Origin of the sequence: Paenibacillus violae (assembly GCF_032461945.1) — a bacterium.
GTDB lineage: Bacteria > Bacillota > Bacilli > Paenibacillales > NBRC-103111 > Paenibacillus_E > Paenibacillus_E violae.
Genome location: NZ_JAWCUD010000015.1, coordinates 1 through 57,671, shown reverse-complemented (window position 1 = coordinate 57,671; position 57,671 = coordinate 1). Strand labels below are relative to the sequence as shown.

The following is a 57,671-nucleotide window of genomic DNA, read 5'->3' as shown; positions in this document are numbered from 1 at the left end:
CAATTTCAGCAGATTGGAGAAATCATCCACTCTATAGCTTTGATTGAGCAGCTGAATCGCCTCATCCGGGTTCAACTGAAGCAAAACAAACACGCCGGAAATCACAAGGCCGACCAAGGTCAACCATCCAATAACGGAACGACTTAACCTGCTCGGCAGGATCAAATCCAAGAGAGATAGGATGATCGCGGTGGCAACCAGCGAAAGCTCAGGGAGCAGATGCACTAAATCGGCGACTTGGAGTCGAAGCTGTTCCACCGGACTAACCTCCTATCTTCCCGGCTACGCTTTGGATCAATTGATCCAAGCTGCCTATCGTTTGCTGAAGCGGCTGGCTCAGCACGCTTGGGTATACCCCGAGCAAGAGGATGAACGCCACCAAGGTAATCATCGGCACCGCCTCGATTAATCGTGCGTCGCGTATCCCTTGCAGGACGAGGTTTGGCTGCTTAGGGCCAAACGTGATGTTCAGCACCCCGCGCAGCACGTACACCGCTGCGAGAATGATCCCCAGTGTACCGATAATCGCGTACACCCGGTGTGTCTCGAAGAGTCCGAGGAATGCGAGGAACTCACTGATGAAGCCGGATAAGCCCGGCAATCCGAGTGAGGCCATCCCCGCAATCAGCAGAATCCCGCTGATGAAGGGAACCGACGAGGCGAGACCGCCTAAGCGATCGAGCTCGGTCGTGTTCGTCCGCTCGTAGATGCTGCCGACGAGCAGGAACATCAGGGCCGAGATCAGACCGTGTGAGATCAGTTGGAACACGGCTCCCTGAAGGCCCGACACGTTAAATGCGGCGAGACCGAGCAGGACGATGCCCATATGGCTGATACTCGAGTAAGCCAGCACGAGTTTGAAGTCTTTTTGCACCATCGCGAGAATGGCGCCGTACACGATGTTGATAACGCCTAGGAGCGCTAGCATCCAGGCCCACTGCTTCGCTTCCGCCGGAAAGAACAGAATGCCGAAGCGGATAAGGCCGTAAGCTCCCATTTTGAGCAAAATGCCGGAGTGAATCATAACAACAGCAGGCGGAGCCTCTGTATGTACTTTTAGCATCCACGTATGGAACGGGAAGATCGGCAGCTTGATGCCGAATGCGACCAGCAGCATGATGAACACGGTCCATTTCATGGCTGGGCTTAGGAAGAACGGCGCTCCCTCTTGATTCACATAAGCAGCGGGATCCTGCAGCAAATTATGTGCAATGGTATGAATATCTCCGCTGTAGTAAATGATAGCCTCTGTCTGCGACGGATCTTGGTTGAAGCCTGCCGTGCTGACAAGGATAAGGAACGCGATCAGCATAATCGCTGAACCGAGTCCGTTGTAGAGAAGGAAGCGGTTCGCCGCCTGCTCTCTGTTCATATAGCCCCATATTCCGATCAGGAAGAACATCGGCACGAGTGTGATTTCGAAGAACAAGAAGAACAAGAACAGGTCCTGAGCCATAAAGACGCCGAACATACCGGTTTCCAGCAGCAGGAATAAAATAAAGTACGTTTTCCAGCGTTTCTTGATATACACCGAGGCTAAAGCGGCCATGGATGAAACAAGAGCGGTTAGAAATACAAGCGGCAATGAAATTCCATCAACGGCAACGCTGTATTTGAATTCAAAGAAATACGATGTGATTTGTTGAATCCCCTCATGGTTCAGTGGGACTTTGATCCAGTCGAGTTGTTCTTTGTATTGAAGCGGATCGCCTTGAAAGTTGTAATCAGCATACAACCATGCCGCCAAAATAAGCGGAATCAATGTCGTGAGGATACCGATTGTTTTAATTAAACGGCCGCGATCACTTCGAATGAAGAGCAGGACCAGCACACCGAGCAAAGGTGAGAAAGCGATTAGACTGAGTATAGGTAGATTAGCCGGCATGGATGAACCTCCTTCCTGCGATGGCGAGCGCCAAGATCAGCATCCCTAGAATCATGATGACGCCATAGGTCTGCATCTGGCCATTTTGAAGGCGGGAGCCCAAACGCCCAAGACTGACGACAGTAAAGGCGACCAAACGCACGATACCATCAATGATGTACACATCAATCAGTTCAAGAATCCATCCTAAACCTCGCAGTGGCTTGACGATAAGACCGTCATAGATTTCATCCACGAAATATTTACGGTTCAGCAGTGTGTACAACCAAGGCAACTTACCGGATATAACATCCCGCGGAATCGTGCGTTTCAGGTAGATCAGGTACCCTAGACCAATACCAAGCAACCCTGCGAGTGTGGATAAAATAATTACGATCCAATTGGCTTTCTCGTCATGTTCTTGACCCGTTAACCAGTGGCCCAGCCACTCGTTGAACGGCGTATTCACAAACCCTGCAACCACAGCAAGTACAGCCAAAATGATGAGCGGTATCGTCATCGTGGAAGGCGATTCATGAGGCTCATGGGCATGGTCGTCGTGCCCGTGCGCTTTCCCTCTAGGCGAACCTAAGAAAACCAGGAAGAAGAGTCGGGACATATAAAAGGCGGTGAAGAAAGCCGCAATCACACCAACCCAGAACAACAGCTGGTTATGTTCATAGGCTTCTGTCAAGATCATATCCTTCGACCAGAACCCTGCGAATGGGAAAATTCCCGAGAGCGCCAAGGTTCCGATGGCAAATGTCCAGGTCGTTATTTTCATTTTGCGGGATAAGCCGCCCATTTCATTGATGTCCTGCGTATGCACGGCGTGAATCACGCTGCCTGCGCCCAAGAAGAGCAAGGCTTTGAAGAAAGCATGCGTGAATAAATGAAACATCCCTGACGTATACGACACGCCAATGCCGAGCGCCATCATCATATAGCCAAGCTGACTTACCGTCGAATAGGCGAGAATACGTTTGATATCGTTCTGCGCGATCCCAATCGTCGCCGCAAAGATGGCCGTAAAGCCCCCCACATAAGCAACAACCAGTAAGGCATCCGGCGAAGCATGGAAAATATCAAACGTACGCGCCACTAAGTACACCCCTGCGGCAACCATTGTTGCTGCGTGGATCAGCGCACTGATCGGCGTCGGGCCTTCCATAGCGTCAGGCAACCAGGTGTGCAGCGGGAACTGACCTGATTTCCCCATGGCTCCGATAAAGATCAGAACGGCAATCCAAGTGACGATGGTCGGGTCAATTTTGCCCGTAGTGAAGGCATTATGTATAGAGGTAAAATCAAGTGCATGCCCCGGCATGTACCAAAACAGCAGCAGGATGCCAAGGAACAGGCCCACGTCCCCGATGCGTGTAACGATGAAAGCTTTTTTCGCTGCAGCCTTCGCCTCTGGTTTGAAGTACCAGAAACCTACAAGCAAGAAGGAACATACCCCTACAAGTTCCCAGAAAATGTAGAGTTCTAACATGTTTTCTGAAATAACCAGACCTAACATGGAGAAAGAGAACAAAGCGATATAACCAAAGAACACATGGATTCGCTCGTCGCCTTTCATATAACCTCTAGAGTAAATATTAACGAGGAGAGAGACCAACGTGACGATGACCAGCATCAGGGCGTTCAAATTGTTAACCTCAAACCCCATACTCAAGGTAAAATCGCCAACTTGCAGCCAATTCAGCTTATCCCACGTATAATCCTCAACTTTGCCGCCGATGCGTTCAACAAATATCAGCACAGCGACGATAAATGAGGCGAACATCGCAAAAATACTGATATAAATGCCCAAGTCCTTTAATTGACGTCCCATAGCCGTAAGCGCTAGAAAAGCAATCAACGGAAACAACGGAATGAGCCAGGCGTACTGTGAATAGTCCGATACCATATCCTTGTTAGCCTCCTAGCGCTTCATAGAATCCAAATCCGTTACATCTACTGTTCCTCTATTTCGGTAAATCGTAATAAGAATCGCTATCCCGACAGCTGCTTCTGCGGCTGCAATCGTAATATTGAAGAGTGAGAAAATTTGACCTGTCAGCGCCGGATGATCCCCGAGTTTGGAGAAAGCGATCAAATTTAAGTTCACCGCATTGAGCATCAACTCAATTGACAATAACACGATGACCCCATTTTTTTTCGTTAAAGCGCCGTACAGACCGATACAGAACAGGATTGCAGCCAGCGTGAGATAGGGAGTAATGATGTTGCCCATAGCTAATCCTCCTCTCTCTTCGCGACGATAATAGCGCCTATGAAAGCGACTGTCAGCAGCACAGACATGATTTCGAATGGAATCACGTGCTGGTTATACAACAGTTTGCCGATTTCTAATGTATTGTCTTTACCGGCATCTAAAGACCCTTGGGAGACGAAGGTCGTTTTTTGAATCGCATAGAACAACACCCCGAACAAGCCCAAAGCGCCAACTATCGCCAAACCTTCGTGCCACGGACGCCTTGGTTCCTCCTCTTCCCCTTGTCTGTGCTTCGTCATCATAATGCCGAAAATCATAAGGATCGAGATCGCCCCTGCATAGATCAACACCTGTACGAAAGCAACAAACTCAGCTTCAAGGATAATATATAGCCCTGCTAAGCTAATGAACGTAAGCGCAACGGCAATGACCATATGAACAACTTTGGTAAAAGAAATCATAAAGATCGCTCCGCCGATGGCCAGAAGGGCGAAAATGAAGAAAGCCCAGCTTGAACCGCTTGAGAGGAAATCACCAATTCCGCTAAACATCTTTCTTGGCCCCCCCTTTTGGCATGGCCGAGTTATTCTCTTGGCGAATGTTTTGGTTATTTTCATTCAACCATTGCAAATTTTTGAAAAGATCATCGCGACTGTAGGAACTTAGCTCGAAATTATTCGTCATAACGATCGCTTCCGTCGGACACACCTCTGTGCAAAGATCGCACAAAATACAAATTTCGAAGTTGATATCGTACGTATCAATGACCTTCCCCTTTTTCTCGGGGTCCGGATTCGCTTTACCCGTCAAAGTAATGCACTCGGTTGGGCAAATACGCGCACATTGATTGCACACGATGCACTTCTCTGGGTCAAAATGTTGAATACCGCGAAAACGATCCGGCATTTTTATCGGGACCTCAGGGTATGCGTACGTGATTTTTTTCTGTGTCATGCTTTTCAACGTTACGCCTAAGCCTTTGATTATGCCCTTCATTTGGTTCACTCCTTAGAGTTTTGCTTTTGCAAAACTGACTTCGTAAGCGCAGGCTTTGTTAAAAGATCGTCATAATGATCGCCGTTACCAGCATATTGACTAGCGCCAAAGGCAGCAGCACTTTCCAGCCGAATCCCATGAGCTGATCAATCCGTACGCGAGGCAATGTCGCCCGCAACCAGAACAAGACGAACACAACGAGGGAGAATTTCAGCAGGAACCAGATGATCCCCGGAATAAAATCAAGGAATGGGAACGGCGCATGCCATCCGCCTAAGAAGATCAGGCTCGTTAATGAAGCAATGATAAACACGTATACGTATTCCGATAGCATGAAAAAAGCAAAGCGGAAGCCGCTATATTCCACGTGATAACCTGCTACAAGCTCAGACTCTGCTTCCGGCAAGTCAAAAGGCGTCCGGTTAAGCTCCGATACACCAGCAATGGCGAAGATGATGAAACCTAGAATTTGAGGAATGAAATTCCAATGCCAGAAGCCGCCCGCTTGATGGTCAACGATGGTATGCAGATTTAAACTGCCTGTCATCATAATGACACCAATGACGGAAATGACGAGCGGTACCTCATAACTAATCATCTGCGCTGCTGAACGCATACCGCCAAGTAAGGCATATTTATTGTTGGATGCCCAGCCCCCGAGAATAATCCCAATCGTAGAGATCCCTGTAAGAGCGACGTAATAAAGCAGACCGGCATTCAAATTCGCATTAAACATCCGATCCGAGAAAGGGATCGCCGCAATAATCGTAAACGAAGGAATGAACGTAATGATAGGCGCCAAAATGAACAGCTCGCGTTCCGCCTTTTTGGGAATGGTATCTTCTTTAATGAGCAGTTTGAATACGTCCGCGACGCTCTGCAGAAGCCCAAACGGCCCTGTGCGGTTTGGGCCGATCCGCAGCTGCATCCAGCCAATGACCTTCCGCTCAAAGTAGATCGCGTAGGTAACGAAGCCAAGAACCAAGAGCAGCATAACGATGCCCCAGAAAAGGAAAACGAAGAAGTTCGTCCAGGTTAGACTCTCTTCCAGCAAATTTACCATTAGGCATCCACCTCCCCAACGACAATATCGATGCCGCCCAATATCGTAATCAGGTTGGTCATCGATTCACCGACCAGGAGTTTGGGCAATATTTGTAGATTTACGAAAGACGGTCTGCGGAATTTCAAACGGAATGGCTCTTGCTTACCTCGGGAAATAATATAGCAGCCGATTTCTCCACGAGGAGACTCGATAGCCGCATACACTTCTCCTTCTGGAGGACGAATCACCCTAGGCACTTTGCCCATGGTTTCCCCTTGTTCAGGGAACTGTGCCACTGCTTGCTCCAAAATACGCAGGGACTGTTTTACTTCTTCCATGCGTACTAGATAGCGATCATAACAATCGCCGCCGCTTCGTACAGGCACATCGAATTGAAAGCGATTGTATAGGCTGTATGGCTGCGTTTTGCGGATATCCCAATCAACACCCGTACATCTTAAGTTAGCGCCGCTAAGCCCATAGGCAATGGCTGTATTGGCGTCATATTTACCTACACCCTTAATCCTGGAGAGGAAAATCTCATTTCCGGATACAAGGGTATGATATTCTTCCAATTTGCCGTACATATACGGGATAAATTTCTTAACTTTATCGATCCAACCGTCTGGAGCATCCCATTTTACCCCGCCTACACGCATGTAGTTGTAAGTCAAACGAGCTCCGCAGAGTTCATTGAACAGGTCAATGATAATTTCCCGATCACGGAAAGCGAATAAGAACGGACTCATGGCTCCGATATCCAGCAAATACGTTCCCCACCACACCATATGGGAAGCAATCCGCTGAAGTTCCATCACGATCAAACGAAGGAATTCCGCGCGTTCCGGAACTTCCAATCCCATCATTTTCTCAACGGCATGAACGAGAACATAGTTCGTCGTCATGGCAGAGACGTAATCCATACGGTCTGTATAAGGAATAATTTGCGTGTAGCTCAGATTCTCAGCCAGCTTCTCTGTTCCTCTATGTAGATAGCCCATAACGGGTATAGCTTCTTTGATGATCTCTCCATCCAGCTTCACAATCACGCGGAAAACGCCATGCGTACTAGGATGCTGAGGACCAACGTTTAGCAGGAGCTCTTCTGTCCGTAACAAATGCTACACCTCCGGGTCAAGCGGTTCGTAATCTTTGCGCAGTGGATGGCCGACCCAATCGTCAGGCATCATGATTCTTACCAGGTTGGGATGTCCAGGGAAGTCAATTCCCAGCAGGTCATACACTTCCCGCTCATTCCAATTCGCGGTTGGCCACACCGGAGCGACAGATGGGATGCTTGGCTGATCCCGGTCTGTTTTCACTTTCACACAATACTCGCGCTTGTGCGTGAGGGAAAGCAGATGATACGCCACTTCCAGATGCGTCTCTTGATCCACACCGGAGAGATTGCGCAAGTAGTCGCAGCGCAGCTCTTCGTGGTCCCGCAGCGTCAGCGCAGCCTCCGGCCAGCGGGAGCTATGAATAACAACGTAAGGACGGTGATCGTCCCTTTCGTTAATGAAGCTATCGACGACGGCTTCTTCGCCGGCGCTTTCTTTCAAGATCGCAACCAGCCGGTCCAGCAGCGGCTGGTTCGGCGAAGGCTCTTTCGGCGCGGCAGGCTCCGCCGCATCGGTTTTCGCTCCGCGCGCGCTAGCTCGCGCTGCGCGTGCTTCTGCGGCGGCCTGCGCTTTGGCCGCCTTCTCGTCATCCCCTGCAGCTGCAGGGGATGGTGGTGCTGCCGCCGACGCGGGCTCGCCCGTCGGCTCAGCGGCCGTCGCCTTCGCCGCTAGGCGGGCGGCTCTCGCCGCGGCGCGCTCCGCGGCCTTCTCTTCGGCGGTCTTCTCCGCCGCTTCAGCCGCGGGCGGTTCGCTCGCCGGTTTCGCCTCAGATGCAGGCGTCGACTGCTCTGTAATTCCTTCAGCCTTGGTCTCTTCCGTAGGGGCTGTCTGCCCGACCTCGACCTTCTCCTCGGGCTTCTTATCCTCACTCATCGGTTAATCACCTGCTTACCGGTCTTCGCCTCATAGCGAATCTTCTCCTGAAGCTTGTTGATCCCATAGATAAGTGCCGCCGGGTTCGGCGGACAACCCGGTATGTACACATCAACCGGTACGATCTGATCTACACCTTTGACAACGGAGTACGATTTAACGTACGGTCCGCCAGCAGTCGCGCAAGAGCCCATAGCGATAACCCATTTCGGCTCCGGCATTTGCTCATAAAGACGGCGCAGCAAAGGAGCCATTTTCTTCGTAACTGTCCCTGCCACAATCATGACATCGGATTGCCTAGGGGACGTACGGAAGATGACTCCAAAACGGTCTAAATCATAATGCGATCCGCCCGTACCCATCATTTCGATAGCACAGCAAGCAAGACCAAACGTTAAAGGCCAAAGTGAATTACTGCGAGCCCAAGCTTTCACCTGCTCCAGTGTTGTCATAAATACGTTGCGGTTTAACTCTTCGCGTTCTTCTGGGGAGATCGACTCTAGACTGAAGTCCATTGCAGCACCTTCTTCTTCCAAGCGTATATTAATCCTATGGCTAGCAAGGCTACAAAAATGCACATTTCTACTAAAGCAAAAAGTCCTAGCTGATTAAAAGCAACAGCCCAAGGATACAGGAACACGGTCTCTACATCAAAGATGACAAACATCAAAGCAAACAAATAATATCGAATGTTAAACCGGATTTGCCCTTCACCAACAGGCTCGTTCCCACTCTCATACGTCGTATACTTCTCCACAACGGGTTTGCTCGGTCTTAACCATTTGCCTATCGTAAGCGCTGCCACCGGGAGGAAAATACCTAACCCAAGAAAAATCGCTACGATTACATAGTTATTTGTATACATCATCTGAATGTAACCGCCTCCATTCTTATTTACTTTCTCAAATCATTGATTCAAATTGGTAATAATCACCTTCAATATTATACCAAAAGAGCACAGGGGAGTCGATGACTAATTCCAAGCCCTCTTTTTTACATAGTTTAGTGAGTAGAATTTCCATAACTTTCAAGAATAATCCGTTTATAAGAAAAAAGCGACGGAACCTAAGTCCCATCGCTTCTTTGATCTATTATTTGCCGGACACGCTGATCCGGTTCAATGCTCTTTGCAAAGAGGCTTCCGCACGTTTGAAATCAACGTTATCTTGCTTTGATTCCGCAAGACGTTTCTCCGCACGTTCTTTCGCTGCTCTCGCACGATCCACATCGATTTGTTCTGGCAGCTCGGCGCTTTCCGCCAGTATGACCACTTTGTCCTTGCGCACTTCCATAAATCCGCCGTTCACTGCGATGATCTCGTCTTTGGAGCCCTGCTTCTTCACAGTAATCGAGCTGATTTTCAATGGAGTCACGAGTGGAATGTGGTTCGGCAGAATTCCAAGCTCCCCTTCGACACCCTTTGCGACTAACATGTTCACTTGTTCAGTGTACACTTTGCGCTCAGGAGTAACAATTTCAAGTAGGAATGTACTCACTTGGATTCTCCTTCCTCAGCTAACGCGAAGTTTACCAAAGGTAACCTTACAGCGTTTTCGCTTTCTCGATTGCGTCCTCAATCGTACCTACGTTGTGGAACGCTACTTCAGGAAGGTTGTCGTGCTTACCTTCAAGAACTTCTTTGAAGCTGCGCACAGTTTCTTTCAATGGAACATACAAGCCTGGGAAACCGTTGAACGGCTCAGCAACGTGAAGAGGCTGAGACAAGAACAGACGGAGACGACGCGCACGAGTAACGACTAGTTTATCCTCATCGGACAACTCATCCATACCCAAGATCGCGATGATATCCAGAAGCTCTTTGTAACGTTGAAGAACTTGTTTAACACCTTGTGCTACTTTATAGTGCTCTTCGCCAAGAATTTCTGGCGTCAAGATACGGGAAGAGGAAGCAAGTGGATCTACCGCCGGGAAAATACCCGCAGCTGCGATACTACGCTCCAAGTTCGTTGTCGCATCTAAGTGAGCGAACGCTGTAGCTGGAGCTGGATCCGTATAGTCATCCGCAGGAACGTAAATCGCTTGAATCGACGTTACGGAACCTTTTTTCGTGGATGTAATACGCTCTTGCAATTGACCCATTTCTGTAGCCAAAGTTGGTTGGTAACCTACCGCAGATGGCATACGTCCAAGCAAAGCCGAAACCTCGGAACCTGCTTGTGTGAAACGGAAGATGTTATCTACGAACAGAAGAACGTCTCTGCCTTCAACATCACGGAAATACTCAGCCATTGTCAAACCTGTCAAAGCTACGCGAAGACGCGCGCCAGGAGGCTCGTTCATTTGACCGAATACCATCGCTGTTTTCTCGATAACGCCGGAGTCTTTCATCTCGTGGTAAAGGTCATTACCTTCACGAGTACGCTCACCAACGCCTGCGAAAACGGAGATACCACCGTGCTCTTGGGCAATGTTGTGAATCAACTCTTGCATCGTTACGGTTTTACCTACACCCGCACCACCGAAGAGACCGATTTTACCACCTTTTGCGTAAGGAGCCATAAGGTCAATAACTTTAATTCCTGTTTCAAGAACTTCCGATTTCGTGGACAAGTTCTCGAATGCAGGAGCTTCTTTATGAATTGGACTAGTCAACGTGCGATCAACGTTTTCGATACCATCGATAGGATCTCCAACTACGTTGAATACGCGACCTAGTGTTGCAGCACCTACAGGTACTGTGATTGGAACTCCTGTGTCTGTAGCTTCAGCGCCACGTACAAGTCCGTCCGTGGAAGACATCGCTACGCAACGAACGAGGTTGTCACCGAGGTGAACCGCCGCTTCAACCGTAATCGTAACCGTTTGACCGGCTTCCGTTTTTTCAATCTTGATTGCATTCAGAATTTCAGGGAGTTGTCCGCGTCCGAACTCAATGTCGACGACAGGCCCTGTAATATTCACAACGCGCCCTTTGCTCATGGTTTCCCTCCTAAGAAAAGCTTCGCCTCTAAGCGAGGCGTTTTATCAATTAAGCGTTCGCGTTCGCGCCGCTGACGATTTCCGCAATTTCTTGCGTAATGGCAGCTTGACGTGCACGGTTGTATGCTAATGTGTAGCTGCTGATCATCTTCGTTGCATTTTTCGTTGCGGAGTTCATCGCCGTCATTCTCGCGCCGAACTCACTTGCTTTACCTTCCAATACTGCGCTGTAAATAATTGTTTCTGCATATTTAGGCAGCAGCACTTCTAGAACGCCTTCCGCAGACGGCTCATACTCGTAGCTAGCCGTTGACGCGCCTTTTACTTCCTCCATAGGAAGCAAGCGAACCATGGTTGGTATCTGACTGATTGCATTTTGGAATTTGTTGTACACCAAGAACAATTGGTCGTACGCGCCCTTCTCAAAATTGGAAACAGCAGAAGCCGCAATCGATTTAATATCCGAGAACTTCGGAGAATCCGGAAGTCCTGTAACTTCTTGAACGATCTCAACATTACGTTTTTTGAAGAAGTTGCTACCTTTACGTCCGATTACGAAAACAGCATATTCCGACGGGGATTGATGTCTTTCGCGAATCTCCGTCATCGCTTTCCGCAATACGTTCGCGTTGTAACCTCCAGCCAAACCACGATCCGAAGTGATAACCAAGTACGCGGTTTTCTTCACTTCGCGCGTTTGCAGCATTGGATGTTTCACACCTTTGGAGCCCGCAGCGATGCTAGCTACTACTTCTTTCAGCTTATCCGAATAAGGACGAGCCGCTTCCGCAGCTTGCTGAGCTCGACGCAAGTTCGCAGCTGCAACCATCTCCATCGCACGCGTAATTTGCTTCGTGTTTTGTGTCGATTTGATTTGGCGCTTAATCTCGCGCATTCCTTTTGCCATACCTGTCACCTCTCTTTTGAGGCTTTGGAAAGCCTTCATTCGAAGGCCTGATCTCAGGCAGCATGCACCTAATCTCAGGCATAAACGGAGTACCTGGCTTTTCACGAAGAAAAGCGCAGGTATTCAAATTTTATTCAGAAACTGCGAAGCTCTTTTTGAACGTGTTGATGGAATCAACCAACGCTTTGTCGTTATCCGCAGTAATGTCTTTCGTATCATTAATGCTGTTCAAGATTTCCGGACGGTTGGATTCCAGGTAAGCCAAGAACTGCTGCTCGAAACGAGTTACGTCTTGTACTGGAATGTCATCCAAGTGACCTTTAACAACGGTGTACAGCGAGCAAACTTGTTTTGCAAGCGAAAGCGGCTGATGCACGCCTTGCTTCAAGATTTCAAGTGTACGAACCCCACGATCCAGACGAGCTTTCGTCGCTCTGTCAAGGTCGGAACCGAACGCTGCGAAGGCAGCAAGCTCACGGTATTGCGCCAAGTCTACACGCAGTGTACCGGCAACTTTTTTCATTGCCTTCGTTTGAGCGGAACCCCCTACACGGGATACAGAGTTACCAACGTTAACCGCTGGACGCTGACCGGAGTAGAACAGGTCGGACTCAAGGAAGATTTGACCGTCCGTAATGGAAATTACGTTCGTAGGAATGTATGCGGAGATATCGCCCGCTTGTGTCTCGATGAATGGAAGTGCCGTAATCGAACCGCCACCAAGATCATCGTTCAATTTCGCAGCGCGCTCCAGCAAACGGGAGTGCAAGTAGAATACGTCACCTGGGTATGCTTCGCGACCTGGTGGACGACGTAGCAAGAGGGACAACTCACGGTATGCAGCCGCTTGTTTGGACAAGTCATCGTATACGATCAATACGTGCTCGCCTTTGTACATGAAGTACTCACCCATTGCGCAGCCTGAGTATGGAGCCAACCAAAGCATTGGTGAAGGCTCGGAAGCAGATGCTGTTACAACGATTGTGTATTCCAAAGCGCCAGCAGCACGAAGTTTTTCAACAACGCCTACGACTGTGGATTGTTTTTGACCGATAGCAACGTAGATACATTTAACGCCGTTGCCTTTTTGGTTCAGGATTGCGTCGATCGCAATCGCTGTTTTACCTGTTTGACGGTCACCAATGATCAACTCACGTTGACCACGACCGATTGGAACCATCGCGTCAATCGCTTTGATACCTGTTTGCATTGGCTCATGAACGGATTTACGAGCCATAACGCCTGGAGCCATGTTCTCAACAGGGCGGAATTCAGTTGTAGCAATAGGTCCTTGACCATCGACTGGTTGACCCAAGGAGTTAACGACACGGCCGAGCAAAGCTTCCCCTACAGGAACCTCCATAATACGACCTGTACGTTTTACTGGATCGCCTTCACGGATATCTTTGTAAGGTCCGAGAATAACGATACCTACGTTGCTTTCTTCAAGGTTAAACGCGTAGCCCAGAACGCCATTTGAAAACTCAAGCAGTTCGCCTGCCATTACGTTTTCCAAACCATGAGCACGAGCGATACCGTCCCCTACTTGAATGACTGTACCAACATCAACCACTTGCATATCGGATTTATAGTTTTCAATCTGTTGTTTAATCAATGAGCTGATTTCTTCAGGTTTGATACTCAACGAACGTCACCCCTATTCTTACAGTGCTTGTTATTAAACCAAAGCTTTGGATAGGCGGTCTAGCTTGCCTGCCAAACTTCCATCATATAAACGGTCACCAATGCGCACTTGGATGCCGCCGAGCAGCTTAGGCTCAACAACAGTCGCAACACGGATTGTTTTTCCCGTAACTTTGCTGAAATGTGATGCAATTTCCGCTTGTTGAGCTTCTGTCAGCGTAAAAGCGGAATAAATCGTTGCACTCGCTTGTCCAAGCGCTTCATTCGCAATCTTCACATAATCGCTCACAAGAACGGAAAAAATTGCTTGTCTTCCTTTATCAATTAAGACCAGCAGCGTGTTCCACACCGGTTCGGAAACTTTGCCTTCAAAAATCTGCTTCAGCAGGTCCGTTTTGACGGTGTTCCCGATGTTCGGATGGTTCAGGAACTTCTGCAAGTCTGCATTGTCCCTAATCGCACTAGCTACAGATTTCAGCTCTTCTTCGACTTGGGAAATAATCCCCTTATCATTGGCTACTTCAAAAAGAGCTCTGGCATAACGCTTCGCTACGACGATGTCACTCATACGTTGCCTCCTACCTCTTTGAGGTAATGCTCAACCAATTGCTCTTGTGACTTTTCGTCGATTTGCTTTTCAATAATTTTGGAGGCAATCAGAACAGACATCGCGCCAACTTGGCTGCGAAGAGCGGCAACCGCTTTGTTCTTCTCGTTCTCGATATCTTTCAAAGCTTCATCTTTCAGACGAGCTGCTTCTGCTCCAGCTGCACGAACAATATCATCAGCTTGTTTGGAACCTGTTTGTTTCGCTTGCTCAATGATATCGTGAGCTTCCTTACGCATTTGTTGCAGTGCTTGTTTTTGTTCCTCTAACAGTTGATCAGCTTGCTTGCGGCTCGCTTCAGCTGTTTGAATTTGATCTTTAACTAACTGTCTGCGTTTCTCCATCATGCCGAACAAAGGGCCGAACGCAAACTTGGAAAGTAGCACGTATAAAATTAAGAACGCGATAAGTTGAATCCAAAATGTGGACCATTCAATATGCAAGTAACGTCACTCCCTTCTGATAACGTGGGCAAAACGAAGGCGTGGTGGCGACTACGGCCATCCCCGCCAAACGGTTTCTTAAGCTTTCCCCATAAAGATGAACGCAAGTACCAATGCAACGACCGGCATTGCCTCTACTAGACCTACCCCGATGAACATAGTTGTTTGAAGCGTACCACGTAGTTCTGGTTGACGGGAAATACCTTCCAAAGCGCGACCTACGATCAAACCGTTACCAATACCTGCACCTAGTGCTCCTAAACCGAATACGATACCTGCTGCTACTAATGCTATTGCTCCCATTGATAAAATCCTCCCTTAAACTCTTAGGTTTGTTTTGTGTATAAGTGACTCGAGACTACCCGAGGTAAGTCTTACTCTTAATGTTCTTCATGGATTAACGTTTGTGAGATGTAAACCATTGTCAGCATTGTAAATACGAAGGCTTGAATAGCACCTACGAACACACTGAAGCCCTGCCATACGAAGAGAGGCGCAATTCCAAACCAACCAGCTCCGATGATGACAGATATCATAATTTCACCTGCATAAATGTTACCGTAAAGACGGAAAGCGAGCGTAAGCGGCTTTGATACAACTTCAATCAAATGAAGGATCAACATTGCCCCTTTGTACTCAAAGTAATGCGCGAAGTAATGCTTCGTGTTACGTGTTATGCCTAAGTAGTGACTTAGTACGATAACGATAACCGTCAGTGCTCCTGTTACAGCGATATCAGCCGTCGGTGATTTCCACCACGACACATGATCTTCCGTCACGATCGAAAAAGGAAGGCCGAGCATGTTGCCGATAAAGATGTACATAATGAGCGTAAGACCAAGCGCGATAAAACCTTTGCCATGCTTAGAACCGATCGTACTTCCAATGATGCCTTCTACAAACTCAATCGTCCATTCCATGAAGTTTTGAATTTTTGAAGGATTCGTTACGGATGCACGGCTAGCCCCTGCGATTGCAAGAATAAGCACGATAATGGTGGTAATTCCGATCATCATAAGAGCTGATGCGTCGAAGTGAATACCTAACCACTCAAATTCTGGTACCTTATGTTCCATATTTCCCATTTTCACCCCTTTCATCGAATGGAATTACTTCTTAGACTTCCTAATAGAAAGAATACCCAGTACGAGTGTTGCCAATTGAGCAAAAAAGTATCCAACAATCGTCGTGGTTAAAGCGACATGTTCCGGATACCGAACGGCAACCAAACCTGCGAAGCCAGCAATTGCTGCTCTTGTCAGAAAACCTAGGGTCACCTTGCGCCCTTTCTGCTCTATCGCAGCTGCTGCCAACTTGTTAATTTTCCAGGCCAGAAACCTTGCATTGATCATGCTCGCCATAGATCCAAGCATAATGCCGGCAAAGTAAACCCGGTAATCGACAAGAAGCGCCCATGCAGCCAAACAAAAGGATAAAAAGAAAAGAAACACATTTTGAACCGTTTTCAGAGTGGCTGAAAATTCATCCATCATAGCCCTCCGTACCGCTTTATCATGAAGTAAATGCTAATGATTCCGGTTACAAGCCCTAGCAAAAATCCGCCTAACAACCAGAATTGTCCCCCTAGTACGCGTGTTAGCCAATCGCCGAACAAGTATCCGGCTCCTAAACAAACTACAAGGTCAATGCCGATCGCACTAGTTAACGCTACTGCCCGCCACGGATTATCATTGGGATTTTGCCGTTTCATCGCATCCCTCCTGAAGGCTTTCCGCTGTGGAAAACCTGTTTCGTAGACATAGTGCTACGAATCCTCATTTATTGTATCGAAGCAGTGCGAGGTTTGTCAATTGACGAAACTTAACAGTCCTCGCAGCCCGAAAGCCCTTAGAGCCTTGCGGCTCTAAGGTTTGCGAGTTTCCAAACCAAACAGTCGAACTGTACGCTGTAGCGTTTGTCATGATTTTGTCACGGTTAGAATGTTTCAGGACGCTCCGAAACCTTGCCAAAGTGATGTAGAATCGCTTGAACGATTCTTTGGGATGCTTTGCCATCCCCGTAAGGGTTGGCTGCTTGGCTCATTTTGTTGTATAAAACTGGATCTGTCAGCAGCGCGCGAGCACGCTCATAGACCTTCTCCTCGTCTGTTCCAACCAGCTCCAATGTGCCCGCTTGGATACCTTCCGGACGCTCTGTCGTATCACGGAGCACAAGTACCGGCACTCCAAAGGATGGCGCTTCTTCCTGAAGGCCGCCGGAGTCTGTCAGAATCATATGTGTCTTCGGATAGAAGTTATGGAACTCACTGGCATCAAATGGTTCTACCAGCTTAATGCGCGGGTGGTTGCCTAGAATTTCGTGCGCTGGCTCTTTGACAGCCGGACTCGGATGCACTGGATATACGATCGCGATATCTTCAAACTCATCAGCGATACGCTTCACAGCACGGAAAATTTGGCGGTGCGGTTCACCTTGCGCTTCCCGGCGATGGGCTGTCATCAAGATCAGCCTGCGGCCTGCCGCCCACTCCAAAACTGGGTGTTCGAAGGATTCCTGTACGGTATATTGAAAGACATCCGTAACGGTATTCCCTGTTACATAGATTTGAGATTCCGATTTATTCTCTTTGCGCAGATTATCAGCCGATTGCTGAGTTGGTGCAAAATGCAGATCCGCCAAAACGCCCGTCAACTGACGGTTCATTTCTTCTGGATATGGCGACATTTTGTTCCACGTGCGAAGACCCGCTTCGACATGTCCAACCTGGATTTGCTGCATAAATGCCGCATAGCTCGCAAGGAAGGTTGTCAGCGTATCGCCGTGCACAAGAATCAGATCCGGCTTCGCCTCTTGGAAGACCGGCTCCAAGCCTTGCAGCACGCGCATGGTAATTTCATTCAGCGTCTGGCGATCCTTCATAACGTTAAGGTCATAATCCGGTGTGATTTTGAAAATATCAAGCACCTGATCCAACATCTGGCGATGCTGAGCCGTTACGCAAACGAGAGATTCGATATGTTCTGGATGCTTCTCCAGCTCCTTAATCAGCGGAGCCATTTTAATCGCTTCAGGTCTAGTACCGAAGATCGTAATGACTTTCAAACGTTTCATTGGTTCTTCTCCCCCATCGTCATAAGTCTATTATTTCGTGCCGAACAGACGATCTCCCGCATCTCCCAAGCCAGGTACGATATAGCCATGATCGTTCAAGTAGTCATCCACGGCCGCCACGTAAATATCAACATCCGGATGCTCTTGTTGAACCGCTTTAATTCCTTCCGGTGCAGCAATTAAACACATCAGCTTCATTTGTGTACAGCCTCTGCGTTTCAATACTTCAATCGCTGCATTTGCTGAACCGCCTGTTGCGAGCATCGGGTCGATCACAATGAGCTCCCGCTCTAAGACATCCGTCGGCAGCTTCACATAATATTCGACAGGCTGCAGCGTGTCGGGATCACGGTATAAACCAACATGTCCTACTTTTGCAGCTGGGATCAGTTTAAGCACACCGTCAACCATTCCTAATCCTGCGCGCAAAATAGGAATAAGTCCCAGCATTCTGCCGGAAATAATGCGGCAATCTGCCGTTGTTACAGGCGTTTTCACCTGTACATGCTCAAGTGGAATATCTCTCGTGATCTCGTAAGCCATCAAAGTCGCTACTTCGTCTACGAGCTCCCGAAAATCTTTTGTTTTCGTATTCTCATCCCGAATAAAGGTCAGCTTATGCTGAATTAACGGATGATCACAAATAAATAACTTCCCCATAATTTCCTCCTAAAAAACCACAATGTTATATGTATTTTACCCATTTTAGCGTCAAGGTACGACAAACCTCGTTCATTATATCATATGTTATCCAACTTATCCTCCGAAAAACCAAACCTACCATGAATATCCTTATTTACGCAAAAAAACGCCTGAGAGCATCTCCCAAGCGGCTTTGCATCCTATCTCATTTATTCTTCCACCGGCCCCGGGTGGTACCAAATGTTTTTGAAGTCAAACCACCCCAGCGTATTGAATGTTATGCCTTGTAAATGAGGACTGTAAACCAATTGCTGCGTCGTATGCAAAAGGAATAAGACGGCGTAATTTTCCGACACTAAATCTTGCATCCCACGGATTCGTTGCAGCCGCACCTGTCTGTCGGGCTCATTTTCGATAGCCGCAATAGTCTCATCAAATATTCGTCGCTGCTCATCCGTTGCACAGACTCGAACCGCTAAATTACCCACTTTATACATCTCAATCAAGCAGCGTGCCTCATCATCATCCGCAACAACTCCGCCTATGATAACATCGGCCTCTAACAGCAGCGGCACCTTTGTCATTTGTTCAAAAGTATATAACTTCAGGATAACGGGAATACCCACTTCCTGACAGCGAGCATGAATCCATTCGGCTTGAGGCTGATTCTTGAGCGTAAATGTCATGGTAATGGGTTCGCCACCATAACCGCATTCTCTAAGCAGCTCCCTCGCCCGCTCCGGCTGGTGATCCTCAGGTCCTTTCCCCGGCGAATCCGATGGCAAGAAATCGGCAGCTGGCCTTGCATGATAAAGGCCTAATTCCTTAATTAACCCACAGCGATTCAGAATAAGCTGTATAGCTTGACGGAATTCAAGGACTTGCTGTGGCCCATTTTTGCGAAGATTAAACACAACCGTGCTAGACCCGAGCATCATCACTTCTTTTTTACACCAGTGTGCAGGGGCAGGCTGTTTATAATGGTTAAGCTTCCCCATTTGGAAGTTCAACTGCTGCCATCTTCGATCGCTAACGTTATCAGGTACATAGAGCAGCTCGATGCGATCCAAATGGGCGCCTTCCTTGTAGTATTCCTCGAAGGCTTCTAACGTCACACCACCCGCATCATGCCTCGTAATCCGGAAAGGACCCGTTCCAACGGGAAGCATGCTGGCATCCGCTACCTTAGTTGCACTGTAAACATCAGCAGGGACAATCGCTGCCTGGTAGGAACTAACATAATGCGGCAGCATATAATTCGGCGCAGCAAGCTCCATGCGAACCGTCAGCCTGTCGACGGCACGAACATCCTTGACGGATTTCAACAGCCAACGATTCGGCGAATCCTCTGTGCCCAGCGTGCGCAACCGATTGAATGAAAACACAACATCGTCCGCCGTCAGCTCCCGGCCATGATGGAATCTCACCCTTTTCCGCAAGTAGAAAGTCCATACAGTCGCATCCCCATTGCATTCCCACTCATGAGCCAAGCCAGGCTCCAGGCTGCCGCAAAGCGGATTGAAATAGAGCAGCGTATCAAAGGCCTGCTTCACGAAATGCAGATCCCGCGAGAACAGCACGTCGACAGGATCAAGCGTCAGCACACGAATCTGCATCGGCAGCCTCAGCGTTTCAGGATTTCCGGAATCACAATTGCCTCTGTATCCGAAATAACTGCCGAGCCAGGCCAGGAACCGATCCATGACGCTCCCGTCCAATCCATCCATTTGAAACAAACTCATTGCATGGTTCAAATTTCCTTGTTCAACATGAATCTTCGCTTCCGCCATCAGCACATCTTCCGCTGCGACCAGAAATCGAATCATCGAGCGGTGTCCACGGCCTCGTCCCGGCGTCCAGACAATCCAACCCATTTCGCTCATTTTGCGGATCAAAATTTTTACATTGCGCTCCGTACAATACAAGTAACCGGCAATTTCTTCAACGGAGACAGGCACGTCCATATACGTGTGGGGGATCTGTAAAACACGCGTTATTGATGTTTTCAACTGCGCATATTGTAAGGCAAGCTGCATGAAAGTCCCCTCCTTTTACACGAATTACCAAAGAGTATAGTTGCGCCCTGCCATTTCGTCAACAGCCTGCAGGAGGGATAAAAGGTGAAAGTTTTCCAGTGCTCTGTACACTTTTTAACTCATGGTCATTTGTTATGATGGGGGAACACAAATTGACGATACTAGGAAACAGGTGATGGCACATGACATTCTTTCAATTCCATCCTAATGTGCGATTGCGCATTGCTCTAAGCTTTCTGACCAACATCCTCAGCAATATGGTTATACCATTTATGTCGATTTATTTTGCACGCACACTCGGCACAACAATCGCCGGCACAGCGACGACAATCTCCATTGCCGTGGCTCTAATCAGCGCCACAATCGGCGGTCATTACGCAGACCGGGTCGGCCGCAAAAAAATGATGCTAATTGGGGAAGGCGTTGCCCTTCTGGCTTATACGATCATGACCTTTGCTAATTCGCCGGTCTGGCATTCCGCAACACTCACGCTTATCATGACAGTGATCAGTACCGCCTCTTGGGGCCTTAGCAAACCTGCTGTAGAGGCCATGCTGATTGATGTATCAGGACCTGATACCCGTAAAGCCATCTATCGGATAAATTATTGGTCCAACAACCTGGCTATTTCCGTTGCGGGGATGATTGGCGGTTTCTTCTTTAGCGACTATCTCTTTGAGCTTTTGTTCGTTGCTAGCGGAATGTCACTTGTTGCGCTATTGGTGACAGCTTTTTTCATGGCAGAAACGATGCCAGCCGAGGTAAATAGCATGGAGGAAAAAACGCAACCTACAAGTCCTAAACGTATCTCGATGTATCATCGGTATAAAGAGGTGCTGAGCGACCGTAGATTCCTCATCTATCTCATCTCAAGTGTACTCATCGTGTCCGTAGAAATGAATTTAAACGGATATATCGGCATCCGGCTCGCTCAAGATATCCATCACACGCCTTGGTTTCCCAGTATGTCCGCAACCATCGACGGTCTGCCTCTCGTCGGCGTTCTACGCACAGAGAATACACTGGCCGTCGTGCTGCTCTCCCTTTTTGTTGGGCGACTGCTCAAAGGAAATTCCGACACCAGGATGATGCTGTTCGCCATGTTTCTAAACGTAGCCGGCTATACATATCTTGTATTCGGCAGCCAACCGATCATGCTTATGCTGCTAATGCTCGTTGCCACCATTGGTGAGCTGACCTATGTGCCTTTAAAACAAGCGCTGCTTGTACAGCTTGTCCCCGACCATGCCCGCAGCTCCTATATGGCGCTCAGCAGCATGTCGAACCGCGTTGCCATTATGCTTAGCGGACTGAACATGATCATCGGCGGTTTTCTGCCATCCGGGGCCATGGCGCTGTTCATTCTGCTGACCGGTGTCGCTGGAATTGGCTTGATGGCGTCCATTCTGCCGAGCCTGAAGGAAGCAGAGCTGCAAAAAGTACAGGTAATTTGATTGCATAAGTGCTAATTAGCTAACTTTGATGTAAAAAGTACAGGTAATATCGGTGAACTGAGCTATTTTGGCGATTTCTAGTTAATTTACCTGTATAAAATGCAGGTATTGATTGAAATTGCATGGAGAATGCTGATTTTGATGTACTTTCTGCAGTTGTGCTGAGTCCACAAAAAAAGGGCTGCTTCAAAAGGTCATTAACGACCCTTTGAGGCAGCCCCTTCGTATTGATTAGTAAGTTAAATCTGGGTACAACGGATATTGCGCCGTCAAATCTTTCACCATGCCGCGAGCTTTCTCAAGAACAGCCTCATCTTTCGGGCTTTTCAATGTAAGTGCAATCACTTTCGCGATAGTTTGCATAGCTTCTTCATTCATACCGCGGGACGTAACAGCTGGCGTACCTAAGCGGATACCGCTAGTGATGAACGGGCTTGTTGGGTCGAAAGGAATCGCGTTTTTGTTCGCTGTGATACCGATCTCGTCAAGAACGTGCTCCGCATCTTTACCTGTGATGTTCAGGTTGCGCAGATCAACCAGCATCAAGTGGTTGTCTGTACCGCCGGATACAAGGTTGATACCTTCAGCTGTCAATGCAGTAGCCAATGCTTGCGCGTTGTTGATGACGTTTTGACCGTAAGTTTTGAATTCCGGTTGCAGAGCTTCACCGAAGGAAACGGCTTTGGCAGCAATCGTATGCATCAAAGGACCGCCTTGGGAACCAGGGAATACAGCTTTATCAATTGCAGCTGCCCAAGCTTTGCGCGTAAGAATCATACCGCCGCGAGGACCGCGAAGCGTTTTGTGCGTTGTAGTTGTAACGAAATGTGCATGCGGCACTGGGTTCGGGTGCAAGCCAGCAGCAACTAGACCAGCGATATGCGCCATGTCAACGAAGAACAATGCGCCTACATCATTAGCGATGGAAGCTAGTGCTTCGAAATCAATCGTGCGCGGGTAAGCACTTGCGCCAGCAACTAACATGCGAGGCTTATGTTTGAAAGCCGCTTTACGAACATCGTCGTAGTCGATGCGGAAGTCTTTTTCACTTACACCGTAAGCAACGAAGTTGTAAAGAATACCGGAAGCATTAACAGGGCTGCCGTGTGTTAAGTGACCACCGTGTGCCAGGTTCATACCCAGAACGGTGTCACCAGGGTTAAGAGCTGCCAAGTAAACAGCCATATTCGCTTGTGCACCAGAGTGCGGTTGAACGTTCGCATGTTCAGCTCCGAAAAGCTCTTTCGCGCGATCGCGAGCGATATCTTCGACGATGTCTACGTATTCGCAGCCGCCGTAGTATCTTTTGCCTGGGTAACCTTCTGCGTATTTGTTAGTCAGTACTGTACCCATCGCTTCAAGCACGGCTTGGCTGACGATGTTTTCAGAAGCGATAAGCTCAATTTTGTCGCGTTGACGACCAAGTTCTAGATTCATAGCTTCTACGATTTTTGGATCTTGCTTACTTAGAAAGTTTGTCATATGGAATTCCTCCTAAAGGATAATTTATATCTATAAGTTAACCTAGCAATCCGCATCTGGCGCGGCTTGCTGATAGAGCTGCTCGGCAGCCTCAGGTGTGTAGACTGCTCTCGTCCCGCCAATCAGTTTAGGCCGTGTAAAGGCCATGGTCACATAAGCATGACCCATATTCCGTACGGGCGGCCGTGCAGGCACAGCAACCCGCCGCAAATGCATCCCGATCAGCGTACTGCCAATATCGATCCCGGCATGCGCTTGAATCGTCTCGACGACTACGGGCTTTGCGAAGTGGCGGTACGCGTATGAGGCCATTGAACCGCCGGCTTTTGGCACAGGAATAACCGACACTGGCTCAAGCTGAGGGGAGATCGCGAAAAGATCTTCCTCAATGACAAGCGCGCGGTTCAAATGTTCGCAGCACTGAAAAGCCAAGTGCAAACCGAACTCGCGGCTGATGCGCTGCGCCGTTTCAAAAATCGGCCGCGCTGCATCCAACGTCCCCGAAGTCCCAATCCGATGACCGAGTATTTCACTCGTGCTTGTACCAATGACCAGAATGTGACCTGGTCGTAGATTGCCCACCTTTACCAACTCGCGAAGATTTGTTTCCAAATCTTCTGCAATCGTGTGAAGTATGGAATTTGTCATGGTGGTCACCCTTAAGGATGTATCGCGAAGCGATCTTCGATGCTTTGCAACTTGTTAATGCGGTTCTGGTGACGCACACCTTGCGAAAACTCTGTTTCCAGCCAAATTTTCACGATTTCCTCGGCAACACCCGGCCCAATGACACGCTCACCTAAAGCAAGCACATTCGTATCATTGTGCTCCCGTGTGGCTTTAGCAGAAAATAGATCGTGAACCAGCGCGCAACGGATGCCTGGAACCTTATTCGCAGCGATCGACATCCCGATGCCTGTTCCACAGATCAGAATCCCTTTGTCTGCTTCCCCGGAAACCACATCTTCACAAACCTTCAGTGCATAATCCGGGTAATCGACGGAATCTGCACAACTGCATCCATAATCTATGACCTGATGGCCCAAGGATTCAATAAAAGGAATAATAACATCTTTCAAACGATAGCCTGCATGATCCGCACCTAACGCAATTTTCATGGATAGAACGCTCCTTTGCTTGTTCGAATTCGACCCTTCTATTATATCCCAAAGTCCACCAGAAAACGAAAAAAAGAGCTGACACGCTAAGAATAGCGCGTTGCTCTTTTGCCCAGGCGACCGGCCGTATAGCTCAATGCTCCATTGTGGTTACTCCCACTCGTCGCCAGTTACATTGAGTCTTGCTTGATAAATCCATCTTATCGCATTATGCACGAGGTGTAAAGATGTCTTTCGCAAATCATTTCCCAGACTGCGGATCCTCTTTTCGCTCGCGAAGCTTTTTAACCAATTTATCTAAACTACCGCTGATTTCATTCGCTGTTTGCCGGTAAACCTCCAATGGGCCGCCGAACGGGTCGGAAATATCGTAATCCGGAATGGCATCTTCCAACAAATAAATACGATTTCGCTCTTCAACTGTTACCGTTTGTGAAAGAGCCTGCTTCAGCTGAAGTTCCGTCACCAGCTTTTCTCTTTCCTCAATCGCTTGAAGGATACGCTGATCGTCCTCTACATATTCTTTGAGCGTAAAAATCTTATCAATCGCGTCCGGATACCGCTGGATAACCGAACGTTTATGTCCCATCGTCATCGTCAAAATAAGATCCGCCCACTTCACTTCAGACTCCTGAATCGCTAATGAGCGAATAGGCTCTTTGAACCCTGCCTCTTGCAGCAGCGTTGCACTATTTCGGGAGATCGGAGTGCCCGTCATCGCGGATACGCCAGCTGAACGAACTTCTGCCGCAAGTCCTTCTTGGTGCACCCTGATACGCAGCAAACCTTCTGCTAATGGACTGCGGCACGTATTTCCTGTACAGACAAATAGAATTCGCAACATGAGATCCTCCTCAGAGTTTTGCGTAGCAAAACTTTCTTCGTAAGCGTAGGCTGAGTTTTGCGTTAGCAAAACTTTCTTCATAAACATAAGCAGAGCCTGCTCCGCCTCTATTGTATCATAGCAAAAACTTGATCCCAAACGCGAGCAGAATTAGCCCGCCAAACGCTTCGCCATACTCGCCAACCCAGCCGTTCACCCGTCTGCCAACCAATAAACCAGCTACAGAGAGCAGCGCGCCGAACAAACCAAATACAAGCACGGTTAACAGGATATCCGTCGCAAACATGCCTAAGGATACACCTACTGAGAACGAATCTATACTTACACTAAGCGCAAAAATCGTAAGCCCCCATATAGATCTATGATCAAAAGAGGTTGCTTCCTCTCCACGGATTGAACTATACACCATATGGGAGCCCAAGAGAATGAGCAAACATCCGCCGGCTGCAGTGGCCACATTGCCAAGCAGAAGCGAAACATATTGTCCCATAAATATGCCCATTAACGGCATAATGATATGAAAAATACCGATCACCATGCTAATTTTAAAAATATCCAACAAGCGAATCCCCTTCATGCCGATGCCAATTCCTAAGGAAAAAGCATCCAGACCCAAGGCTATCGCCATGATGAATATGGTGATGATCTGCCCAAATTCAACGCCAGTTACGAGCATAAGTGCTGTCCCCCTTGTCCGCTTTCTTAACCAAGATATGCGGACAAACTGGGAATCATGCTAGCTAAACACGTACAAGCCGGTGACCGGCTGCCTTGCGCAGACGGTTCATAATTGCCTGACCAATCCCTGTTTCCGGGCAGCCTTCTGCAGCAATATACTGAATCCCTTGCTGATCAAATTGCCTTAATGCAGCGTAAAGCCCCTGTGCGATCTTTTCCGGTTCCGCTAACGAGCCGCAGGCAATTACCAAATCAGCTTCAAATAGAGAAGCCCTTTCCTCAAAAGTAAGGATTCCCGTCGATTGCCCTCGCTCCCTAGCGGCTTGAATGTCGCGCTGAATCCAATCAGCCACTGCTTCAGCATTGTCTCCATATACAATATGCATGTATCCCTTTGGCGCATAATGCGTATACTTCATTCCCGGAGCACGGGGCGTTTCTGAGACCTGCACATCTTCCCGCTCAGGCTCATGAATTCGAATAGCCGGCAGTGCGGACTGCAGTTGCTCTGCTGTAATGCCGCCTGGACGCAAAATATACAGCTCACCATTAACAAGCTGAATCACTGTCGACTCAACACCGACCCCCGTCCCGCCGCCATCCACAATACCACCGATCCGGCCGTCCAGATCTTCTCGCACATGTGACGCCAGCGTTGGACTCGGTCTGCCAGAACTATTGGCGCTAGGGGCTGCTATAGGAAGCGCTGCTTTTCGAAGCAGCTCCAGGGCCACAGGATGATCAGGTATACGAATGCCTACCGTCGTAAGACCGGCAGTCACCAACGGCGAAATGCCGCCTGTTTTCACAGGCAGCACGATAGTAAGAGGCCCAGGCCAGAATGCCTCCATAAGCCTATGATGGTCAGGCGTGACACTATCAGGCTCAATGAGATCTGAGAGCTGCCCCGCATCCGCAATGTGGACGATCAACGGATTATCGGACGGCCGTCCTTTGGCTGAGAAAATACGCTCTACCGCTGTGGTATTCGTAGCATCAGCACCAAGTCCGTATACCGTTTCCGTAGGGAAAGCTACGGTAACCCCGTCCCGCAAAAGCGCTGCGGCATCCGATAATTCTTGACCCCTGTTACCAACCCTATCCGGGTCTACTTTCCAGTACTTTGTCACGATCTATCATCCTTACTTCCAAAAATGAAATCAAGTTAACTAAACCATGAAACGATTTTTTTGGTCATTTCCCAGAAGAAAAACTTCACTTTAGGCTGTGAGTCCTCAGTCGCATCAGCAATGACAGGTTGCGTTTGCGCATCCGTACTTGCTTTCTGCTTGACCGTTGGCTGGGCTGCTTTACTGTCTTTTGCCGCAGGTGCAGGTGTAGACGAAGTTTTCAATTTGTCTTGTCCTTCTGTTTTCGCTACTACAGCGGCAGTTGCCACCGCTTCACCTGAAACAGAATCTACAAAGCAAAGCGGCGGGAATAGCACGCACCACCAATTCTGGCCTTCCCCACTGCCAATCGTGACACGGAGAGCCTCATAGTCACCTGCAGGGTAAACTTCATTCCCGTACATTTTCGTAGGAAAAGGGACTTTACCAAGTTCAACCGTATGTGTGTAACTGTAGCCACGAGCTTCAATCATTTGTCCGACAAGCGCGTCAAACTCCGGTAAATGAGCCAATACTACCGCTCTTGCTTCATCCAAGGAATGCGGGCCAACAACCCAACCTTGCATACGTTCAATAATTACATCGCGAATTTCACGTTTCAGTGCTTGATCCTGCGCCGAATCCGAGTTTGCTAGAATACGCAGGCGAATAGACTCTTCCGGTATGGTAGGCGAAATAACCGCCGCATTCGTACGATTGGATTCCCAACTAGTTATCATAACAATAAGTGCAAAAGCCACGAATAATAAGTGCTTGAATGAATGACGATCCGTTCTTTTTACCATGAGGAAAAGCCCCTTTCCCTTCGCTTCTACTAGCCAGTATAGGCAAAAAGAGGAGAGGCTAAACCTAGCAATCTATTTAAATTTGGTAGATTTGATAGAGTTGGGATTCAGTTAACTGCCAAATTCCACTTAGGCTTATCTTAAGGGAACTAGAGAACTCTATTTTGGGAAAAACGGGCTGTTTCCCTCTCTGAACGAAACTACGGGGTCTTATTTAACCCCCATGGTCGTTTTTCGGGCAGAAAACGGCAAAATAGCGGACTGTAGTTCCTGTAGCGGGTGGAAAGCAGAAACAACAAGCCCTACTGCTCGCGCGCCCGGATCGCAATCACGTGGCGATCAATCCCCTGCAGATCCGGCACGAACCGGATCTCCTCCCAATTCGCGGCGGCGCGCAGCATCGCCGCCACAGCATCCGCCTGCCCGATGCCGACCTCGAACCCGACCACGGTCGGGATTCGCGGCAGCAGCGGCAGCTGAGCAACCATCCGGCGGTACAGGTCGAGTCCCTCGACACCGCCGAACAAAGCCGTGTGCGGCTCGAACAGCCGCACCTCCGGCATCAGCGCCGGGAGCTCGCCATCAGGGATATACGGTGGGTTAGACACCAGTATATCCGGAGCGATCCGGCGCTCAATATAAGGCTCGAGGAGGTCGCCCTCGAGCCACTCCACCCGCGCAGCCACGCCGTGGCGCTGCGCGTTCGAGCGGGCCATCTCCAGCGCTGCCGCGGAGATGTCGCTGGCAGCCACGCGCCAGTCGGCCCGCGCGTGAGCCACCGTCACCGGGATAATGCCGCTCCCGGTGCCAACATCCGCAAGCAGCGGAGCGCCTTGCGGGAACAGACGCGAGCCCTCGCGGAGCAAAGCCTCCACGAGCAGCTCCGTCTCCGGCCGCGGAATCAGCACGGCCGGGCTAACGGCAAACGTAAGGCCGTAGAAATCCTGCTCGCCGATTACATACTGTACCGGCTCACCTGCGGCCTTCCTCTCTACTAGCTGGCGCCAAGCGCCCTCCAGCTCGGCAGGAAACTGTTCCTGGAAACGGAACAGCAGCTCAGTCCGGCTGCAGCCCAGAAGATGCTGCAGCAAAAGCTCCACACAGGAAGCCGCCTCCGCTACGCCCAGCTTCCCTAAAAAAGAAGAAGCCTCTACATAGGCTTCTCTAATCGTCATCGAGGCAGTCGGCATCACATTGCCTGCTCCCCATTATCCAAAGCATCCGACTGCGCGGCAATGGTTAGCGCCGACACGATTTCTCCCATGTCACCGTTAAGCACTGTATCTAGTCGGTGAAGCGTCAAACCAATCCGGTGATCCGTAATCCGGCTTTGAGGGAAGTTATACGTGCGAATTCGCTCCGAACGGTCACCTGTACCGACTTTGCTTTTACGCTCGCCTGAATATTTCGCTTCCTCTTCCTCACGTATCTTATCGGAAATCCGTGCACGCAATACGCGAAGCGCTTGCTCCTTATTGGAGTTTTGCGATTTGCCGTCCTGACATGTTGCCACAATGCCCGTAGGCACGTGCGTCACGCGAACCGCTGATTTCGTCGTATTAACGGACTGACCGCCCGCTCCGCTCGAACAGAATGTATCTACGCGAATATCGGCGTCATTAATAACGATCTCAACTTCTTCCGCTTCAGGCATGACAACAACTGTCGAAGTGGAAGTATGAATACGTCCGCCTGATTCTGTTACTGGAATACGCTGTACACGGTGCGCCCCGCTCTCAAACTTCAGCTTACTAAAAGCGCCTTTTCCTGTGATCATGAAAATAATCTCTTTGAATCCGCCCAAATCGTTCACGGAAGCATCGAGAATTTCCGTTCTCCATCCTTGCGCGTCTGCATAGCGGGTATACATACGGTAAAGATCGCCCGCGAACAGCGCTGCCTCATCGCCGCCTGCCGCTCCACGGATTTCAACGATGACGTTTTTGTCATCATTCGGATCTTTTGGCATCATAAGGATTCTGAGTTGTTCTTCCAGATTAGCCGATTGCTCGCTAAGCTCTTCGATCTCCATTTTCACCATTTCACGCATTTCATCATCCAGCTTCTCGTTCTGCATCGCTTTCGCGTCTGCCAGCTGCTCGCTTACGCTCTTATATTCATTATAAGCATCGTAGGCTTCCTGAAGATCAGATTGTTCCTTCGAATACTCTCTAAGCTTCTTGGTGTCACTCGTCACATCCGGGTCACACAGTAGCTCACTTAATTTATCATAGCGGTCCACAATGGACTGAAGTCGATCCAACATAACGGATCACTCCTTTCTTTATTTTTTATTCATTAAACATTAAATCGGAAATGCATAACGTCGCCGTCATTCACCACGTACTCTTTACCTTCCAGGCGTACTTGCCCTTTTTCTTTCGCACCATTCATGGAGCCAGCTGTTACCAAATCCGTATAAGATACAACCTCGGCACGAATAAATCCACGCTCGAAATCGGTATGAATCACACCAGCCGCTTGAGGAGCTTTCGTTCCTTTGCGGATCGTCCAAGCTCTTACTTCCTGCACCCCAGCTGTAAAATACGTATACAAGCCAAGTTTGCGATAAGCTGCTTTAATCAATCTATTCAAGCCGGACTCTTGAAGTCCCAACTCTTCGAGGAACATTGCTTTTTCTTCATCTTCGAGCTCAGCAATCTCGGATTCCACCTTCGCGCTGATCGAAACAACTTCGTTGTTTTCTTTCGCCGCGTATTCTTGAACGATTTTGACGAATGGATTCTCATCCGCAGTTGATACTTCGTCTTCACTCACGTTGGCCGCATAAAGAACCGGCTTCATTGTCAACAAGTGAAGGTCGCGAACGAGCAGCTTCTCATCATCGCTCAAATCAATGCTACGCGCTGGCAGATCGTTATAAAGAGCTTCCTTGATGCGTTCCAAACACTCAACCTCAGCAACAACTTTCTTGTCGCCGCCTTTCAGGTTTTTGCGGGAGCGCTCGATCTTTTTCTCAACGGACTCAATGTCAGCCAAAATCAATTCGAGATTAATCGTCTCGATATCGCCAATCGGATCTACTTTACCGGAGACGTGCGTAATATTATCATCCTCAAAACAACGGACAACATGCACAATGGCATCCACTTCACGAATGTGTGCCAAAAATTTATTTCCAAGCCCTTCGCCTTTGCTCGCGCCCTTCACTAAACCCGCAATATCAACGAATTCGAAGGCTGTCGGAACAATGCTCTTAGGGACAATCATCTCTACCAGCTTGTGCAATCTCTCGTCCGGTACTTCAACTACCCCAACATTCGGATCTATCGTACAGAACGGATAGTTTGCAGATTCTGCCCCCGCCTGTGTAATTGCATTAAACAATGTCGATTTTCCTACGTTCGGTAGACCGACGATACCTGCTTTCAAAGCCATCGTAGTTACAACTCCTTAATTTTCGAAAATCATCCTTCTTATTATATAGTACTTGGAACGCAAAAAAAAGCCTGTAGGCTACTGATTAGCCGCAGACTTTTTTTCCAGTGCTTTTTTTGTTTCATTTTCCTGCTTCTGAATGTAGTACGTTTCAATCTGATTTTTTAAAATAAATCCGCGCAGCGCGTTCGTTTTCTCTTCTGGGATGCTAACAAAACTAGCACCGTAATAGTAGCCGTCATTCGTTTTTTCTTGCCGAACAATTTCCATTGTACATGGCACCAAAAAGCCCAAAATTAACTCCACTTCCAATTGGGAATTCTTTTGAATGACTTTTTCTAGCATAGCATTTTCACTGATCGTAAATCCTAAACCATTAACAGATAGATTTTTGATAGAGAATCGGATCGGTGTTTCAAAATGATGTTTGAGTTTCTTGTTTCTGTCTTGGAGCGCGAAAAGCAGCCCTTCATTCTTCACATCAACGCGAGGGAACTCCCGCTTTTCCGTGAACTTCCTGCGATTTTCAGGAGGATTCAGAACAATCAACGAGCCCTGGTCCTTGGCCACAACCACGGTATCCATAACAAACAGCCCGGATTTCGTATACACCGTCATTTTACACTTATCTCCCAGCGCAAAAACATGATATTCCGGAAGCTCCACTTCAATGATGTCACCTAGTGCATAGGTCAACACGCCAGTGGCTACGAAATCTTCCTTGCTCAGCATCGCCTTGCTGTCAATCATTACATCAGCGTCGTACCCTTCCTTGCTGCCATAAAACTTAGCAGATTTTTGTTTGCTAACCACTTTGTCGATCAACCCTCCCCGCGTTCCAATAAAAAAATAGACTGCCCCTGCGCCGGGAACAGCCTATTACCTCAACCTAAAAAAGCATCGATTTTCGGTAACCAGGCTGTCGTAGTTCCATAGGAACCGTAGACCCTCGGCTTTGCGTCCTTACCTTTCGGCAAGTTTGCCATTATCGAACCTTGCAAATGAATTGTCATGCTTTGTCGTACAATATCGTGTTATATGGTCTAAAAGACCTAAGTTATCTTTCATTATACGGATGGATTTCCCTATTATCAACTAATTCTCTTGCATACATCTGGTATTTGTTGTATGAATGTTAAAAGAAATAAATATCCACAACTTTTTGAGTTATACACATTGTTATCCACAGGTTGTTAACAACGAATATTTGTTCGATCCTTTGTTCACATGTGGATAAGATTATTTTTAGTGAGGTGTCCCCCTGTGGATGAATATAGTGAACATATCCCATGGATGAAAGCGGCCATAGAGGAAGCACGTAAAGCCGAAGCCATTCGTGAGGTGCCGATTGGTGCCGTTGTTGTACATCAAGGGGAAATTATCGGCCGCGGCTACAATCTTCGTGAAACGACGCTGGATCCGCTTGCTCACGCTGAAATGATCGCTATTAAGCAAGCCAGTGAGCATTTGCAAGCGTGGCGCTTGCTCGACTGCAAGCTCTACGTCACGCTGGAGCCTTGCCCGATGTGTGCAGGAGCGATTGTTCAGGCACGCGTTCCACAGGTGATCTACGGCACAACCGATCCCAAGGCCGGCTGCGCGGGAACGTTGATGAACTTGCTGCAGGAGGACCGGTTCAACCACCGGGTCGATGTGGTCAGCGGCGTGCTGCAAGAGGAGTGCGCGACGATGCTGACGCAGTTTTTCCGCAAGCTGCGCGGGAAGGAATAGCCGTTCGCGTTCGACGTTAGGCATTGGCGCGCTGGGTGCGAGCGTTAGCTTCCTTCGTAAGTGGACGCCTCGCATTGATATGCGAAAGGGTACTATGATCCCCTATTCGCCGGATATTAAGCACTTCAGCGAGGAGAGGGAACTGTGATCCGCTATTTTAGCACTTCTAGCCGAAATCTTGGCTAATTAGGCTAAATAGAGTCCTGTAGTTCCGTCTGAACCCTGGAAGTCTTCGTTTTGGCTCAAATAGTGCCCTGTAGTTCCCCAACGCACGATGCATTTAGCTAAATTCAACTAGTAGTTAAATCTTGCCACTCAAAGGTTGCGCCATATAAGGCTTCGTGCTATCATAATCTTTGCCATGCGCCCGTAGCTCAGCAGGATAGAGCAACAGTTTCCTAAACTGTAGGCCGGATGTTCGAATCATCTCGGGCGCGTATACAACAAAACGCCAGTTAACGGTATAAGCCGTTGGCTGGCGTTTTTTTCAATCCTCCGGACAGTTGTTTTCCTTTAAAGCTTTTTTCATATTTTCTTTTAATTTATCTGCATAGCCAGTAATATCACCAGAATGATTGCCAAGATTTGCGTTGTACTGATTTACTTCATTGTTTATCTGCTCTGTGTAAAGGGCGATAATCCTCTGACAGGCTGGACCTGCAACTGGCGATTTTGACACAGGCAGCGGTGTAGGCGTTGGTTGAGGTTTATTGGGAACAGATACATCCGTTGTATTATCTACACGCTGAGAGTTCCAAGTCTTCATAAAATGGTATTCTGATAGGTTGTCCTTACTGCTCTTACTAAACTCCTCAGCATTTGATCGTTTGACTGTAACAAAGTTTGTAACCAAGTTATTATAAATAATGCTTACTATCATTGAATCTACGGGTGAATTAACCAAAAAACCGGAGAGTGCAATGATATGATCGTTATCTGCACTAGTATCATTTGATATTTCTAAATCTACTTTTAAATATAAGCCATACTCATTATAGATAAGCTGGACATTTTTCCCCTGAAATTCTTTAGCTTTCTCATTTAATGACGGAATAGTAGCTGCAAAATCTTTCATTGCGTTATCTTCCTTTACTTGAGGAAATGCAAAATCAACTGTGTACTTCTCAGCATCCCACGTCACCGATGCCCCGGTTTGTTTCAATAGGTACAACGGCACAACAGTTCTGCCATCTTGTATAGTAGCAGGCACATCCTCAGCTTGAAGCTCCTTCCCCCCGAATAAAACCTTCACGATTGGAGCCCCCTTGTAGTCACCATGAAGGCCCGCTGCATGAACGACACCAGCCAAACAGAAAAACGCTAACACAGACACAATCAGTTTCTTTTTTTTCATAAAAACTTTCTCCCCCACCCAAATTAGCTTGTTAATTGCCACCTGTAACATTTCTGATATTTCTAGAAAATTCCTGCAAAAATTCAATTTATTCTACCTATCCACATGTTAATAGACCTCCTGCCCGCTGAGAAAAAAATCAGCGTTATCAACATCAGCACAAGTAAGAGGTTTTTCGAACGTTATTAACAGCGAAAAAGAGGGAGGGTTATCCCCAAATTTGCCAGGAAGGGGCATCGAGCAGTAGTACTCAGGTAAGAGCATGCTCTACGGTGTACTTAGTGCAACAAAATGACGGAGGTCCGGCCTCAATTCGCAGTTTCGTTGTATTATGTGCAACGTTTTGGAGGAGGGAGGAGCGGTATATTCACCATTCAGGTCAAAATGAGTTTACTTCATGCAATGAAGATGACGATTCCGAGGTAAAACCGCCTTCAGTACTGTATCAAGTACAACGTAGGGCGGGGCGGTATCTCAGCACAAAAAAGAGACCCGCCGCTTCAAAAGCGGCAGGCCTCCCTTATTTCATCCGGTCCCGATACTGTCCCGGCGTCATATTCTCATATTTCCGAAAAAGACGGATAAAATACGATGGCTGATACCCAATTTGCTCCGCAATCTCGTTCACCTTTAAATCAGACTCGACGAGCAGTTTCTTCGCTTTATCCATACGCAGGGTGATCAAATAGTCGATGAAATTCACGCCATTGATTTGCTTGAATGCTTTACTTAGCGCATAGGTCGTTGTATTAAAAGCGTCCGCACATTCCTCTAGGGAGATGTCGCTGTTCATAAAACGCTCCTGAATCCGATCCGTAACACGCTCCACCAGGCGCTTCATATGGATGTCCTGGTATTCATTCAGCCCTTCAATATAAGGCGAGATCACTTTCGTTTGGAAAAAGCGGACCATCTGCTCAGGCTCCCGAAGCTGGTTCAACTGTTCGTACAAGTTGTAACCCTCGAAGAAATGATGGGGATTGAACCCAGACTCCAGCATAGTATGCAGCATACTGCCCAGAACCTGCATAGCTCCTTCCTGGAGGATCTTCTCTTTGCTCGACTGGCGTACAAGCTCATGAACGAAGCTCTCGATCAAGCTCAATGATTGCTCGCTTTGCCCCATACGAAGGGCTTGCATCAGCTCTTTTTCCAAGGCAAACGGATAATGCACATCGTCATTGGTGCTCGGCAGCATCTCTTCCAAGTCAAGCACTTGATGGTCCACTTTCAAATCCCGATAGCGGATGGAGCTGCGCAAAAATACTAAAAGCTGTGGCAGGTCCTGCACGTTAGCAGTTAAACGGCCCATGCAGACCGTGGTTTGCATTTTAAGAAGGGAGCTGATGGTTTGTCCCAAATCATTCGCTAACAAATACAGCTCATCCTTGGCCTGCTGTTTCGTCCGATCCATGGGGTAGGAGAGCAGAATACCTACGGTCATATCCTGGAAGTTCATAATCTCCGCATTTTGAGTTTGCGTATTTACGATCTCTTGCGCGATATTCGCTGCCGCAAAGGTCGCCAGTTGTTCCTCATTTTCCAGGAATCGGCCATCTTCTTTGGCAAATCCGCTAATCTTCACCAACAGCAGAACGAACCACTGGGACTCCGTCTGCCAGTCGAAACTCTCCATACGCCCTCTTAGCTCCGTCTCGCTTAGGGAGTAAAAGTGTCCTTGCACCAACTGCAGGAGGAACGCCGACCTTAGTGCGGGATAGGCCTTATCCAGCTTGGATTCCAGCACCCTGCTCTCCTGACTTAAATGCCGCCACTCCTGTTCAATAAAGGCAAGGTCATCCCCTTGGCTCTCCTGTGTGGGCTTATAATCCTTAATCACATTCACGAGCCGCACAATCGGCTGATAAATTCGCTTGGAAGCCACCCACGAGAGCAGCACAGCCAAGAGAAGCCCTATTCCCCCTATACTGAGCATACTTCTAGACATAAACTCTACAGGGGCCGTCAATTGCGATAAGGAGGTTGCCGTTACGAATTTCCACAACGTGCCTGAACGAGAGAACTGGCCGAAGGCGACGGAGTAGGACTGCCCTTTTCGGTCCAGAATGTAAGAGCCTATTTCTTCCGACCGTCCAATGACGCTTTCCCTGACCGCAGCTTCTAGTTGGGCATGTTCTTCATTTCCATTGCTTGGCGAGACGATAATATGTCCGTCCTTGCTCATAAGAAATGCGGCGCCATTGGGATCTGTGGCCATTTCTTCAACCATCTCTACCAACTTATCACGATTCAAATATAAAATAAGGGCTCCATACGGCTCTCCTACGCTTGGCAGCTTCTCAATTAGCGCAATGGAAGTGGAGTCTGGCTTCCCATTCCCCTTAGGTAAGGATTCCCACCAGAACACTCCCCGCTCTTGCTTCATTAATGTGTGGAAAATATCCCGCTCCAGCTCATTACGGATCGGAACAATACCCTCGCTATCCGAAATAATGACGGGATCTTCCCGGTCCAAATATAGCTGCGCTTGGTCAATTAACGGGTACGCTCCCTTCATGAGACCTAGGAAGCGATATAGATTTTGCGTTGTGTTGTATTCATCCTTGAGATTCATATCCGCAATTCTGGCATCCATCCTGCTGTCCAGAGACCACTGCGTAGCGGCCAGCTCGAGCTGAGCCAGGTTATCATTCATACGATCCATCGTTTTCTTCAGCAAAGTATCATGGTTGCGCATGATCTCTTTCTCAATATGAGCGCGTCCCGTAATATACGAAGTGTACCCGATGATGGCTGTAGGCAAGCTGGTAATGCACAACACCAAGATCAAGCTTCTGCGATAAAAATTCCCCCTGCCGGAACGTTGTGTCCACCAATACCAACTCTGCCTCCATCGACTCCACATCATCTGTCCCTCTTTCATCAAATGCCGAAATCCCCCGCGACTGCCGCAATTTTTTGGCGTCGGGGGGGCGGTATTTATTTATTTCGCGCTATTGCGTTTTTGATAAGCCGCATTCATTTCTTCCGTGATTTTGACCATATCCGGATCTGTCTTCAACTTAGCAACATAGCTGTCCCATGCGCTGAGCGATTCTTTCCCCATAATAACCTTCGTCTTCATGTCTTGAATTTTCTTTCTTAGCTCCGTACCGACCTTTTGGTTCGTATCGGAATTTAGACCTAACGAAGGGTCACCCGTACTGATTTTCACTTTTTCATCAATGATTTTTCTGTTGCGTTCCAAGTAATCATTCGGCATACCTGTACGGTAAGCACGCAGGTACTTGTCATATTTCAAGAAAATTTGACCTAGCGCTTGTTGGGCTACAATATCTTTCTTTGCTTGCTCTGTCGGTGTCTTGATGCCGTCTTTCTCTGTGTAGTGGACATCTTTCAGACCAAAGCTTGCCAGATCATAACCTTCTTGCGTAGCGCCGTAATCCATGAATTTCAACAATTGTTTCACTTTCGCTTCTGGCACAGATTTCGGAATTGCATACATACCGAAGAATCCGCTATCTTTATTCGAATAGCCATTTAATGATACTAGTGGAATAAAGTCTGCTTTCGGGTTCGTTTTACGCAGTTCTTCCGTTGGTTCCCATGCAGCTTCAGCTGTATCCTGGAAACCGCCGCCACGGTTTGCTTTCAGTAAATCTTTGGCCTGTGTGTTTTTGAGCACGGCGATGTCCTCAGGAATTAACTTCTCCTGGTAGGCACGATTCATCCAAGTAAGCGCGTCCTTCATCTCAGGCAGCACGTTTACGTTGACCAATTTACCGTCTACAAGCTTCCAATCGCCATTGACTTTTGTGAAGCTGTTCTGTAATTGACCCATGTAAGACATACCATTTTGGTCGACGAAGCCAACATAGCCAATGGTGTCATTTTTCCCGTTGCCATCTGGATCTTTCTCAACAAATGCTTTCAGTACTGTATATAGCTCATCTGTCGTTTTCGGAATTTCTAAATGTAACGTATCAAGCCAATCCTTACGCAGGTAAGGGAATCCACCGCCATCCGTAGGACGGGCACGCGGGATACCGTATGTTTTACCGTCAGCTTGCTTGGTATTCTCCCATGATTCCTTCGGATATTCCATCAAGTTCGGATAGTCCTTCAGCATCGGTGTAAGTTCCCAAAATGCGCCTTGAGCGACCATGCCGCGTACTTGAGCACTGAATGGATCATCCAGCAAGATCAGATCAGGGATATCGCCTGAAGCTAGTGTTACGTTGATTTTATCGCCATAGTTGTTTGGTGAAACCCAAGTGATTTTGAGCTTAGTGTTCGTTTTCTTTTCGATTTCTTTGACGATGACATTGTCCGGCCCTGGAGGCTCCGGCGTGTAATACATTGTCATGATGCTAATCTCTGTCGGCTTGCCGGACGCTGCTTGTCCCGCGCTGGCAGCCGGTGCGCTCTCTTTGCTTCCACATGCGGCTAGCACGGAGGAAACGAGAAGGGTCGATGCTACTACACTTATTGCTTTTTTGTTCATAACCATTATTGTACAACCTCCCCAAATGTTCATCAATTATCTATTCTTTAACCGAACCTACCATTGCACCTTTGGCAAAATGTTTTTGCAGGAACGGGTACACCAATAAAATCGGGATGGTCGCAATAACAACTGCCGCCATCTTGAGCGTTTCCGGAGGAATCCGCTGCTCGGACATCATTTCAGCTGCGGCGCCGCCACCTGCTGCCGTTGATGCGTCAATCAACATATTTTGAAGCAAAACTTGAAGCGGCTGCTTCGTGAAATCATTGATATAGAGTAGAGCTGTGAAGAAGGTGTTCCAGTAAGCTACGGCGTAAAACAGCCCGAAAGCAGCAAGTGAAGGCAGCGACAGCGGCAAAATAATGCGATACCAGACGCTGATATCATTACAGCCATCGATACGCGCCGATTCCTCCAGACTAGCCGGAATGCTGTCGAAGAAACCTTTCATCAGCAGCACATACCAGCCGCTTGTTAGGACCGGCAGGATGAGCGACCACGTGCTGTTAATCATGTGCAAATCTCTCACCAACAAATAAGGGGGAATAATCCCCGGATTAAACAGGGTCGTGAGCAGAATGAGCAGCATGATGAACTTGCGGCCCTGAAGCCTTTTACGAGAAATCGCATAAGAAAGACAGGATGTTACCAGCAAGCTAAGCACTGTCCCAACTACTGCTAGGAACACGCTGTTTCCTATAGCATGTAGAAAGGCATCGGTCGACATCAGGTATTTGTAAGAGGCCAGGCTCCATTTAGCAGGAAGCAATTTGAACTCACTGGAAATGTAGCTGGACGGATCACTGAACGAAACAACAAACACGTAATAGAGCGGAAAGAATGTAATAATTCCTAGTATCCCTAACAGGATGGCGTTTACCACGTTAAAGACGCGATCGCCTTTGGAAGCAATATTGGTAGATACATGTTCAGCTGACATCAAGGATTCCTCCTTCCCTTTCTAGTAAACACCGTCTTCGCCAAATTTCTTGGCCAACTTATTGGCTCCAATGACGAGCAGCAAGCCGACAACTGATTTGAACAATCCGACTGCGGTACTGTAACTGAATTGACCTTGTTTCACACCAAGCCTGTACACATACGTATCGAATACGTCCGCTACCTCGGATACAGCCCCGTTCATCATCAAGAAGACCTGCTCGAAGCCGACATCCATGATATGACCAATTCGCAGAATAAGAAGAATGATAATGACTGAGCGAATACCTGGCAGGGTAATGTGCCACATTTGACGGAACCGGCCTGCTCCGTCCATCTTGCCCGCTTCATATAATTGAGGATCAATGCTCGCCATCGACGCAAGGAAGATAATCGTGCCCCATCCGGCATCTTTCCAGATGGACTGCGCCGTCAGCATGCCCCAGAAATAGTTTTTATTCGTTAAGAAGTCGATTTTACCGAAGCCCAGGGCAACCAGCATTTGATTGATAGCCCCATCTCCTGTCGAGAACAGCAGGAAGGTGATCCCTACGATAATGACCCACGATAAAAAGTGAGGTAAATAGACAATCGATTGAATGATTTTCTTATAAACCATATGGCGCACTTCATTCAGCATTAGGGATAATAGAATCGGCAGCGGAAAGAAGAGCACTAAGGATAAGACGTTGATTGCCAGCGTATTTCGGAAGAGTGTGAAGAAATCCGGATTGGAGAAGAACCTTTGAAAGTGCTCCAGTCCCACCCACGGGCTCCCCGACATGCCTTGATAAGGTGAATAGTTTTGAAAGGATATGACGATTCCCCACATAGGCACATATTTGAAAATAAGGAAGTAGAGCAGCCCCGGAAGCGCCAACACATATAAAAATTTGTCCCGAGCGATGCCTGACCAGACTTGTTTCAATCGACTCGCGCCCACTTGTATTCCTCCATTCTCGTTGTAATGATATCAGCAGGCTTCTACTTGCCTAGCGACAAGATTCAATGTACAGGCTGCTCCCGTTTCCTACAATCATCCATTTTTGTGCCCTTGATATCGCAGGAAATCTAGGGTTTTCTAGGCAATTTCCACCCGTTGCCTTATTTTGCAAACAACCAATCATAGCCTTGCCCTAGTCGATGTTCTATAATAAAACAGTAATTAGATCAGGTTTGAAAGGAGCTAGCCGTGACTATTAACAGAATCCCAAGCTCTTATCGCATTCCATTGTTTTGCGCAGTCACTTTGTTGTTCTGGATGTCCATGTATACGAGCGTTCCCATCATGGCCCCTTATGTGGAATTCCTTGGAGGGAATCACCAACTGGCGGGATGGATCGTTGGCATGTATGGGATTTCCCAAATGCTGCTGCGCATACCCGTAGGCATCATGTCGGACCGCTTTCATAAACGAAAACTTTTCATTACGTTTGGGCTGTTTTTTACGGCCATAGGCGGACTAGGCCTTTGGATTACCCACGATTTCACGTGGATTCTAATTCTCCGAGCGCTTGCGGGGGCGGCCGCGGCAACGTGGGTCGACTTCACGGTCTTATTTACAAGCTACTATAAGCATGAAGAGTCGACGAAAGCGATCGGAACGATTTCTTTTTTCAACTCCTTAGGGCAAGTCCTCGGCATTCTCTCCGCAGGATGGGCGGCTGATTCGCTCGGCTGGGAGGCTGCCTTTATTCTAGGAGCGCTGCTAGGTGTGCTCGGGTTCATCGGTTCTTTCTTTTTGATTGAAAAAATAGAGCCTGATGCGCCTAAAATCACGATGCGTGCCATCGGAAATGTGGCTGCGGACCGTACGCTTCTCTTCGTGTCTTTACTGGCTATTTTGTCGCAGGTGCTCATCTTCGCCACGGTTTTCGGGTTTACTCCCGTTTATGCCACTGCGCTTGGTGCCGATAAATTCTCTTTATCGCTGCTCTCTTTATTTGCTAATGTACCGGTTGCCCTAGCTTCCTTATTTGGTGGGCGGAAATGGGCAGCAAAATACGGCGAGAAGCGAATGGTTGTTTGGGGCTTCGTCCTCATGGGGATTTTTACATTTACCATACCTTTTACGCATCATTTATGGGTGCTTATGATTACCCAAGCTTTCGCCGGCTTTGGTCGGGGGCTTTCTTTCACCCTGTTGATGGGAATGAGCATTAAACATATGCCTGCGGAGAAGCGGGCGACGGCAATGGGATTTTTCCAAGCTATCTATGGGCTAGGCATGTTCGTTGGCCCTGTGCTCATGGGTGTTATCGGCGATTGGTTCTCCTTGAATCAGGGCTTTATCGTCCTTGGTATCCTTGGTGTGCTCAGTGCCCTTCTATCTCAATGGTTCGTAAGAAGCACGCCTAAGATTCCAGCCGTCCAGTCAAGCGGATCTACCGCTTCTCTTTAACCGATAATAAGCGAATCTACTCGATTCGCTCTTTTTTTTTTGAGTGAAGTGCAGGGTTATCCTGGTCGCCTTCGTCTATTCATGCGGAGAGGAGGAGAAGCACATTCAGGAACAAGAGCTTGTAACACGCATATTGAATGGTGATGAGGCGGCGTTCCGAGAGCTTGTTGCGACTTATCGTCAATACTTGTTCCAGACGATCTACGCCATTGTACGCCATACGAAAGATGCCGAGGATTTATCGCAGGACGTCTGGTCCCGAATTTATTTCTCCCTCCCTCAGTACCAGATGAAAGGACTCAAAACGTGGATGACCCGCATAGCGGTGAATCGGGCAATTGATTTTAAACGGTCGGCTAGCAGGCGAAGGGAAGAAATGACGTCAGAGATGGAAATTCCGATGCAAGCGGTACAAACCGCAGGAACCTCATCTTTCTCTTCAAATGGTGTGGAACATGAAGTATTGATAAAGGAGACGACAGAGCTGGTCCGTCAGAAGCTCCACCAAATCCCCGCCAATTACCATGAAGTACTAACGGCCTATTATATTCAACATCAGTCTTATCAAGATATAGCGAATGCCCACGGGGTAACGGTAAAAACGATCGAGTCGAAGCTGTATAGGGCCAAGCAGTGGCTCCGTAATAACTGGAAGGAGGAGGACTTCATGTGAAACACTACGATGAACATACCTGGGGTCTATATATCAATGAGCTGCTGTCACCCAATGAAATCAGCGAAATGGAGCATCATTTGTACCGATGTGATGAATGTTTAGATCGGTATATGATTTGTATGGAGCAAATGACCATGATACTGCCCGTATTGGAAACGGATGAACGAACATTCGCAGATGCCGTGCTTACACGAACGTTGGGAACCAAACGCTCCTGGTACCACTCTACGATATTGCATTACGGGATTGCCGCGGCAGCTACACTCATTTTAGTGGCTACGGGCTTTTTCCACGGATTATCACAGGAATTGGGGCCTCGAGGCGCGCTGCAGCCCGCTCCTCCTCCAGAAATGAAAATAGAGCAACCCATATCGGACCAATTGCTAAATAAAACGTTAACCTGGCTGGATACACTGCAAAATAAATAAGCCACAAGGAGGTCTATACACTTAATGCCTAATAAAAGCAGCATCGTCGCATTCCTGTTGTCCTTCATCCCCGGAGCGGGTCATCTCTATATGAATCGAGTCTTACGTGCCATTTTATACGGAATAGGGTTCTTTGGTCCTCTGTTTCTCATCTTTGTTGGTGTAGCTTTCTTTCACGCACATGATGATAATATTTTCATTCTGCTTTTCCTATTCGCAGCTCTGGTTGCTGTCATCAATATGGTTGATATGATCGTCTACCTGCTGCGCTACCAGCCCTATCCCGGTCCGCAATACGGACCGCAAGGGTCACCCTATGGAGCTGAACCTCCTTATGACCATATGCCAGCCTGGGAACCTAATCCTTACGCCGTTCACGCTGCCGCGCAGCAAGAAAGAACGAGAGTTATGCTGCTTTCCTTTATCCCTGGTCTGGGACATTTCCAGCTGGGTCTTATGCAGCGCGGTTTAACTGCTATGGTTTCGTTCTTCGGGGTTGCTGTTCTCGTCTTTTTCATCACCATGATGACCAATAACGATAGCTTCGTTGCTTTTCTGCTAGCTATGCCCGTATTGTGGTTTTACACCATGTTCGATGCACTGAAGCAGCAAGAGCGTAAGCAAGCAGGTCTGCCGCTTATCGATCGCAGCCTTTTTGATGACTTTCACTTCGGCGATGATTCTGGTCGCAAGAACCGAACCTTGGCAACGATTATCGCTATTTTCCCAGGTGCGGCTCACTTGTATCTCTCCATGAATAAACGGGGCATTCAATTGATGGCAATCTTCTTGTTCTCCATTTATGTGCTGGATGTGCTGCGCTTGTCCCTTTTCTTCTTTTTGATTCCGATACTGTGGTTCTTCAGCTTCTTCGATGGCTTACAGAGTATCTCCAAGTATGAGAATGGTACATTGGTAGATAAACCTATCATTGAAAACTGGTCAGCGTATCACCGCTCCATCGGATTCGTTCTCATCCTTCTTGGAGGCTATTATGTATTCAAAGAAGTCATTGTCCAGTTCCTGTACCAGGTATTCCCCAAAGCGAACTATATGTATTGGCTGAACAACTTCGGTCAAACGTTAATTGTGGCTGTGATTCTGATCGGTGGCGGCATCAAATTACTGCTTTATCGAAAAACGCAGCCTGTTCATTCTAAAGAGCAGCATACGGAATCAGATCCGTCATCGCAGATGTATTTAGAAATAGACGAAAAAAAGAACCCTTTTTAAGGGGTTCTTTTTTTGTCGGTGTTTTTTGATTTCTTTTAAACTTGTTACACGTAAACCTTTAGGAAAATCTGCTTATAAAACACGGTAAGTGTCTTTGGCACATCCCCTCCAGCCTGATTATAACAGGTATGAAAGTCCTCTATGCAACGGTTTTTGTTTCGCGGAATGCTCCAACGGAACCACACCTCTCTGCTCACCGACAAATATAGTATGTCCGGTTTATCGAACTTTAATCATGCTTATTTAAAAAGTTTAATGACCGTGGCCGGCGCCTTCACCATGACCATTATTTCTTGAATGGTTACGGTTTTTCACCTTTTTCGACCCTGAGAGGGGCTCTTGTTGCTTTTGTCGCTGACTATTGCCACTCGACTGGTTCTGGGATGTATCCGTGACTCCATAGGCATCTGATTTCATAGAGATCATTCCCTCCTAGTTAATCTGCAATTTATTCTTGATGATTCAACGCATCTTGATGTCTGCGATCATTCACTTGCTGCTGCTGTTGCTGCCTATTGTGGCTGTTTACAGCATTCGTTCGGAAGTCTTTGTCTACATTTTGCAAATTTTTATCCCGCGCTTTTTGCTTCGTCATGAGAGAACTCCCCTCCCCATTTTAATGGTGTGTGACTCTATGGAGTGCTTGTGCGCATTCATGAATGTGACGAACATAGTCATCCACCAGATTTTGCACAACATCTCCCGTTTCATCGATGTGCATGGTCCCTTGTTGGACATCCATTAGCTCCACTTTAACCTCTCTAGCATCCACGTAGTTGACTTTAAAATCGAAATTGTAGCCCGTATGTCCACCCGCCTCAATATGAACCCTAACGGTCTGAGGATCGGCTTCATCGGCCCATACACGCGCCTGATCTGTAGGCTGCAAGGTAGTAGGCAGGACATTACTCCACTCTTGTACCAATTCCGTTTGATCAATGGTCAGCTTATCATAGCTCATAGGTAACACCTCCACATGTTTAAAATGCGGAAGCTGACCGGCTTTTATCCATGTAAAAAAACAACAACTCCCCTAAGTTGTTGCCCAAGGGGAGTTGAGTGAATCCACTGCCTATTTCACTGTCAGTTGCATAAGAATCGCCAGCATTTTAGCTGCTTCTTGGCGTGTTGCCGTATCCTGCGGCGCGAAGAGATTGCCGGACTTACCGGAAATGATTCCAGCTTGCTGCAGAGATTTCGCTGCCTCTACCGCATAAGAAGGAATAGCCGATTGATCTGCAAATTCCGTCGCCTGCGTCGCTTTAGGCAGCGTATAACCCATGAACGAAGCGAAGCGAGTAATCATGGCTGCCATCTGGCCGCGAGTAATGTTTGCCTGAGGATCAAATTCACCTGCATGTACGCCGCTTGTAATTCCTTTCTCAGCCGCCCATTGTACAGCTTTGGCATAGTAACTGTTGGCTTTGACATCCGCGAAGCCAGTGCCTGTATAAGAGCTTAGATCAGCATTAGCCATGCGAGCCAGAATCAACGTGAAGTCGGCTCTGGTGATATCCGCTTCCGGGGCGAACGCATCATCATTGACACCATTCAGGATGTCTCTTGCTGACAGGTACGTAATGTAATCTTTAGCAAAGCTCGAAGCTGTATCCTTGAAGTTTGCTTTCTGATAACCAACAGCATACTTCGAGAAATGCTTAATTTTAAAGCTTAATGTTCCTGTGACAGAATCGAAGTGGCTATTCATCACCTTGGTAATCTCACCGTTATCTGCGATGTAATAAGCTACAATAGCGTTAATATCCTCATTTGCAGCCGGTTGATAAGGAATCGCGACTTGAACCGATCCTCCATTGAAGCTGGAAACTGTTTTGCCACCTGCAGTAACTGTAAAATCAAAGATCGGACGATCTTTAACAGCCTCTTTGATCGCTTCTTTGGCTGTAGCATCCATGTTCTGCGTAATGTCATTCACAACTGCTTTACGTATGGAGATCGAGACCTCACCCGTTGACGCGGCAGAGGAAATGGTGGAGACCGCTTGCTTATCAAAAGTTACTTGTCCAATGCCTGCAGCAATCTTCATTTCCGTCGTTTCGCTATTCGCAATCTTACTCATTGCTTCTGCAGGCAGCTTGACGTCCACTTGGTTCGATGCGGTATCTGCACTTGCTTTGATCTCAAGAACCGTCGATTTACTTGTGGATTCTGTCATATCTTTTAAGGCTTGCGTGACTTGAGCAATCGAAACATTAGCAACGGAATTTCCTTTGCTGTCTTTTTCTACAGAAGGAGTAATGATTGCTTTATCAACGTTAGTACTAGGTGTAGTTGGTACTGTAGATGGAGACGTTGATCCAGACGACGCTGGCGTACCTCCATTACCTTTATCATCCGTACTCGTGGAATATACGTCTACGTTAGCTTCCGCTGTTCCATACCCATCTGGGCTAACAGCAGTAATCACTGCGCTGCCGTATGCTACGAATGATACAACACCTTCTGCATTAACCGTTGCAACGGAAGGATTCGATGATTTCCATTGTACCGTACCCGACGTGACACCATTTCCTTGGGAATCGGATACCGTTGCAGTCAGTTTTGTTGGCGCCGCACCTACCGGTACAGATAAAACCGTCTTATCCAAAGTGACTTTTTGAACATTCAGTTGATATACCGCTACGGTTCCACCAACTTCATTAGCCACTAGCAGGAGCGGGTTGCCATTTGGACTAACAGAAGCAGGGATAAACTCAATGCCTTCAGGACCGGTGTCCGTGTTCAAGTTATCTTTAGGAGTAAATACACGCGAGTTCGTATAGTTAACAAATTTCGCATTGGCAGGATCCGTAACATCATAAGTCATAATGCCACCAATACGCTCTAATCCTACAAAAGCCAGAACCTTGCTGCCGACTTTGCTAACTTTAATATCTTCAGGTTCAGGACCTTTTTTCGAGCTGCGATCGTCCATTGCCGTTTTACTATTGCTTGCATTGAAATTGTTAGGTAAACGCTGTGCCGTCACTTTCTCAAAATCATTGCCGCTGTCATAAACTTGAGACATTGTGTTCGCTTGCCAGATAGAGAAGGAACGTCCGCCATAGAGATAAATGCTGTCATGGCCCATATCACCCGCAACTTCAACACCGTCATAAGCGGTTTTCCCCGCCAAGAAGATTGCTGCCGCCGAGCCAGGAACCAAACTACCCTTCATAGCGCCAATCGTGCTTCCATTGGTTCTGACGCCCGGCCATTCTGTAACATCCCCTTCATTGGCTGTGAAGAGATACGGAACTCCGTCGATCGTATGCGTAGAGATACCATCTGGCATATACATGCCGTAAAATGGCACATTCTCAAACTTAATCGCATTGTCTTTGACGAGATCTAATGAGTTGTTTGGAAGACTCAAATCCTTGAAGCCCAACCCTTTTACGGACAAAAGGGTTTTGGAAGCAATGTCCACTGTTCCGATTGCATTGTTTTCTTGGAACGACACATAAGCTTTGGTGTTATCTTCAGAAATTGCGATGTATTCCGGCTCCAAATCAAACACGGCATCCGCTTTCTGACCTTCTCCCGTAACAGCACCGGTTGTTGGATCGGATGCACCGCGAATATGCACCTTATCATCAATAACGGAGACATTGTTGAACCTAACATGAGAAACTGTATCATTGGTTGTATCAACAATGGTAATGCTTCCTTCCGGATCTACTCCGCTTGTGCGCGGCTCACCTTCATTGGCGGTCAGGATATATCGGCCATCGGAGGTCGTTTTGATCATATCGGGCTGCACACCGGATTCATAAGATTTCAGAACATTGCCATCGTAGTCCATGACAAGGATTTTGCCCGGCTTCTTAGAATCCAGCTCTTGAACAGATAAGGAAATGCGTTTGGTCTTCGTATTGACATCCACACTTGTCAGGTCTCCATATAAGAAACCATCCTTTTCAACCAGATCTTTCATCGTGACTGTTTTCTCCTTGACTAAACCTTGCACAAGGTCTAGACGCACGATTTCCAAACTTGGTGGATTTCCCGAACCATTTACCAAATAAAACTTATTATTATCTTTGTTATACTTAACAATTTCAGCTACACCGCCGTCTTTATTCGTAACGCCTACAGCAAATTGTCCAATTTTGGAGATACTTAAAGCGTCATTAACAGCTTGTGGAGCCAAGACCGTTAAGGATAGGTTCTGACCATACTGTGCAAGCAAACTGTCTGTTACTTTCACGTAAACGTTAGTAGTGACGGATGTTCCTTGTGCAGGCGCACCATATACTTCACCTGTGGTCGAATTAATCGATAACCCGTTTGGAAGGCCCGTGGCTGAGAACGTATACGGTGGTTTGCCCCCATAAACGCTCATCATTACGGAGTAGGCCATTTGTTCATATGCATTAGGCAAACTTGTGTTCGTATACCCTAATGGAAGGAACCATTCCCCATAGGCCCCGAATTTCGGACCTTTCAAAGCTCTATCTTGATCCGTTGTTGCGGAACCAGTGATATCAAACTGTGCGAAGTCTGCTTTGTTATTATCTGTATCTGCTAATGCTTTGCGACGAATCGACTTCTGCTTCGATGTACCTTCCGCGGATCCCTTCGGATAGTCAAACTCATAGCCATCTATGTCCGTTTGAATATCCGTATTGTCGCCATCATTGCTTCCCGTGCCCACCATATCTACATAACCAGCAGGCTTAGGATTATTGGCAAAAGGATTTTTATTCGTAACATCCAGCTTTGTCTGATTGCTCATAAGCGCAACCTTCAAGCCTTTATTATTGATCCAGCGTCCCGTCCATAACTGGTCATATGTAGCCGACAAATTAAATTTAGGTGACCCTGCCCCTGTAGCTTGTCCAAGAATAAGGAAGGATGATTTTGCCTTAATCGTCCCTACTAAATCCAGCTTCTGCCAATCACCTGTAGGTCCTGTCTTTGCCGATGATCCGCGATCCGCGTATTGCAAGGACCACCCATTGAGGACGACATCACGATCTGTAGGATTGTATAACTCAATAAAACCATGGGATGAGGCCGTATTGCTAGAATCCGTCGTTAATCCCCCACCATAAACTTGGTTAATAAACACGTGCGGCACATTTACATCATAAGTACCGTTCGCTTGATACGGAGTCCCCGGGATCACAATGGCATCTGCAGCTGCAATTGAAACGATGGAGCCAAACGAAGATACACTTACAACCGCCGATAACAGAACGGGCATTAATCTCTTCCTGACAGTCTTCAACTGTTGCTCACTCTCCTTAGCATGGAATATCTTGTCTATTATAAAAAAAGAGGATAATGCTAAATACACACTTTGTGTTAATTTATTTTTAATTATTTGTAAATCGCTACATAAAAAAGAAATAACAAAAAAAGCCACACGATTCATGAAGAATCGCATGACTTTTTGGGTTGGGGTATTACCATGGTTACGGAGAGGGTGGGATTCGAACCCACGGAGGCTTGCACCTCGGCGGTTTTCAAGACCGCTGCCTTAAACCACTCGACCACCTCTCCACGATAGCTGTCCCCTCTAGAGGAGACAACCTTGTGCAGTGACAAAAAGCATTGTATCACATAATCCCGCTAAGAAGCAAGTGCTATTTTTTCGTGATTACTTTTACGTTGTTCATGTACGGAACAAGAACCTCAGGAACGATAATTGAACCGTCCGCCTGTTGGTAATTTTCAAGGATTGCCGCCACCGTACGTCCAAGAGCTAGTCCTGAACCATTCAACGTATGTACGAATTCCGGTTTCGCCTTAGAGTCTCTACGGAAGCGAATGTTCGCTCTGCGCGCCTGGAAGTCTTCGAAGTTACTGCAGGAAGAGATCTCGCGGTACGCGCCGCTGTTTGGAAGCCAGACTTCCAAGTCATATGTCTTCGCTGATGTGAAGCCGATATCACCTGTGCATAGGGATAACACACGATACGGCAGCTTCAACAGCTGTAGAACGCGCTCAGCGTGCCCTGTGAGCTTCTCCAGCTCATCATAGGAGTCTTCGGGCTTAACTAGCTTAACAAGCTCAATTTTGTTGAATTGGTGCTGTCTGATCAAGCCGCGTGTGTCTCTTCCAGCCGAACCGGCCTCCGAGCGGAAGCAAGCGCTGAACGCAACGAAATTAACAGGCAGCTGCTCGGTTGTCAAAATATCTTCCCGATGATAGTTCGTAACCGGTACCTCTGCCGTTGGAATTAGGAAATACTCCGAATTCTCAACCTTGAAGACATCTTCCTCAAACTTAGGAAGTTGACCTGTACCTGTTAAGCTATCGCGGTTAACGATATATGGCGGCAGCATTTCTTCATAACCATGCTCATCGCTGTGCAGGTCCATCATGAAGTTGATCAATGCACGTTCTAGTCTTGCGCCAAGCCCTTTATAGAACACAAAACGGGAACCTGTTACCTTCGCCGCCGCTTCGAAATCCAGAATGCCCAGCTCTTGCGCCACTTCCCAGTGCGGTTTCACTTCAAAGTCGAACTGTGGAATCTCGCCAACGCGGCGCATCTCCACATTCTCCTCTTCAGAGCGGCCCACAGGTACGCTAGGATGAGGCATATTCGGGATGGAGAGGAGAACTTGCTGTAAGGACTCATCCAATACGCGAATCTCGTCATCCAGCTCTTTAATGCGGTCTCCGACTACCTTCATTTCCTGAATCAGTTCGTCGGCGTTCTCGCCGGATCTTTTACGCCCAGCCACCTCTTGAGAAACGGTGTTACGGCGATTTTTGAGCTGCTCTGTTTCTTGCAAGAGCTCTCTACGCTTTAAATCTAATGCTGTAAAACCGTTCAGCTCTTCAATCTGCTTCCCACGGTTTTGCATGGCTGCTTGCACGGCAGCCAAATCGTTTCGAAGTAACTTTACATCAAACAAGGAGATTCCTCCGTTAGCGCAAAATGGTTGTATATGGAAGCAAGCACCCTTACCGAAGTATCCGGTGATATCAAGGTGCTTGTACCATCAATTATGCTTGACTTTGTTTTACCATATCTAAGAAATAGCTGTGCAGACGGAAATCGTCTGTCAGCTCAGGGTGGAACGATGCCGCAAGGAGATGTCCTTGCTGCGCCGCAACGATCTGGCCGTCATACGTAGCCAGAACTTCCACACCCGGACCCACTTTCTCAATCAGTGGAGCACGGATGAAAACAGCGCGAACATTCTCGTCGATGCCTTTGATCGGCAGATCCGTCTCAAAGCTCTCGCGCTGACGCCCGAACGCGTTGCGAGCCACCGTAATATCCATCAGCTCAAGGTGAGCTTCCGGCTGCCCGGTGATCTCTTTCGCGATAACAATCAACCCTGCGCAGGTACCGAAGATCGGCTTCCCTGCCGCAGAAAATTCCCTCAGCGCATCGATGAAACCATATGTGCGCATAAGCTTACCAATTGTCGTACTTTCTCCACCTGGCAGAATGATGCCATCAAGCTCAGCTAGCTGCTCTGTACGTTTAACTACAACGCCCTCGGCGCCTGCTTTCTCGATGCCACGAATATGCTCTGCTACCGCGCCCTGAAGCGCGAGAACCCCAATTTTCGTCATTACCAGCCGCGCTCCTGCATACGTTCGGAAGCCTGCAGCTTGGAGATTTCGATTCCCTTCATAGGGCTGCCTAGGTTTTTGGAGATTTCTGCAATCAATTTAAAGTCTGTATAGTGTGTTACAGCTTCTACAATGGCTTTTGCGAATTTCTCTGGATTATCCGATTTGAAGATACCGGAACCTACGAATACCCCATCGGAACCCAAATGCATCATTAGAGCAGCATCCGCCGGAGTCGCTACACCGCCTGCAGCGAAGTTAACAACTGGCAATTTGCCTGTTTCATGTACTTGCAGCATCAATTCATAAGGAGCTCCAAGTGTTTTCGCTTCAAACATCAACTCATCCTTGGACATGCCTTGAACTTTGCGAATTTGACCTTGAATCATACGCATGTGACGAACAGCTTCAACAATGTTGCCTGTTCCTGGCTCACCTTTGGTACGAAGCATGGAAGCTCCTTCTCCAATACGGCGCAATGCTTCGCCTAAATCACGGCAACCACACACGAAAGGAACCGTGAAATCACGTTTGTTGATGTGATACACTTCATCCGCAGGTGTCAAAACTTCACTCTCATCGATATAGTCAACGCCCAGAGATTCCAGGACTTTTGCTTCTACAAAGTGCCCAATTCTTGCTTTCGCCATAACCGGAATGGATACGACTTTCATAACGTCCTCAACGATAGTTGGATCAGCCATGCGGGATACTCCGCCAGCTGCACGAATGTCAGCAGGTACGCGCTCTAGCGCCATAACAGCGGAGGCACCAGCTGCTTCTGCGATCCTTGCTTGCTCAGCGTTCATAACGTCCATAATGACGCCGCCTTTTTGCATTTCGGCCATACCTGTTTTAACGCGGGATGTTCCTGTTTCCATTCTTTATTTCCTCCTATACCTTAGTACGAATTTATACAGTTTCCTACACGATTCGATAGTAAACTTCTAAACAATTATTTTACATGAAGGAGGGGCATTATACAACCCATTATCTGGTCTAGGAACCACCCTTGATCCCTTTAAACATATCGCCAAAGAAGTTTTTGATGGAGCGGAACAACAGCCGGATCCAACTTCCTTTTTCGACATCCTCATTGGCAATTAGATCTGCCGTTTTCTCTTGTCCATTGTAGCTAACTTTCACTTTACCGAGCGTATCGCCTTTGGCAATTGGAGCTACCAATTTGCTTTCTTCAAGCGGTTCCGCCGTGATTTTAAAATCAGTATCTTTCGCGCCTTTTTTCGTAACGAAAGTTAGACCTGTTTTCGTTACTAGAGGCACTTGCGTTTGAACGCCTTTCTTAATGTTTACGATTTTCAAAGAATCTATTTCTTGTTTCGCATTTAGGAAAGGTTTAATCTCGAAATTATTAAAACCATAATCAAGCAGCTTCCTAGTTTCATTAAAACGTTCAGGTTCTGTCTTCGTTCCCATTACAACCGTGATAAGACGCATGCCGTTTCTTTCGGCAGTTCCCGTAAAGCAGTAACCAGCGTCATCTGTGGAACCTGTTTTTAAACCATCCAGGCCTGTATAAGCATATTTTTTAAAATTAGCGTTGGTCGAATTGCCTTCCAGCATCCAGTTCCAATTGATCATAGGCGTTTTATCGGTTGGTCTCAGCTTTAACGAAGGAATTTTCGTAAATTCGAGAACTTCCTTGTGATCCTTGAGGATGTTGTAGGCAAGAATAGCAGCGTCCCGCGCTGTCATTTTCGTTTCGCCTTCAATCGATTGCGGCGGATTCTTCAAATCGGCACGAGAAAGTCCTGTAGCGCTGATAAAATGAGCCTGGTCGGACATACCTAATTGCTTAGCCTTCTCATTCATCATTTTTGCGAAATTTTCCTCTGATCCCCCACCTAGAAGCTCAGCGAAAGCTACAGAGGCATCATTTGCGGAATAAATGGACATCGCACTGAACATATCTTTGAAAGATAATGTTTCATTTTCTGCAATCAGCTGGCCGGAACCAATCACATCAGCAGCATTTTTCGAAGCTGTGACTTGGGACTCCCACGTGAATTTACCTTCCTTGATGCTCTCCATCGCCAAGTACTCTGTCATCATCTTCGCCATACTAGCCGGTGGAAGCGCCTCATCGGCATTCATTTCATAGAGAACAGCGCCTGTGCTTGCTTCCATGATAATTGCAGATTTGGCATTGACCTTCAACTCGCCCCCCGTAGGTGCTGTGGTCGTCGTAGGAGCTGTCGTGGCGGCTGGTGTTTTGGTATCTGCGGCAAACGCCGGTTGTATATGTAAAAGTACGGATTGAGCGATTAAACTAACACCTAACACCAAAGCAATTTTTTTCCTTGTAAAACTAAAAAATCTCACAACTTCACTCTCCCTAGTAATTTTTATAACTTTTTATATTGTAACACACCCTATTAGACAAAAAAAAGAAGACACAGGTTCAAATCCTGCGCCTCCAATTATAGCCAAATTGTTACAATTATAAGGAGTAGTTAGGAGCTTCTTTTGTAATTTGGATATCATGAGGGTGGCTTTCCTTCAATCCAGCCCCTGTAATCCGTATAAACTGAGTATCATGAATCAATTCTAGAATGTTACGTGCACCGCAATAACCCATGCCTGAACGGAGACCGCCAACAAGTTGATATACCGTATCAGCTAATGGCCCTTTATACGCTACGCGTCCCTCAATGCCTTCAGGAACAAGTTTGCTCTCGTTCTCTTGGAAGTAACGATCTTTACTGCCTTCCTTCATGGCGCCTAAAGAACCCATCCCGCGGTAAACTTTGAACTTACGACCTTGGAAAATTTCCGATTCTCCCGGGCTTTCATCCGTCCCAGCAAAAAGACTACCAATCATCACGGCACTCGCTCCAGCCGCAATCGCTTTGACCACATCACCGGAGTATTTAATACCGCCATCGGCGATAACAGGAACACCAAATTCTGCAGCCGCTTGCGCGCAATCATAGATAGCTGTAATTTGCGGAACACCGATTCCTGCAATGACGCGTGTCGTACAGATCGATCCTGGCCCAATCCCAACCTTCACCATGGATGCTCCAGCTTTGATAAGATCACGTGTACCGTCACCAGTCGCTACATTTCCTGCAATAATAGGAAGATCTGGATATTGAGCTCTGATCTTCTTCACAGTTTCAGCAATGTTAATGTGATGGCCATGCGCAGAGTCTACTACAATCACGTCAATGCCTGCTTTGACAAGCGCAGCGGCTCTCTCCATAACATCTTTCGAGACGCCTACGGCTGCCCCTACAAGTAAACGACCTTGTGCATCCTTCGCGGAGTTAGGGAATTGAATCGCCTTCTCGATATCTTTAATCGTGATTAATCCCTTCAGACCAAAATTATCGTCGACCAAAGGAAGCTTTTCAATTTTATGTTTTTGAAGAATGCCTTCCGCTTGTTGCAGCGTAGTTCCCACTGGAGCTGTAACAAGGCTCTCTTTCGTCATTACTTCTTTAATTTTAATCGAATAGTCATGAACAAAACGCAAATCGCGATTCGTCAAAATCCCTAAAAGTTTGTTCGTCTCATCTACGATCGGCACACCTGATATCCGGTATTTCGCCATCAGCTCTTCTGCGTCATAAACATGGTGTTCTGGCGTTAAGGAGAATGGGTTTGTTATAACCCCGCTCTCTGAGCGCTTAACACGGTCTACATGCTCAGCTTGCAGCTCGATAGGCATATTCTTATGGATGATTCCAATACCGCCTTCTCTGGCCATTGCAATTGCTAGGGCAGATTCCGTAACAGTATCCATAGCGGAGCTGATGAACGGAATATTCAATTTCACATGAGGAGCAAGAACCGTTGAAACGTCGATCTCCTTACCGAACACTTCAGACTTCCTTGGCACCAACAGCACATCATCAAACGTTAAACCTTCCTTACCAAACTTGTCTTCCCTCACAACACATATTCCTCCTTAGATCTGTTCTCTTCAAAAACCTCGACATAAGCATCCTGCTCACCGTATATGATTGCAATCTTAACAAAAGCCCATTTTTCGTGTCAAGGAAAAGGAACCCTCTAGAGATCGACAACCATCCGAATAAGAACATTCGGTTAACGATAGGAATATGTGCTGTTTGAATTCCATAACAAGAATTGTTCCACACCCTGTTCTCTAGCCGCTTTAATTTGCTCTTTCACATCTACATTCCCGTATTTCTTATGAGGTTTCACCCACGTTGCGGTAAAATCTTGGTACCATGGCCTGATTTCCGCCGTTGGTGCACTTACTCGCATCAGGTTTGAATTTTTCCCATTCGCATCGCTAATGGCTTTGTGAATCACCGCGTAGGGTTGCAGATCGGGATACTTAATACCGTACATCCCATTCGAATAATGGGAAGGGTACAGCATTGGCGAGATATAGTGAACCTGCTTGCTAATCATTGACCAGTCCTGCCCTATGCCCATGTCATTGTCGGAGGAGGTCGTTAAACCAAATACGTCAGCGGATAAATAGACCTCGTTCCCAAGTCGCTCCTTAGCCTTACTGAGAAAAGACTCAATGACCTGTGCTTTTGTCCATTTCCTTGGGTTATCGAATTTGACCTCCGCGTCAACCCGTTTGCTGTTTTCGGGAAATCGCACATAGTCGAACTGCACTTCGTCAAACCCTAGCTGGGCTGCTTCCTTGGCAATTTGAAGATTATACTCCCACACTTCTTCCTTGTAAGGATCCACCCACGCTATTCCTTTATTATCCTGCCAAACGCCGCCTTGATAAGTCTTCATCGCATAATTGCTTTTCTTCTTACTCAAATAGGGGTCTTTAAAAACAACAACACGCGCTATCGTATAGATATGCTTGTCCTTTAACCTCTTCAGCGTTCCTTTCAGATCGCGAATGATAACATGGCTATTGGCTCCTATCTCATTCACCATAGGCACGGCCGAGGTATATGTAACTTGCCCGGAATCGTTCTTCACATCAATCACCATTGCATTTAAATCGGTTTGATCCACCAAATCAATCAGTTGCTCCAATTTATTACCTACGGCAGACCAGGCCGATACATATATCCCTTTGACGATCTGCTTAGCAGGCATCTGGTTCTGAGCGGATACCTTTACTGGAGGAGCTGCTTGTTTGGTTGCTGCTTCTAATTTAGGTGCAGGGACTGCTTCAGCCGAATGATTTATGGATCGAAGCGGAGCCAGTTCCTCTTTCACGGCGTCCATCTTCACCGAACAACCCTGTAAAACCAAAAGACAAACTAATAAAATCGCCACCCATTTCCTTACAAAACATGCTTTCATACTAATCCCTCCTTATAGGGCTAGTATGGTTTTTTACGCTATTTTGTACTGATGTAAAAAAAAGAGTCTTCTTGGAATTTCTTCCAAAAAGACTCTTTCATTGTGCTTGGCAACGTTCTACTCTCCCAGAACCCTGCGGTTCAAGTACCATCGACGCTGGAGGGCTTAACGGTCGTGTTCGAGATGGGAACGCGTGGGTCCCCTCCGCCATCATCACCAAACAGTCAAAGCGTGTTTGCGCCTTGAAAACTAGATACGAAACTTGCGTAAAGGTTTGATTCTTAGGTTTATTGGTTAAGCCCTCGACCGATTAGTATTCGT

At 47.5% G+C, this 57,671-nt stretch carries 56 protein-coding genes, 2 tRNA genes, 1 rRNA gene and 2 riboswitches (1 of these 61 running past the window's edge); of the genes, 7 read left to right on the top strand and 52 right to left on the bottom strand.

The window, feature by feature from the left end; genetic code table 11:
• The 24 genes from RQP52_RS31725 to RQP52_RS31610 form a co-directional block, all read right to left on the bottom strand.
• Window positions 1-258 carry the 5' end (the start) of an NADH-quinone oxidoreductase subunit N gene (locus tag RQP52_RS31725; protein WP_315955544.1) on the bottom strand. Its footprint begins 1,254 nt before the window's first position, so the window shows 258 of its 1,512 coding nt (coding positions 1-258); the start codon lies at window positions 256-258; the stop codon falls past the left edge of the window.
• Between the two features lie 4 nt (window positions 259-262).
• Window positions 263-1,885, bottom strand: a complete 1,623-nt coding sequence (locus tag RQP52_RS31720; protein ID WP_315955543.1) for a complex I subunit 4 family protein — start codon at window positions 1,883-1,885, stop codon at window positions 263-265.
• A complete protein-coding gene (gene nuoL / locus RQP52_RS31715; RefSeq protein ID WP_315955542.1) occupies window positions 1,875-3,776 on the bottom strand; it encodes an NADH-quinone oxidoreductase subunit L in 1,902 nt (633 codons plus the stop codon). The genes RQP52_RS31720 and nuoL overlap by 11 nt, the downstream gene beginning before the upstream one ends.
• Before the next feature lie 15 nt (window positions 3,777-3,791).
• Complete coding sequence (gene nuoK, locus RQP52_RS31710) at window positions 3,792-4,103, bottom strand: NADH-quinone oxidoreductase subunit NuoK (protein ID WP_127453411.1); 312 nt, start codon at window positions 4,101-4,103, stop codon at window positions 3,792-3,794.
• A 2-nt stretch (window positions 4,104-4,105) separates the two neighbouring features.
• Window positions 4,106-4,636, bottom strand: coding sequence for an NADH-quinone oxidoreductase subunit J (locus tag RQP52_RS31705; RefSeq protein ID WP_127453412.1), 531 nt, complete (start codon window positions 4,634-4,636; stop codon window positions 4,106-4,108).
• Window positions 4,629-5,081, bottom strand: a complete 453-nt coding sequence (gene nuoI / locus RQP52_RS31700) for an NADH-quinone oxidoreductase subunit NuoI (protein WP_315955541.1) — start codon at window positions 5,079-5,081, stop codon at window positions 4,629-4,631. The genes RQP52_RS31705 and nuoI overlap by 8 nt, the downstream gene beginning before the upstream one ends.
• 58 nt (window positions 5,082-5,139) lie before the next feature.
• A complete protein-coding gene (gene nuoH / locus RQP52_RS31695) occupies window positions 5,140-6,144 on the bottom strand; it encodes an NADH-quinone oxidoreductase subunit NuoH (protein ID WP_315955540.1) in 1,005 nt (334 codons plus the stop codon).
• A complete protein-coding gene (locus tag RQP52_RS31690) occupies window positions 6,144-7,244 on the bottom strand; it encodes an NADH-quinone oxidoreductase subunit D (protein ID WP_315955539.1) in 1,101 nt (366 codons plus the stop codon). Before RQP52_RS31690 ends, nuoH begins: the two co-directional genes overlap by 1 nt.
• Window positions 7,245-7,247: 3 nt before the next feature.
• Window positions 7,248-7,688, bottom strand: coding sequence for an NADH-quinone oxidoreductase subunit C (locus tag RQP52_RS31685; protein WP_315955538.1), 441 nt, complete (start codon window positions 7,686-7,688; stop codon window positions 7,248-7,250).
• Between the two features lie 428 nt (window positions 7,689-8,116).
• Window positions 8,117-8,635 (bottom strand): NuoB/complex I 20 kDa subunit family protein, encoded by a 519-nt coding sequence (locus tag RQP52_RS31680; RefSeq protein WP_127453417.1) that lies wholly within the window; start codon window positions 8,633-8,635, stop codon window positions 8,117-8,119.
• On the bottom strand, window positions 8,620-8,985 hold the full coding sequence (locus tag RQP52_RS31675) for an NADH-quinone oxidoreductase subunit A (protein ID WP_127453506.1): 366 nt from the start codon (window positions 8,983-8,985) through the stop codon (window positions 8,620-8,622). Before RQP52_RS31675 ends, RQP52_RS31680 begins: the two co-directional genes overlap by 16 nt.
• A gap of 226 nt (window positions 8,986-9,211) precedes the next feature.
• On the bottom strand, window positions 9,212-9,616 hold the full coding sequence (locus RQP52_RS31670; RefSeq protein WP_315955537.1) for a F0F1 ATP synthase subunit epsilon: 405 nt from the start codon (window positions 9,614-9,616) through the stop codon (window positions 9,212-9,214).
• 46 nt (window positions 9,617-9,662) lie between these two features.
• On the bottom strand, window positions 9,663-11,060 hold the full coding sequence (gene atpD / locus RQP52_RS31665; RefSeq protein ID WP_127453420.1) for a F0F1 ATP synthase subunit beta: 1,398 nt from the start codon (window positions 11,058-11,060) through the stop codon (window positions 9,663-9,665).
• 49 nt (window positions 11,061-11,109) lie between these two features.
• The gene (gene atpG, locus RQP52_RS31660) at window positions 11,110-11,967 is read right to left on the bottom strand and encodes an ATP synthase F1 subunit gamma (protein ID WP_315955536.1); all 858 of its coding nucleotides are present in this window, start codon (window positions 11,965-11,967) and stop codon (window positions 11,110-11,112) included.
• Window positions 11,968-12,097: 130 nt separating this feature from the next.
• Window positions 12,098-13,612 carry a F0F1 ATP synthase subunit alpha gene (gene atpA / locus RQP52_RS31655; protein ID WP_315955535.1) on the bottom strand — a complete coding sequence of 505 codons (1,515 nt, stop codon included), beginning with the start codon at window positions 13,610-13,612 and terminating at the stop codon, window positions 12,098-12,100.
• Between the two features lie 33 nt (window positions 13,613-13,645).
• Entirely contained in the window at window positions 13,646-14,179 is a 534-nt protein-coding gene (locus RQP52_RS31650) for a F0F1 ATP synthase subunit delta (protein ID WP_315955534.1), read from the bottom strand.
• Window positions 14,176-14,661 carry a F0F1 ATP synthase subunit B gene (gene atpF / locus RQP52_RS31645; protein WP_127453427.1) on the bottom strand — a complete coding sequence of 162 codons (486 nt, stop codon included), beginning with the start codon at window positions 14,659-14,661 and terminating at the stop codon, window positions 14,176-14,178. Before atpF ends, RQP52_RS31650 begins: the two co-directional genes overlap by 4 nt.
• Before the next feature lie 78 nt (window positions 14,662-14,739).
• Window positions 14,740-14,964, bottom strand: coding sequence for a F0F1 ATP synthase subunit C (gene atpE / locus RQP52_RS31640; protein WP_028556930.1), 225 nt, complete (start codon window positions 14,962-14,964; stop codon window positions 14,740-14,742).
• A 77-nt stretch (window positions 14,965-15,041) separates the two neighbouring features.
• The gene (atpB, locus tag RQP52_RS31635) at window positions 15,042-15,737 is read right to left on the bottom strand and encodes a F0F1 ATP synthase subunit A (RefSeq protein WP_157318598.1); all 696 of its coding nucleotides are present in this window, start codon (window positions 15,735-15,737) and stop codon (window positions 15,042-15,044) included.
• 33 nt (window positions 15,738-15,770) lie between these two features.
• A complete protein-coding gene (locus RQP52_RS31630) occupies window positions 15,771-16,151 on the bottom strand; it encodes an ATP synthase subunit I (protein WP_127453431.1) in 381 nt (126 codons plus the stop codon).
• Window positions 16,151-16,372: an AtpZ/AtpI family protein gene (locus tag RQP52_RS31625; RefSeq protein WP_127453433.1), complete on the bottom strand. Its 222-nt coding sequence runs from the start codon at window positions 16,370-16,372 to the stop codon at window positions 16,151-16,153. The genes RQP52_RS31630 and RQP52_RS31625 overlap by 1 nt, the downstream gene beginning before the upstream one ends.
• A 224-nt stretch (window positions 16,373-16,596) precedes the next feature.
• Window positions 16,597-17,733 (bottom strand): non-hydrolyzing UDP-N-acetylglucosamine 2-epimerase, encoded by a 1,137-nt coding sequence (gene wecB / locus RQP52_RS31620; RefSeq protein WP_127453435.1) that lies wholly within the window; start codon window positions 17,731-17,733, stop codon window positions 16,597-16,599.
• 30 nt (window positions 17,734-17,763) lie between these two features.
• Window positions 17,764-18,393 (bottom strand): uracil phosphoribosyltransferase, encoded by a 630-nt coding sequence (upp, locus tag RQP52_RS31615; protein ID WP_127453437.1) that lies wholly within the window; start codon window positions 18,391-18,393, stop codon window positions 17,764-17,766.
• Window positions 18,394-18,584: 191 nt separating this feature from the next.
• The gene (locus RQP52_RS31610) at window positions 18,585-20,411 is read right to left on the bottom strand and encodes an ABC transporter substrate-binding protein (RefSeq protein ID WP_315955533.1); all 1,827 of its coding nucleotides are present in this window, start codon (window positions 20,409-20,411) and stop codon (window positions 18,585-18,587) included.
• A 182-nt stretch (window positions 20,412-20,593) separates the two neighbouring features.
• Between RQP52_RS31610 and RQP52_RS31605 the strand changes: the two genes are divergently transcribed.
• A complete protein-coding gene (locus RQP52_RS31605; protein ID WP_315955532.1) occupies window positions 20,594-21,865 on the top strand; it encodes an MFS transporter in 1,272 nt (423 codons plus the stop codon).
• 231 nt (window positions 21,866-22,096) lie between these two features.
• Here the strand turns inward: RQP52_RS31605 and RQP52_RS31600 are convergent, their stop codons facing one another.
• The 11 genes from RQP52_RS31600 to RQP52_RS31550 all read right to left on the bottom strand — a co-directional run bounded on the left by RQP52_RS31600 (window position 22,097) and on the right by RQP52_RS31550 (window position 32,126).
• Entirely contained in the window at window positions 22,097-23,347 is a 1,251-nt protein-coding gene (locus tag RQP52_RS31600) for a serine hydroxymethyltransferase (RefSeq protein WP_315955531.1), read from the bottom strand.
• Window positions 23,348-23,389: 42 nt separating this feature from the next.
• The gene (locus RQP52_RS31595) at window positions 23,390-23,995 is read right to left on the bottom strand and encodes a TIGR01440 family protein (RefSeq protein ID WP_127453445.1); all 606 of its coding nucleotides are present in this window, start codon (window positions 23,993-23,995) and stop codon (window positions 23,390-23,392) included.
• A gap of 11 nt (window positions 23,996-24,006) precedes the next feature.
• Window positions 24,007-24,465, bottom strand: a complete 459-nt coding sequence (rpiB, locus tag RQP52_RS31590; protein ID WP_315955530.1) for a ribose 5-phosphate isomerase B — start codon at window positions 24,463-24,465, stop codon at window positions 24,007-24,009.
• A gap of 103 nt (window positions 24,466-24,568) precedes the next feature.
• Window positions 24,569-24,649: riboswitch (ZMP/ZTP riboswitch) on the bottom strand.
• 57 nt (window positions 24,650-24,706) lie between these two features.
• Window positions 24,707-25,309, bottom strand: a complete 603-nt coding sequence (locus tag RQP52_RS31585) for a low molecular weight protein arginine phosphatase (RefSeq protein ID WP_315955529.1) — start codon at window positions 25,307-25,309, stop codon at window positions 24,707-24,709.
• Window positions 25,310-25,424: 115 nt separating this feature from the next.
• Window positions 25,425-25,985, bottom strand: coding sequence for a manganese efflux pump MntP (locus RQP52_RS31580; protein WP_315955528.1), 561 nt, complete (start codon window positions 25,983-25,985; stop codon window positions 25,425-25,427).
• A 64-nt stretch (window positions 25,986-26,049) separates the two neighbouring features.
• A complete protein-coding gene (locus RQP52_RS31575; RefSeq protein WP_315955527.1) occupies window positions 26,050-27,117 on the bottom strand; it encodes an L-threonylcarbamoyladenylate synthase in 1,068 nt (355 codons plus the stop codon).
• A 35-nt stretch (window positions 27,118-27,152) separates the two neighbouring features.
• Window positions 27,153-27,902 carry a stage II sporulation protein R gene (gene spoIIR / locus RQP52_RS31570; RefSeq protein ID WP_315955526.1) on the bottom strand — a complete coding sequence of 250 codons (750 nt, stop codon included), beginning with the start codon at window positions 27,900-27,902 and terminating at the stop codon, window positions 27,153-27,155.
• Between the two features lie 302 nt (window positions 27,903-28,204).
• Window positions 28,205-29,077 (bottom strand): peptide chain release factor N(5)-glutamine methyltransferase, encoded by an 873-nt coding sequence (prmC, locus tag RQP52_RS31565; protein ID WP_315955525.1) that lies wholly within the window; start codon window positions 29,075-29,077, stop codon window positions 28,205-28,207.
• 14 nt (window positions 29,078-29,091) lie between these two features.
• The gene (prfA, locus tag RQP52_RS31560; RefSeq protein WP_157318575.1) at window positions 29,092-30,168 is read right to left on the bottom strand and encodes a peptide chain release factor 1; all 1,077 of its coding nucleotides are present in this window, start codon (window positions 30,166-30,168) and stop codon (window positions 29,092-29,094) included.
• 32 nt (window positions 30,169-30,200) lie between these two features.
• The gene (gene ychF / locus RQP52_RS31555) at window positions 30,201-31,301 is read right to left on the bottom strand and encodes a redox-regulated ATPase YchF (RefSeq protein WP_127453457.1); all 1,101 of its coding nucleotides are present in this window, start codon (window positions 31,299-31,301) and stop codon (window positions 30,201-30,203) included.
• A gap of 78 nt (window positions 31,302-31,379) precedes the next feature.
• Window positions 31,380-32,126 carry a PilZ domain-containing protein gene (locus RQP52_RS31550; RefSeq protein WP_315955524.1) on the bottom strand — a complete coding sequence of 249 codons (747 nt, stop codon included), beginning with the start codon at window positions 32,124-32,126 and terminating at the stop codon, window positions 31,380-31,382.
• Window positions 32,127-32,207: 81 nt separating this feature from the next.
• A riboswitch (cyclic di-GMP riboswitch) is annotated at window positions 32,208-32,295 on the bottom strand.
• A 233-nt stretch (window positions 32,296-32,528) separates the two neighbouring features.
• On the opposite strand from RQP52_RS31550, the gene tadA reads away from it, so the two are divergent.
• A complete protein-coding gene (tadA, locus tag RQP52_RS31545; protein WP_315955523.1) occupies window positions 32,529-33,032 on the top strand; it encodes a tRNA adenosine(34) deaminase TadA in 504 nt (167 codons plus the stop codon).
• A 363-nt stretch (window positions 33,033-33,395) separates the two neighbouring features.
• Window positions 33,396-33,469, top strand: a tRNA-Arg gene (locus RQP52_RS31540).
• Window positions 33,470-33,519: 50 nt separating this feature from the next.
• On the opposite strand, the gene RQP52_RS31535 is transcribed toward RQP52_RS31540, so the two are convergent.
• The 5 genes from RQP52_RS31535 to RQP52_RS31515 all read right to left on the bottom strand — a co-directional run bounded on the left by RQP52_RS31535 (window position 33,520) and on the right by RQP52_RS31515 (window position 40,736).
• Window positions 33,520-34,386 (bottom strand): stalk domain-containing protein, encoded by an 867-nt coding sequence (locus tag RQP52_RS31535; protein ID WP_315955522.1) that lies wholly within the window; start codon window positions 34,384-34,386, stop codon window positions 33,520-33,522.
• Window positions 34,387-34,906: 520 nt separating this feature from the next.
• Window positions 34,907-37,252 (bottom strand): AraC family transcriptional regulator, encoded by a 2,346-nt coding sequence (locus RQP52_RS31530; protein WP_315955521.1) that lies wholly within the window; start codon window positions 37,250-37,252, stop codon window positions 34,907-34,909.
• A 78-nt stretch (window positions 37,253-37,330) separates the two neighbouring features.
• The gene (locus tag RQP52_RS31525) at window positions 37,331-38,857 is read right to left on the bottom strand and encodes an extracellular solute-binding protein (RefSeq protein WP_315955520.1); all 1,527 of its coding nucleotides are present in this window, start codon (window positions 38,855-38,857) and stop codon (window positions 37,331-37,333) included.
• A gap of 34 nt (window positions 38,858-38,891) precedes the next feature.
• Entirely contained in the window at window positions 38,892-39,794 is a 903-nt protein-coding gene (locus RQP52_RS31520) for a carbohydrate ABC transporter permease (protein WP_315955519.1), read from the bottom strand.
• A 21-nt stretch (window positions 39,795-39,815) separates the two neighbouring features.
• Window positions 39,816-40,736, bottom strand: a complete 921-nt coding sequence (locus RQP52_RS31515) for an ABC transporter permease (protein WP_281282262.1) — start codon at window positions 40,734-40,736, stop codon at window positions 39,816-39,818.
• A gap of 249 nt (window positions 40,737-40,985) precedes the next feature.
• On the opposite strand from RQP52_RS31515, the gene RQP52_RS31510 reads away from it, so the two are divergent.
• The 4 genes from RQP52_RS31510 to RQP52_RS31495 are packed head-to-tail and all read left to right on the top strand — an operon-like array spanning window position 40,986 to window position 44,531.
• Complete coding sequence (locus tag RQP52_RS31510; protein ID WP_315955518.1) at window positions 40,986-42,194, top strand: MFS transporter; 1,209 nt, start codon at window positions 40,986-40,988, stop codon at window positions 42,192-42,194.
• 43 nt (window positions 42,195-42,237) lie between these two features.
• A complete protein-coding gene (locus tag RQP52_RS31505) occupies window positions 42,238-42,867 on the top strand; it encodes an RNA polymerase sigma factor (protein WP_315955517.1) in 630 nt (209 codons plus the stop codon).
• Window positions 42,864-43,298 (top strand): anti-sigma factor, encoded by a 435-nt coding sequence (locus RQP52_RS31500; protein ID WP_315955516.1) that lies wholly within the window; start codon window positions 42,864-42,866, stop codon window positions 43,296-43,298. Before RQP52_RS31505 ends, RQP52_RS31500 begins: the two co-directional genes overlap by 4 nt.
• A 24-nt stretch (window positions 43,299-43,322) precedes the next feature.
• A complete protein-coding gene (locus RQP52_RS31495) occupies window positions 43,323-44,531 on the top strand; it encodes a hypothetical protein (RefSeq protein ID WP_315955515.1) in 1,209 nt (402 codons plus the stop codon).
• Window positions 44,532-44,783: 252 nt separating this feature from the next.
• Here the strand turns inward: RQP52_RS31495 and RQP52_RS31490 are convergent, their stop codons facing one another.
• The 12 genes from RQP52_RS31490 to rrf all read right to left on the bottom strand — a co-directional run bounded on the left by RQP52_RS31490 (window position 44,784) and on the right by rrf (window position 57,571).
• Complete coding sequence (locus tag RQP52_RS31490; RefSeq protein WP_379174283.1) at window positions 44,784-44,948, bottom strand: small acid-soluble spore protein P; 165 nt, start codon at window positions 44,946-44,948, stop codon at window positions 44,784-44,786.
• A 31-nt stretch (window positions 44,949-44,979) separates the two neighbouring features.
• Window positions 44,980-45,126 carry a hypothetical protein gene (locus tag RQP52_RS31485; RefSeq protein WP_315955514.1) on the bottom strand — a complete coding sequence of 49 codons (147 nt, stop codon included), beginning with the start codon at window positions 45,124-45,126 and terminating at the stop codon, window positions 44,980-44,982.
• 21 nt (window positions 45,127-45,147) lie between these two features.
• A complete protein-coding gene (locus RQP52_RS31480) occupies window positions 45,148-45,492 on the bottom strand; it encodes a hypothetical protein (RefSeq protein ID WP_127453470.1) in 345 nt (114 codons plus the stop codon).
• Between the two features lie 111 nt (window positions 45,493-45,603).
• Window positions 45,604-49,764, bottom strand: coding sequence for a choice-of-anchor I family protein (locus RQP52_RS31475; protein ID WP_315955513.1), 4,161 nt, complete (start codon window positions 49,762-49,764; stop codon window positions 45,604-45,606).
• A 190-nt stretch (window positions 49,765-49,954) separates the two neighbouring features.
• A tRNA-Ser gene (locus RQP52_RS31470) sits at window positions 49,955-50,039 on the bottom strand.
• 83 nt (window positions 50,040-50,122) lie between these two features.
• Window positions 50,123-51,403 (bottom strand): serine--tRNA ligase, encoded by a 1,281-nt coding sequence (gene serS, locus RQP52_RS31465; protein WP_157318584.1) that lies wholly within the window; start codon window positions 51,401-51,403, stop codon window positions 50,123-50,125.
• 91 nt (window positions 51,404-51,494) lie between these two features.
• Window positions 51,495-52,073, bottom strand: coding sequence for a pyridoxal 5'-phosphate synthase glutaminase subunit PdxT (pdxT, locus tag RQP52_RS31460; protein WP_127453476.1), 579 nt, complete (start codon window positions 52,071-52,073; stop codon window positions 51,495-51,497).
• Window positions 52,073-52,954: a pyridoxal 5'-phosphate synthase lyase subunit PdxS gene (pdxS, locus tag RQP52_RS31455; RefSeq protein ID WP_315955512.1), complete on the bottom strand. Its 882-nt coding sequence runs from the start codon at window positions 52,952-52,954 to the stop codon at window positions 52,073-52,075. The genes pdxT and pdxS overlap by 1 nt, the downstream gene beginning before the upstream one ends.
• Before the next feature lie 118 nt (window positions 52,955-53,072).
• Complete coding sequence (locus RQP52_RS31450; RefSeq protein ID WP_315955511.1) at window positions 53,073-54,416, bottom strand: D-alanyl-D-alanine carboxypeptidase family protein; 1,344 nt, start codon at window positions 54,414-54,416, stop codon at window positions 53,073-53,075.
• 118 nt (window positions 54,417-54,534) lie between these two features.
• Window positions 54,535-55,992, bottom strand: a complete 1,458-nt coding sequence (guaB, locus tag RQP52_RS31445; RefSeq protein ID WP_315955510.1) for an IMP dehydrogenase — start codon at window positions 55,990-55,992, stop codon at window positions 54,535-54,537.
• A gap of 155 nt (window positions 55,993-56,147) precedes the next feature.
• On the bottom strand, window positions 56,148-57,350 hold the full coding sequence (locus RQP52_RS31440) for a putative glycoside hydrolase (RefSeq protein ID WP_315955509.1): 1,203 nt from the start codon (window positions 57,348-57,350) through the stop codon (window positions 56,148-56,150).
• A gap of 104 nt (window positions 57,351-57,454) precedes the next feature.
• Window positions 57,455-57,571: ribosomal RNA gene (rrf, locus tag RQP52_RS31435) — 5S ribosomal RNA — on the bottom strand.
• Window positions 57,572-57,671 lie beyond the last annotated feature (100 nt).

Coding starts and splice junctions, on each gene's coding strand:
- RQP52_RS31720 (WP_315955543.1), bottom strand. CDS start 1,885: ATGCCGGCTAATCTACCTATACTCAGTCTAATCGCTTTCTCACCTTTG.
- nuoL (WP_315955542.1), bottom strand. CDS start 3,776: ATGGTATCGGACTATTCACAGTACGCCTGGCTCATTCCGTTGTTTCCG.
- nuoK (WP_127453411.1), bottom strand. CDS start 4,103: ATGGGCAACATCATTACTCCCTATCTCACGCTGGCTGCAATCCTGTTC.
- RQP52_RS31705 (WP_127453412.1), bottom strand. CDS start 4,636: ATGTTTAGCGGAATTGGTGATTTCCTCTCAAGCGGTTCAAGCTGGGCT.
- nuoI (WP_315955541.1), bottom strand. CDS start 5,081: ATGAAGGGCATAATCAAAGGCTTAGGCGTAACGTTGAAAAGCATGACA.
- nuoH (WP_315955540.1), bottom strand. CDS start 6,144: ATGGTAAATTTGCTGGAAGAGAGTCTAACCTGGACGAACTTCTTCGTT.
- RQP52_RS31680 (WP_127453417.1), bottom strand. CDS start 8,635: ATGGACTTCAGTCTAGAGTCGATCTCCCCAGAAGAACGCGAAGAGTTA.
- RQP52_RS31675 (WP_127453506.1), bottom strand. CDS start 8,985: ATGTATACAAATAACTATGTAATCGTAGCGATTTTTCTTGGGTTAGGT.
- atpD (WP_127453420.1), bottom strand. CDS start 11,060: ATGAGCAAAGGGCGCGTTGTGAATATTACAGGGCCTGTCGTCGACATT.
- atpG (WP_315955536.1), bottom strand. CDS start 11,967: ATGGCAAAAGGAATGCGCGAGATTAAGCGCCAAATCAAATCGACACAA.
- RQP52_RS31650 (WP_315955534.1), bottom strand. CDS start 14,179: ATGAGTGACATCGTCGTAGCGAAGCGTTATGCCAGAGCTCTTTTTGAA.
- atpE (WP_028556930.1), bottom strand. CDS start 14,964: ATGGGAGCAATAGCATTAGTAGCAGCAGGTATCGTATTCGGTTTAGGA.
- atpB (WP_157318598.1), bottom strand. CDS start 15,737: ATGGAACATAAGGTACCAGAATTTGAGTGGTTAGGTATTCACTTCGAC.
- RQP52_RS31630 (WP_127453431.1), bottom strand. CDS start 16,151: ATGGATGAATTTTCAGCCACTCTGAAAACGGTTCAAAATGTGTTTCTT.
- RQP52_RS31625 (WP_127453433.1), bottom strand. CDS start 16,372: ATGAAACGGCAAAATCCCAATGATAATCCGTGGCGGGCAGTAGCGTTA.
- wecB (WP_127453435.1), bottom strand. CDS start 17,733: ATGAAACGTTTGAAAGTCATTACGATCTTCGGTACTAGACCTGAAGCG.
- upp (WP_127453437.1), bottom strand. CDS start 18,393: ATGGGGAAGTTATTTATTTGTGATCATCCGTTAATTCAGCATAAGCTG.
- RQP52_RS31610 (WP_315955533.1), bottom strand. CDS start 20,411: ATGCAGCTTGCCTTACAATATGCGCAGTTGAAAACATCAATAACGCGT.
- RQP52_RS31605 (WP_315955532.1), top strand. CDS start 20,594: ATGACATTCTTTCAATTCCATCCTAATGTGCGATTGCGCATTGCTCTA.
- RQP52_RS31600 (WP_315955531.1), bottom strand. CDS start 23,347: ATGACAAACTTTCTAAGTAAGCAAGATCCAAAAATCGTAGAAGCTATG.
- RQP52_RS31595 (WP_127453445.1), bottom strand. CDS start 23,995: ATGACAAATTCCATACTTCACACGATTGCAGAAGATTTGGAAACAAAT.
- rpiB (WP_315955530.1), bottom strand. CDS start 24,465: ATGAAAATTGCGTTAGGTGCGGATCATGCAGGCTATCGTTTGAAAGAT.
- RQP52_RS31585 (WP_315955529.1), bottom strand. CDS start 25,309: ATGTTGCGAATTCTATTTGTCTGTACAGGAAATACGTGCCGCAGTCCA.
- RQP52_RS31580 (WP_315955528.1), bottom strand. CDS start 25,985: ATGCTCGTAACTGGCGTTGAATTTGGGCAGATCATCACCATATTCATC.
- spoIIR (WP_315955526.1), bottom strand. CDS start 27,902: ATGGTAAAAAGAACGGATCGTCATTCATTCAAGCACTTATTATTCGTG.
- prmC (WP_315955525.1), bottom strand. CDS start 29,077: ATGACGATTAGAGAAGCCTATGTAGAGGCTTCTTCTTTTTTAGGGAAG.
- prfA (WP_157318575.1), bottom strand. CDS start 30,168: ATGTTGGATCGACTTCAGTCCATTGTGGACCGCTATGATAAATTAAGT.
- ychF (WP_127453457.1), bottom strand. CDS start 31,301: ATGGCTTTGAAAGCAGGTATCGTCGGTCTACCGAACGTAGGAAAATCG.
- tadA (WP_315955523.1), top strand. CDS start 32,529: ATGTGGATAAGATTATTTTTAGTGAGGTGTCCCCCTGTGGATGAATAT.
- RQP52_RS31535 (WP_315955522.1), bottom strand. CDS start 34,386: ATGAAAAAAAAGAAACTGATTGTGTCTGTGTTAGCGTTTTTCTGTTTG.
- RQP52_RS31530 (WP_315955521.1), bottom strand. CDS start 37,252: ATGTGGAGTCGATGGAGGCAGAGTTGGTATTGGTGGACACAACGTTCC.
- RQP52_RS31525 (WP_315955520.1), bottom strand. CDS start 38,857: ATGGTTATGAACAAAAAAGCAATAAGTGTAGTAGCATCGACCCTTCTC.
- RQP52_RS31520 (WP_315955519.1), bottom strand. CDS start 39,794: ATGTCAGCTGAACATGTATCTACCAATATTGCTTCCAAAGGCGATCGC.
- RQP52_RS31495 (WP_315955515.1), top strand. CDS start 43,323: ATGCCTAATAAAAGCAGCATCGTCGCATTCCTGTTGTCCTTCATCCCC.
- RQP52_RS31490 (WP_379174283.1), bottom strand. CDS start 44,948: ATGAAATCAGATGCCTATGGAGTCACGGATACATCCCAGAACCAGTCG.
- RQP52_RS31485 (WP_315955514.1), bottom strand. CDS start 45,126: ATGACGAAGCAAAAAGCGCGGGATAAAAATTTGCAAAATGTAGACAAA.
- RQP52_RS31480 (WP_127453470.1), bottom strand. CDS start 45,492: ATGAGCTATGATAAGCTGACCATTGATCAAACGGAATTGGTACAAGAG.
- pdxT (WP_127453476.1), bottom strand. CDS start 52,073: ATGACGAAAATTGGGGTTCTCGCGCTTCAGGGCGCGGTAGCAGAGCAT.
- pdxS (WP_315955512.1), bottom strand. CDS start 52,954: ATGGAAACAGGAACATCCCGCGTTAAAACAGGTATGGCCGAAATGCAA.
- RQP52_RS31440 (WP_315955509.1), bottom strand. CDS start 57,350: ATGAAAGCATGTTTTGTAAGGAAATGGGTGGCGATTTTATTAGTTTGT.